The sequence below is a fragment of the Kordia jejudonensis genome (assembly GCF_001005315.1).
GTDB lineage: Bacteria > Bacteroidota > Bacteroidia > Flavobacteriales > Flavobacteriaceae > Kordia > Kordia jejudonensis.
The window spans coordinates 1-57,671 of record NZ_LBMG01000024.1 but is presented as its reverse complement, the minus strand read 5'-3'; the positions used below and the strand labels follow the sequence as shown (position 1 = coordinate 57,671).

Sequence of the window (57,671 nt, the reverse complement as noted above, 5' to 3'; positions counted from 1 at the left end):
TATGATGGTTCATTAGAGTTTCAATTTAATAATTTTTTAACACTTTTAAGATAGATTCAAGGAAAAATGTTAAAGTCAGGTAGTTTTACGTTTTAATCTGTAGGATTTTTACTTTCTCTCTGTCACATAGAGCATTATTGAGATCAAAATATATTTTGATTGGTAATACCTAGTGAAACTATCGAGATGCAATTTTAGTCAAGAAGGTTCTCGACTGCGCTCGAACTGACATGTTAGATCAAATGCTACAACGACTTCGTTCGTCCACCATCTACAGGGACATTAATTCCATTAATATAAGATGCTGCTTCACTTGCTAAAAATGCAATCGCATTTGCAACTTCTTCAGGTTGTGCAAATCGTTTGGCTGGCACCGCATTTTTCATCGCTGTACTTACCTCATCTTCTGATTTTCCTGTTTTTGCCGCTTTGTTTTTTATGATTTCTGTCAAACGTTCCGTAGCAGTTGCGCCTGGTAAAACATTGTTGACAGTTATTCCAAATTGTCCCAACTCATTTGCCAAAGTTTTTGACCAATTTGCCACTGCTCCACGAATGGTATTGGAAACGCCCAAACCATCTAACGGTTGTTTTACCGAAGTAGAAATGATATTTATAATTCGCCCATAACCCGCTTCTTTCATTCCTTCTACAACACTTTGCGCTAAGATGTGATTGCATTTTAAGTGTTGTGTAAAAGCACGCTCAAATTCTTCAATTTTTGCTGCATATACGGGTCCACCAGCAGGTCCGCCCGTATTGTTTATTAAAATATGAAATGCATGATGTTCTGAAACAAAAGCTGTTATTTTTTCTTCCAAAGCCGTTGGATTTTGAAAATCTGCCACGATATAATTGTGTTTCTGTCCTTTGGAAGTATCTAATTCGTCAAGCACATTTTGTAGTTTTTCTTCGTTTCTAGCGGCTAAGGTTATATTTGCGCCAAGAATTGCCAATTGAATTGCAGTTGCTTTTCCGATTCCTTGTGTGCTTCCACAAACGAGGGCGTTTTTATGTTGTAAGTTTAGGTTCATTGTTTAATTTAGTATTGAGATGTTAGTAGTGAGTATTTGGTTTTGGTTTTAGGTCGCTCTTGGGTCTTTGTTCTTGGGTTTTGGGTTTTGGGTTATTCGAAAATACTTTTACATTTAAAATTCAACATTTAACATTTATCATTTTAAATTCGTTATTCGTTATTCGTTATTCGGTATTAGCTCTTTGGTCTTGGGTCTTGGGTCTTTGTTCTTTGTTCTTTGTTCTTTGTTCTTTGTTCTTTGTTCTTTGTTCTTTGTTTATTCGGAAATACTTTTACATTTATACTTTCAAAGTACTTCTCGATACATAATTTTATTCTAAAATTTCACTCGAAGTGACGTATTTAAATTGATTGTACACTTTAGGTTTTGTAAATACTTTTCAATTTAAAATTCAACATTTATCATTTAACATTTTAATTTCGGTATTCGGTATTCGGTATTCGGTATTCGGTATTAGCTCTTTGGTCTTTGGTCTTGGGTTTTGGGTTTTGGGTCTTTGGTCTTTGGTCTTGGGTCTTGGCTCTTGGCTTTTTGTTCTAATTTCTAGATTCTAAATTATCTTTTTATTTAAAATTCAGCATACAACATTCATAATTTAACATCAAGAGTATTTGATACAAATATTTTTCGGTTCAGTAAAGAAACGTAAGGCTTCCATGCCACCTTCGCGACCGACGCCAGAGTTTTTCATGCCACCGAAAGGTGTACGCAAATCACGCATAAGCCATGTGTTTACCCAAACAATTCCTGCTTCCAATTGTTTAGACATTCGCATGGTGCGATTGAGATTGTTTGTCCACAATGTTGCCGATAATCCATAACGGACGCCATTTGCCATGGCTAAGACTTCTTCTTCCGTATCAAACGGCATCATCGTCACAACAGGTCCAAATATTTCTTCTTGATTCACGCGACATTGATCGGTTGGCACTTCTATAACAGTTGGCGCTAAGTAGTATCCGTTTTCGAATCCTTCTACAACAACATCATTTCCTCCACATAAAATGGTGCCACCTTCGTCTTTTGCAATTTGTATGTATGATTTTACTTTTTCTAAATGCGGTTTTGAAACCAACGCGCCTACTTTTGTTGTTTCATCAAACGGATTTCCTACTTTGAGTTGTTTTACACGTGCTACAAAGTCTATTTTGAATTTTTCATAGATGCTTCTTTCTACAAATATTCGTGAACCACATAAACAGATTTGTCCTTGATTTGCAAAGGATGATCGTACTGTAGTTTTCAACATTTCATCATAATCGCAATCGGCAAAGATGATATTCGGGTTTTTTCCTCCCAATTCTAGCGAAAGCTTTTTAAACATAGGTGCCGCCGTTCTTGCTATATGCGCGCCTGTAGCCGTTCCGCCTGTAAAAGAGATTGCTTTGATGTTGGGATGTTCTGTAATGGCTTGTCCTGTGGTATGTCCCAATCCGTGTACAATGTTTAACACACCTTTTGGCAAACCTGCTTTCGTGCAAATTTCGCCTAATAGATACGCGGTCATTGGTGTCACTTCACTTGGTTTTGCCACAACTGTATTTCCAGTTGCTAAGGCTGGTGCAATTTTCCAAGTAAAAAGATACAATGGCAGATTCCAAGGTGAAATACAACCGACAACTCCTATGGATTGTCGCAATGTAAAATTCATCGCATTGAGTCCAATACTTTCATGTGCTTCGCTTGAAAACTGCGTAATGGCTTGTGAAAAGAATCTAAAGTTGCTTGTTGCTCTTGGAATGTCAATTCGTGTTGCTAAACTAAGCGGTTTTCCATTGTCTAATGCTTCTGCATGGGCCAATTCTGACAAGTTTTCTTCAATCAAAGATGCGATGTTATTTAGAATACGACTTCGCTCATCTAGCGTAGTTGCTGACCAACTTGGATAAGCCGCTTTTGCAGCTTGATAGGCAGCTTCTACATCTTCCGCAGACGAATTTGGAATCTGTCCGTAGACTTCTCCGTTGGAAGGATTGTAATTGTCAATCCATTCGTTGCTTTTTGGCGCAATATAACTTCCGTTGATATAGTTTAGAATCTTTTTCATTTGCTGAATTATTGTTTTTTATACGCTACTACCTTGATTTCAATCACTAAATCAGGATGTGGCAATTGATGTACAGCAACGGTAGTTCGCGTTGGTCCGGTAGCTTTGTCGAAGAATTCTCCATAGGCTTCGTTGTATCCTGCAAAGTCGTTCATGTTGACTAAAAACGAAGTTACATCGACCACATCAGCCAAACTTGCGCCAACACTTTGCAAATTTTTGTCAATGTTTTTTAGTACTTCACGTGTTTGTGTGCGAATGTTCAAATGCTTCGTTCCCATTTCGTCAATGATATCTACACCTGCGATGCTGTTATCTGGTCGTCGCGAACTCGTTCCTGATACATATATAAAGTCGCCCACACGTTTTGTATGTGGATATGCGCCTCTTGGAGTTACTTTTTTTTCTTCCATAATTTATGGGTTTTCGGTTTTGGGTTTTGGGTTTTGGTAAAAAAATTAGTTCTATTTAAAATTTAGCATTTAACATTCAAAATTCATTCTTTATTCTATGTTCTTTTCTCTTTGGTTTTGGGTTTTGGGTCTTTGTTAAGTTGTTGAGTTGTTGAAATGAAATCTTTAGTATTTAAAATTCAACATTTATCATTTAACATTTTAAATTCGTTATTCGTTATTCGTTATTCGTTATTCGTTATTGGTTCTTTGTTCTTTGTTCTTTGTTCTTTGTTCTTTGTTTATTCGAAAATACTTTTACATTTTAATTTCTCAGTACTTCTCGATACGATTTCCTTCAAAAATCGAAGTGACGTTTCAAAAAGTCTCAATACTCAATACTACTTTCTCTCTACTATTTTCAATTTTCCATCGCTTCCGCGAGATGTAATAATTTATAAATTGTTTTCCAATTTCGTGTCGTGGCTTGTGTGTTGAGTTTACGTTCGAAAAAATTATTGGTAAGCTTGGTGCGACCGAAACCTCCTGGACAGTCTAAATATATTTCTGAACTTATAATCTTGAATCGATCATCCTTACTATCTATTTCAATGGTTGTTGCTTCTGGAATTGTAGCCAAAAATGTAATGCCTTGCTTAGAAATGTCCGTTTCTGTAAATGGATTGTTGGCAATTGCCGTTTTCCATTCTTCAATCGTTTTTACCAAAACTGGCACATCATAATCGTATTGTTTTTTGATGGCTTCGGCAATTTGACTTCCAAGTTTTTCTTGATTTTTTTCAGATGATTTAAAAACTACATTTCCACTTTGAATATACGTTTGTACTTCTGTAAAATCTAAGCTAGTAAGCAATGTGCGAAGTTCTGCCATTGGGAGTTTTTTACTTCCTGAAACGTTGATTCCGCGTAAGATGGCAATGTAGATCATGTTGGTTGGTTGTGTGTGTTTCAAAGATACATTTTTTGTAAGACTTGCTTGGATTTTTAGAAGGTTGGATTTTAAGACTTTGTATCTTTTGGTACGATTGTCTATAAATATTGAAGCTATTCAAAAGCTTGTGGCATTGCTGCGAGAAGGCTTTGGAAGTGTTTTTATTGCGAATTTCTTAAAATCAACAGATTGATCAAATAGTAACGTACAGCATCTTCTACAAAGCATAAAAATTTCTGGTTCATCTGAATACTGCTAAAGATTCTGTATCTTTAATTCAACATCAAAACCAACACCATGAAACTTTTTACTGCTATCGTATGTTCCTTATTTCTATTCTGCCAACTTCATGCACAAAAAGAAGGCAAACATGTAAAAACTGACAGTCATAATTTACGCTGGTATTTGGATTATCAGAAAGCAAAAAAAGTGAGTCAGGAATTAAAGAAACCAATGTTGTTATTTTTTACAGGTTCCGATTGGTGTGGTGCGTGTATTCAGTTAGAAAAGGAATATTTTTCCAAAAGTGCTTTTATCAAGATTGCACAGGAATATGTGCTTGTTGAACTCGATTTCCCTTCTAAAGAAGAACTTGTTCGCAAAGATTATATTGACGATTATATGGTGTTGCGAAAAAAATACAATGCAAAAGCGTTTCCGACCGTCTTACTTTTAGATGCTGAAGGAAATGTAATCGGTCGCGTTTCTGGATTTAGAGGAAAGGAGACCAAACGAATTTACACCAACTTGCTGAAAGCTGCTTTGGAGGCTATACTCTAAAACGATACATGAATGGACTTCATAACTTAACGAAAAGCTTTATTTAAAGAGAAATCATCAGGATTAAACAAGACACAAAAAACTTACGAATTGAAAATAATATCATGTATCTATTGTTGTATGATGGAACTCTAGAAATGTCATAACGTATGATTCAACTTGTATATTATGTAGTGCTTAGAATCTTACTTTTTTTGAATTTATAAAAACGTCAGAAGCCAAATTGCGGAAAACCGTAAAAATAACGGCTTCATTTCAGTTATGTTTACACAAAACTAAATGAAACTTACTAAAATCTTAGATAAACTTGGTTCTATTGAAAAGAATTCATTCATAAAAGTAATTGATCAAATTATTTCAAAGGAACCAAAAAATTATAAAAAGATAGATGTTATTTTAAGTTCATCTGACAAAGGATTGAAGTCTGTTGACAATGAAAATATCACCAATATATTTTCACTTGTTTCAAATGAATTTCAAGCATCTATAAAATGTGAATTTCAAGAAATTACTTCTCAATTAGATATTTTAATAGATATTATTATTCGTGATGGAAATTGTATCATGAAACAAGATTGGTTTTCTAGACTGTACGAAGCAGAGATAAAACATTTAAAATCTAAAATTAAAACATTAAATAAAGATTTTGAAGATGATAAATCTGATATATCAGAAACACGCAAAAGAGATTACAGTATTTATAAGTCATGTTTGCATACAGCTTATTATAACGATCTAGAGAATAATAGAGATCCTAAAATAACGTCTGACGAACTTTCTATTCTACTTACACTGGCAAAACAATTAGGACTTTCACAGGAAGAAGTAAAATTGATTAATTACAGTATTCTACCAATTAAGAAAATGGATGTTCAAGATGTAATTAAAAGTTTAAAAAGTATTGGTGTTATTTTCTATTCTAACAAAGAAAACACCATATATGTTGCGGATGAAATGGTTCGTATTCTACGAAAAGTGCGCGAAAAAGAAGTAGCTGAAAAATTTTATCGTAGAACACTAAAGCTTTTGCGTGAACCTATCATTAATCAAATTGCAAGACAACATAATATTGATCGAAAACTCATTTATTCTGAAAAAATTGAAGAAATCATCAAAGAAGGAGTTTCATTTTCAAATTTATTATATGCAGATATTTATAAAAACGGAAGTACATTAAATGATCGAAAGAAAAAATTGAATGAACTTTGTGAAAAAGGGCTTAACATTAAACACCTAAAAGGAATTACTTTAGACGATAAAATCTCAAATCTTATCCATCATTTTGAAAATGTAGAGCGTGATGAAAAAGTTGGAATTTCAGTTGATGGTTTTGACAAAATGCTAACAGAATTAAATCAATCATTACCCGCATTAAATAATCAAATTAAGAAACAATTTCAATTGCAAGATGAATTTGTTTTAAAAGCTGATTTTCTATTAGATTACAATATAAAACCTAGAGATATTTTAGATTTAATCGTTTATGATGATTTGAAAAAGTTCATTTTAGATCATGGCATTAAACAACGTGGCGATTTCATTTTAAACACTTTAGAGCATTACAAAGATGTTGAAAATTTATATTTAGAAAATTATGAAAATGTTGCTTTTAGAGATTTAAATACGCTGAAAGAAAACGGAATTACCATTAAAGAAAGTGAACTTGGATTGAAATTTGAAGAATTAACCAAAAATATATTTTCTGGCTTAGGTTTCATTGTTGATGAAGATTTTAAAAAGCAATTGAATACAAAAAAGGATATAATGGACATTCTTCTAAATTTAGATAATGATGAAATTATCATTGTAGAATGTAAAACAAGTAAGGAAAAAGGTTACAACAAGTTTAGTTCTGTTTCAAGACAATTAAAATCGTACCAAAACTTAGCTTTAAAGAATAATTTAAGAATTATAAAAATTCTTTTAGTAGCACCTGAATTTAGTGATGATTTTATTTATGAATGCGGAATGGATACAGAGATGAATTTATCATTAGTAACGGCTTCTACGCTTCTACACATTTATGAAGCTTTCAAAGAATCTAAATATGAAAAATTTCCACATGTACTGTTTCGAGATATAGTCTTAAACGAAGAACGCATCATAAAAGCACTCAGCAAATAAATAATGTCTATCAAATTCCGTAACTTTAGTGTGAACTAAAACCTCACACCATGAGCCAACTTAAAAAAGAAGACATTAAACAAGAAGTATTTGATTTGTATGACGATTATGCGCATGATAAAATTGGGCGTCGTCAGTTTGTAGAACGCCTTTCGTTATACGCCGCAGGAAGTGTTACAGTTGGTGCATTGCTAAGTTTTATGTCGCCAAATTATAGAACCACTGCGGAAGTTCCTGAAGATGATAATCGTGTACAATCAGATTATATTACCTACGATTCTCCCAAAGGTGGCGGACAAATCAAAGGCTTACTTTCACTACCAAAAGACACAAAGACAAAAGTACCTGGCGTTATTGTCGTTCATGAAAATAGAGGATTAAATCCATATATAGAAGATGTCGGCAGACGTACAGCGTTAGATGGTTTTATCAGTTTGGCTCCAGATGCATTGTCACCTTTAGGCGGTTATCCTGGCAATGATGACGATGGACGTACCATGCAAAAGAAACGTGATCGTAATGAAATGCTAGAAGATTTTATTGCTGCTTTCGAGTATTTAAAAAATCATCCAAACTGCAACGGAAAAGTTGGTGTTGTTGGTTTTTGTTTTGGCGGTTGGATTTCAAATATGATGGCGGTAAGATTAGACGATCTAAAAGCGGCTGTCCCTTTTTATGGACGACAACCCAATGATGAAGATGCTGCAAAAATAAAAGCGCCATTGTTACTTCAATATGCTGAGTTGGACAAACGTGTGAATGCAGGTTGGGAAGCGTATGAAAAGGTATTGAAAGAAAACAAGATTGATTATAAAGTACATTTTTATCCGAATGTAAATCATGGTTTTCACAACAATACTACGCCTCGTTATGACAAAAAAGCGGCAACCTTAGCATGGCAACGAACGATTGATTTTTTTAAGGAAAAGTTGGTATAATCACTAAAACATCTATCAAACAAATTCATTTTTAAATTACAAACTCTCTATCGTACATGACCACACCAAACGAAGTTCAACTGCGCGAAAAACCATCACTGATTCAAAAAATACTCGCGCCAGCATTACTTATTTTTAATATTTACTTTTTCTTTGAACTCATTCCAATTCACATCGCGGAAGCCTATAGTACATTATTTGCAATTCTTGGTGGTGTAATTACGCTAATTTTATCGTTTTGGACAGCAGATACATTGTTCAGACCTATACTAAAATACATTGGTATTCCCGTCTTTATTTTGTGCATTGCTTCCCTATTTATTTTTGGTTACTTTTTTATTCTAAAAACAACTTCGTTTAGTTCAGATGAACTTACTAAAAATGGTATTCAAACAACAGCCGTAATTATTGACAAATCTAGAATTTATGGTAAACGCGGCAGAACAATTCAAAGTATTGATGTTCGGTTTACAGATCAAAACCAACAACGTCAAGAAGCAACCATAGATATTGGCGACAGCGAATACAATAGTTTCCAAACGGGAATGGTAATTCCAATTATGTATTCTTCTGAGCATCCAAATATTGCTCGAATTTCCTATGAAAAACTCCGCAGTGGCAATTATTGATTGATAAATTTCTAGTTTACGAACTCAGACGTAACGTTCACTCATTCCGTGTTTTATCGGATATAAAATCTATATACTTTTAAATAAAAGAAACATTTAATCGTTATATATTAAAACCGAATAGAGATGAAAAAACAATTACTAATTCTCATCATTTTGGCTTCAAGTGCAAAAGCTCTTGGTCAAGATGGAGAATTTACCACGCATGAAAATGGCTTGATTTACAGCAAATTAACCATGAGTAAACTTTCACACATTGTAGATTCGCTAAATCTTCAATACAAATATTGTGATTTAAACAAAGTGTATTTAGCAAAAAAACAAACGGTTGCACATCTTATCAAAATGACCAAAGGAGATATGATCAGTGCTAAAAAAGACCTTGAAAATCAAATCGATTTTGACACGTTTGTTAAAAAATATCCTCAGGCAGAAATTGAAAAAGATATACTCGTTATTCAATACCAATACACCAATTATAACGATGAAGAAACTATAAAATTTAGTCATGTAGATTTAAGTGGCGATTACGGATTTTCGATCAGTGAAACGGAAAACTTAGCACGCTATCAAAATATAAAAGCGAACAGTTGGCTACACAGTTATACGAGTAAAGGTCAATATTCATCTGAATCTTTAAAAGCTTTCTATTTTCCAAAAACATTTACAGCAGAACCTTTAGTTGAAAAATACGCCACTATGGTTGGATATGCCAATTGTTTAATTGATACCACAACGACCAAGTTTAAGAAAGATGCAGAGCAAGGTTTTTATAGAGGTTTGCCCGAAAATTGGCAACAACTTTCCCAAAATGAGAAGTCAGAATTATTAGCAAAATTTAGAAATACCAAAGTAATGGGAACGTGTAGTATGGATTCTAGCCCAAGAGAACATGCTGCAAATATTGCTGTCTTAGCCGCAGAAACCGTGAATTGGGAAATATTCCTTAGAGCGCATTTAGATATTATGAACGATCGTTTTGATAGAGTTTCAGATGGAAGTTATGCACAAGCAGGACGAAAAACCTACATCCGAGAACTAGAAGAACTAAATATTAATATTCCCGATTTAATTTTCGGAATTAGTTTACGAATTGAAAATGCTGCAAAAAATCACTATTACAGTAGTATCACTAGAACAGGAAGAGCCTTGTCTGAAACTAAAAATAGTGCTGAAATTGAAAGTGCAATGATTGCCATGATAAAAGACACACAATTGGATGATTACAATAGAGTTTTAATGTATTTTTTATATCGAAACTATATCTATTATCTTGAAGATGAAGTGCTAAAAAAACGCAATACCGAAAAATTGAAAGACGCTGTAACTGCGCTTCCTGAATATATCAGTACAAAGATTATTTTTGAAGAAAATTAAAATACAATCATTTTGAAAGCACATGATACGTACATTTCAAATTTAGCAACAAATGGTTTTGCGGTTTTAGATCGAATGTATACGGAAATAGAAATTGCCGAAATTATTTCTTGTATTGAAAAAGCTTCTGCAACTACTGAACTGGCTGAACATTAGAAGCATCTATTTGCTATTAGACAAGTGATCAAGAAAATTCCAGCATTGAAACCATTGGTATTCACTAAGAAACTCCATGAATTGTTGACTGCTATTTTTGATGAATCGTATTTTTTGATAAAAGCTATTTACTTTGATAAACCATCCGAATCCAATTGGTTTGTGGCGTATCATCAAGATGTAAGTATTTCGGTTGACCGAAAAGAAGATATTTCAAATTATAAAACTGGACGTTTAAAAAAGGGCAATTTGGTGTGCAACCGCCGTTAGAAATTCTAGAGAATATTGTTACCATCAGAATTCATTTAGACAAAACAGTAACAGAAAATGGTGCGTTAAAAGTGATTCCAACTTCACATCTAAAAGGAATTTACAGACCTGAAACAATTGAATGGAATGTAGAAACGGAACATATGTGTGAAGTGGAAAAAGGTGGTGTGATGCTTATGAAACCTTTGACGCTTCACGCTTCCAATCGTACCACAAATCACAAACAACGACGTGTATTACATTTAGAATTTAGCACAAAGCAATTGAAAAAACCCTTGCAATGGTTAGAATATGATCTTGTAAAATGACGCAATTATTACTGTAAGATGTTAATTTTTACCAAACATTTACAGGAATTTCCTATCTTGCAAATACCCAAATATATTAATAGCCAATTATGAACTTCAAAAATTGCCTGCTTGCCCTGCTGGTTATTCTTTGTATAAGCTGTGAAGCGACGCATCCACCTCATTATGATGCCGTTTCCTCCGCTGCATTACCTACAGATACTGTTTTTCCTGTTCCTGTTGGATTTATCAACGATTTTGATAACATTCTGTCTGACGAACAAGAAGCTACTTTACTCCAATTAATAAAACAACATGAAGCCCAAACAAGCAATCAAATTGCAATTGTAACGCTAACTTCTATTCAAGGATATGATGGTTTAGAATCGTATTCGTTAGACTTAGCTAATAATTGGGGCGTTGGTCAAGAGGATAAAGATAATGGCGTTTTAATTGCGTTATACATGAAAGATCGCCGTATTTGGATTCAAAATGGAAATGGTATCATGCAAAAACTTACCGACGATGAAACCATGAAAATTATCAAAAAGATTATCGTCCCTGAGTTTAAAAAAGATGATTATTTTTCTGGATTTCAAAAAGGTGTTAAAGCGATTATTGACGAGTTAGTTCAGTCATAAAAAAAATAATTCTTTATTGCATTGTACTATTTTTATTGACAGCTTGTGCCAAAAAAGTTGCTTTGTGTGGTTTGATTGGAGAACATATGAATCCGCAAAAGTTGCAAAGCGTCGTTATTGAAAATGTACAGCTTGATACTGGTGAAATAGTAAACTTATTAGCAAATCTCGGACAAGGAATTGATAAAGAATATTTTGAAATTCTAAAGCATCGTTCCACAAGAACATTGATTCGAAAAAGGAATTAATGCTTTAAATTTGCCACACTATCTTCATCTAAAATTTCGTTGGTTTCTGCTTGTACTTTTTTAAGAATTTCGTGTAAATCGGCTGTCGTGTCAATTTCTGCATCTGCAATCATGTTGAGTAATGCTTTGTCCTGTGCACGCCCGATTTCCATAGCTTTGCTATACGGAATATCTTCATTAAACGTAACCATTGAATATTTAGAAAAATACTGCTCTGGGAAGTTTTTTTCCAAATCCATTTCTAACTTACGCTTTTCTTTAAAGATCGGATTTGCCACGTGATCGCGCATTTCGTAATAGTTGTCAATCGCCAAATCGGCAATAGCATCCGTATCTTTTTTACGCGCTTTTTCATACGCTTTGAATACTTTTTCCCAATCGCCTTCATGCTGATCTAACACTTCATTTAACACCACAACGTCTTCAAAAGAGGCATTCATTCCTTGTCCATAAAACGGAACAATCGCGTGTGCCGCATCACCCATTAATAAGGTATTATTTTTATACGACCATGGCGAACATTTTACCGTTCCCAATGGCGCTGTTGGATTTTCGAAGTACTCTTTTGTCAATTCTGGAATCAACGGCACTAAATCTGGAAACTCCTTCTCAAAGAATTCTTGTACGATTTCTTTTGTCGTTAAGTTGTTGAAATTATATTCGCCTTCATCATACGATAAAAATAAAGTTACCGTAAAACTTCCATCTAAGTTGGGCAAAGCAATAATCATAAAATCGCCACGTGGCCAAATGTGCAAAGCATTTTTCTCCGTTCGAAATCCACCTGTAGCGGTTGGTGGAATGCTCAATTCTTTATACCCATGACTGAGATAATTCTGCGAATAGCTAAATAAAAATTTACGTTCCAAGTAGTAGCTTTTTCGTAGTATAGAACCTGCGCCGTCAGTACCAATAATGACATCCGCTTTGACTTGCATTTCTTTTTTAGTATCGTAACAGTAAAAAGTTGCTATATTTTCTTCAATATCAATTCCTGTACATTTTTTATTAAACGTAATTTCTACCGCTTCATGTTCTTCTGCTTCCGTGAGTAATAACGCGTTCAAATCGCCTCTGGAAATCGAATTGATGTATTCATTTTCTCTTCCCGAATAGTTTGACATAAATGTATTTCCTTCTACATCATGTACCAAACGTCCATGCATTGGAATACATAAAGGCATTACTTTATCGGCAATTCCGACCATATTCATGGCTTTGATTCCTCTGTCCGAAAATGCTAAGTTGATCGATCTTCCAGCAGAAATATCTACTTTTCGTAAATCGGGACGACTTTCCATCACCGTTACTTTGTAACCGCGTTGTCCTAATCGTAACGCTAATAAAGAACCGCATAATCCTGCGCCAACAATCAATATATTTTCTTTCTTTTGCATATTACAAGCATTTTTTTAGTTCGTCTACCATGTGGTAAACATCTTCAAAGGAATTGTATAATGGAACTGGCGCACAACGAATTACATCAGGTTCGCGCCAATCGGTAATGATATGTTTGTCTAGTAATGTTTGGTGTAATGATTTGTCCGCATTTTGAACTTGAATCGATAGTTGACAACCGCGTTCTTCAGGATTTGAAGGTGTGATAATTTTGATACGATCAGTTTCGATTTCATTAATGAGATATTCAAAATATGCTGTCAGTTTCTGAGATTTTTCGCGTAAAGCGTCCATTCCAACTGCATTGAACACATCTAGCGAAGCTTTAATTGCTGCCATGGATAATATAGGCGGATTGCTCAATTGCCAACTTTCCGCACCTGGAATTGGATTAAATTCATAACGCATGTTGAAACGCGTTTCTTTATCGTGTCCCCACCAACCTGCAAATCGGTTCAACTCTTTGTTGTGTGCATGTTTTTCATGAACGAACAATCCTGCTAAACTTCCAGGACCAGCATTGAGGTATTTGTACGTACACCAAGCCGCAAAATCTACATTAGAATCGTGCAAATTTGGCTGAATGTTTCCAGCTCCATGCGCTAAATCGATTCCCACCATGGCACCTTTTGCATGTCCGAGTTCGGCAATCTTTTTTATGTCAAAATATTGTCCTGTGTAATAGTTTACACCTCCAATTAACAACAATGCAATTTCATCGCCTTCTTCTTCAAGTATCGTTTCTAAGTCTTCCATATGAAGTAATTGTTCACCAGCTCTTGGCTTCCACTCTACCAATCCTTCTTTTGGATCAAACCCATGAAATTTTAATTGTGATTCTACCGCATATCGATCGGATGGAAAAGCATCACTTTCAATGACAATTTTATATTTGGTTTTGGTAGGTTGATAAAACGAAACCATTAATAAATGAAGATTTGTCGTCAGAGTATTCATAATTACGACTTCAATTGGCTTTGCTCCTACTATTTTTGCCATATTCTCCGTAAGGAATTCATGGTATGGCATCCATGGATTTTTAGCATCAAAATGTCCTTCTACGCCTAAGTTTGCCCAATCATTCAGTTCTTGTTGAATATATTCTTGTGTTACTTTTGGCTGTAATCCGAGTGAATTTCCACAAAAATACAACCATTCATTTCCTGCTGCATCTTTAGGAATATGAAATTGACTTCGGTAGCTTTTTAGAGGATCTTTTGCGTCTTGCTCTTTTGCAAACGCCAATGTACTTTGAAACATATTGAATGCTATTTTTACCAAAAATACGTATTCCATTTTGGTAATAAAAAGATATCTATCATTTTATAAATCACTTTGTATTGTAATCGTTTTTTAATTAATATTTTTGCAAAAATAGTTACGGTATGCATTTTATTCCAGAAGCTTTAGACGCGTATGTGGTGGCACATTCAGAAAACGAACCTGATTTATTGAAAGCGTTAACGCGCGAAACGTATCAGAAGGTTTTACAACCGCGTATGTTGAGCGGGCATTATCAAGGTCGTTTGTTGAGTATGTTGTCTAAATTGATTCGCCCAAAAACCATTTTAGAAATTGGCACCTATACAGGATATGCAGCGTTGTGTTTGGCGGAAGGTATGCAAACTCAAGGCGAATTGCATACGATTGATATCAATGAAGAGTTGCACGATTTTCAACGTAAATATTTTGATGCTTCACCGTATGGAGCTCAAATTTTTCAACATACAGGAAATGCATTGGATATTATTCCTGATTTGGATAGAACGTTTGATTTGGTATTTATTGATGCGGATAAACCGAATTATCCTGCTTATTTTAATTTGATTATGGAAAAGATGAATCCGAACGGAATTATTTTGTCTGATAATGTATTGTGGAGCGGAAAAGTCTTGGAACCGTTACAAAAGAATGATATTTCTACAAAAGCACTGCTCGAATATAATTTACTTTTAAAGGAAGATGAACGTGTAGAAACGGTTGTATTACCCATTAGAGATGGCTTGACGATTAGTAGAGTGAAGTAGATTTTTGGTTATTGGGGCGCTTCGCTTTTGGGTTTTAGGTGTTGGGTCTTGGGTCTTGGGTCTTGGGTCTTGGGTCTTGGGTCTTGGGTCTTGGGTCTTAAAAAAATACTTTTTATTTAAAATTTAGCATTTATAACTTCTGGATTTGACAACTTTTACTTTTTCTAGTTTTAAAGTTGAGAGATCTCTTCCTTCGATGAGATTATTTTAATGATTTTATTTCCAAATCATTGAAATAAAAAAACTCTCGCCATTACGACGAGAGTTTCTCCCTATTTACTAAACTAAATATGCCAACTGTTCTATTGAACCGCTTGCAATGCGTCTATATTTCCATATCCATACTGAGAATTTTTGTTTGGATAGAAATCTGCAGATTGTTTCAATCTGTTTAATACCTGATCTTTTGTCCAGTTTGGATATTTTGACCAAATTAAGGCTGCAATTCCTGCTGTTGTCGCTGTTGCTACAGACGATCCGCCTACATAATCTGTTTGTCCATTATAGTATCCTAATACTGGCATTGTTCTATTTCCGTTACCATTACGTTGCATTACGATTGTAAAATCGATTTTGCTTCCTTTGTGACAAATATCGCATTCTTTATAGTTACTTGCGTCCGTTACACCTGTTACGGCAACCGTTTCACTCATGCTTGCAGGAAATATTACTCCAACAAAGTTAGTAAAAGTTGTTGAAGTTCCACCTGCTGCGAAGATTAATTTTCCTCTGCTGTTTGCATATCGTACCGCATCCTTGATTCTACCTATAGAAAATATATTTCCGATAGACATTGAAATGATTTTTACATCACTTCTATTTCCAAGTGCTTTGAGTGAGTTTGCAACACCTTTTTGCTCATGATAACCATCCAAAAGTACATTTTTTGTTCCTCTATAGCTAATTAAATTTGCATTATATGCAACTCCAACTGGCATTCCATCGTTGTTTCGCGGTGCTGTAGCTGCAGAAGCCATACTTGTTCCATGTCCACATTGATCGTTTGGTCCGTCTGTACTCGACGACCAAGGCCACCAAGAATCTACAAAGAGTCCATATCGCTGTCTGTAACGACCCGAAGAATATCCATCGTTGAAATTACTGTTTAATAATGAGTTATTTGGTGTTAAACCTGTATCAATAACTCCAATTCCGATTCCAGCACCTGTACTGTAGTTCCATGCTGCTGGAATGTTGTGTTTAGCAAAGTTCCAAGGTAATTTTGCTCCTGGAGCAATAGTAGTGTAATCAGCAGCATTTAATGAAGCGCCGTCAAATCCGCATCCTGCACCAGATTCTGACGTTCCTTGATATTGCCAATATCTGTATCCTGCTGGTTCTATGTAACGAATTCCATCTTCTTTTAATAAGTTTTCAATGGTAGCTAAGTTTTCAACTTTTACATCAATGATATTTAGTTTGTCATCTTCATCGATTAATAGGTCTGATGTTTTTTGACTGTCTACTTTTTCATCAATAGCAATATTACTTAGTAATCGATCTTTAATAGCACTTGCATTAGAATTTTCTTTGTTGAAATCGTTATCATCTGCTCCAAAACCGACAGTTATGATATTATCGCCATGCATAGCTGCACTCCAAATCATATGTGCTTCCATGTTTTTCCATTCAAAATCGACACGTTGCTCAATAGTTTCGTTGATTTTTGCATTGATTTGTTCAGGAGTTAGTGGTTCTTTCTGCTCTAAAATGATTGCAGTTTCTTCTGGTAAATTTTCATTAATTGCTACGTCATCAGCACATGAAACGACGCTCAAAGCCGCTAGTACTAAGACAAGCCTTAGGTTAAGATTTTTCATTCTTTTTTATTGATTGGTTAAAATTTTAACGAATATATTAATAAATTCGTAATTTTACTATGCGTGCATTGCAAATTCGATGAAATGCAATTCCAATCAAAATACCAACGATAATTCCTGTCAAGATATCTGAAGGATAATGAACTCCAAAATACAATCGACTATATATGAATAATACTGGCCAAAGGTAAAGAAGGTAGATCGTTTTGAATACTTTTCGTAACATGAGTACTAAAAAAGTAGTTACTGCAAAGGAAACTGTTGCATGACCTGAAAAGAAACTGTAATTTGCAGGTTTGATGATGATGTTTAGAAATGGAGCTACTGTAGGATCGTTGCATGGTCGAAGCCGTTCGATCCCTACCTTGACAACTTCTACTAATAATAGAGAAATGATCATAATAATGAGTCCATATCCAATAATAAGCCCAGCTTGACGTCTTGGAAAACGTATATAAATTCTAAAAAAAATGAAGAGCAATACTGGAACCCAGTAAATAAAACTTGTAATGTACTTCCAGAATGTATGAAATTGAACTCCACCTAAGTTATTTAGGTAAATGAGTAGTTCTTTGTCATATGCTAGTAACTGATCTAGCATTAAAATTGCCTTTTGATAGGACCTGACATATCTTCAATATCTTCTTTTACTTTGTCAATTTCTTTTTTAATATCTCCTGCAATATCAGTATCTAGTCCATTATCTTCAGCACTTTTTTGGATTTCGTGCTTTATTTCGTTGGTTGCATCTTTTAGTTGACGCATTCCTTTTCCTAAGCCTCTAGCGATCTCCGGAATTTTATCCGCACCAAATACCAAAACTACGATTAACATAATTACGAATATTTCTCCTCCACTGATGAATAATGCCATGCGTTCTTGTATTATTATACAAATATAATCAAGTTAATATTATGGAATAAAAAAACCAGCAATTATGCTGGCTTTTTTATGAATATATGGTAAAAACTACTGTTTTACTTTGTTTTCTTTAAATTTATTGAAGTCCGTATTGCCTTCTTCTCTCGGCCATGCGTTGTTTGTAGTATCAATATCCGCAGTTTCTAGCTTTGGATCTAATTGCAATGTTTTGATTGCTTTGTCAGATGCAATTACAATTTGTGCACTATCATCATTTTTTCTCCAAATTTGTGCTGGATATTTAATCATTTCAGAACTTCCGTCTTCATAGGTACATTCTACAATAATTGGCATTACCAATCCTCCAGGCTTGTTAAATGTAACTTCATAGAAGTACTTAGGGTTTTTCATGGCGTTTCTTTCTTGCTCAGAAAAGTTGTCCATTAAGTATTCCTTTAATGGTGCATTTTGCTCCATACTTAATACGGCTTGTCCTTCGTTGTCTTTGTTGTAACGTGGATCATCTTGTGGAATAAAGTATACAAAATCTCCCGTTTTGCCTGCTCGTGTTCCTACTTGATATTGTTCTACACTTTCGATTCCGATATCAACAAAATCTGTTGTGTAAAACCATCCTCTCCAGAACCAATCTAAATCGATTCCTGAAGCATCTTCCATAGTTCTAAAGAAATCTTCAGGAGTTGGGTGTTTGAACATCCAGCGCTGCGCGTATGTTTTGAAAGCATGATCAAATGCTTCTTGTCCCATAATTGTTTCTCGTAAAATGTTTAGTCCTGTAGCTGGTTTTCCATAAGCGTTAGGCCCTAGTTTGAATACATTTTCAGGATTTGACATAATTGGAGACAATCTTTCTTGATTTCCTTTCATATACGGAACAATCTTAGATGGCGCTCCTCTACGTGAAGGATATTTTCCATCGGTAGATGCTACAGACTCAGGGAATTCTTTAGCAAATTCTTGTTCAGACAAATATTGCATAAAGGTATCTAAACCTTCATCCATCCAGCCCCATTGGCGCTCGTCAGAGTTTACAATCATTGGGAAAAAGTTGTGACCAACTTCGTGAATAATAACACTGATCATTCCAAATTTTGTTCTTTCAGAATAGGTTCCATCTTCGTTTGGACGTCCATAGTTCCAGCAAATCATAGGATATTCCATTCCTTGATTTTTAGCATGTACTGAAATTGCTTTGTGATATGGATAATCAAATGTGTGTTTTGAATATGTTTTTAAAGCACTTGCAACAGCTTTTGTAGAGTATTCTTCCCAAAGTGGATTTCCTTCTTTCGGATACATTGAAACTGCCATTATTTTTGTACCGTTGATATCAACAGCTTGCATGTCCCAGATAAATTTACGTGAAGATGCAAACGCAAAATCTCGTACATTTTCTGCGTAAAATTTCCACGTTTTCTTTTTGTTTGAAAAGTTTTTCTCAGCAGCTTCAACTTCTTCTTGCGTAACAATAATTACAGGCTTGTCAAATGATTGCAACGCTTGTTCGTAGCGATCCATCATTTTACTTGTAAATACTTTTTTTCTGTTTTGTAGTTTTCCCGTAGCATCTAACACGTGATCTGCAGGCACTGTGATGTTTACATTATAGTTTCCAAATGGTAATGCAAACTCACCATTTCCCCAGAATTGATAGTTTTGCCATCCTTCTACGTCATTATACACGGCCATACGTGGAAAAAATTGCGCTATTACATAAGCGTAGTTTCCATCTTTTTCAAAGAATTCATATCCTGAACGACCTCTTTTTGTAACGTGATTGTTAATGTTATACCACCATTTGATACTGAATGATACCTTGCTACCTGACGTTAATTTTTTAGGCAAGTCAATACGCATCATAGTTTCATTGATGACGAATGATAAAGGTTTTCCCTTTGCATCTCTGACATAATCAATATTAAATCCACCATCAAAAGGATCAGCTACATAACTGTTTACAAATGTAGATGCTTTTTGTAATCGAGGAATACGTCCTCCATTTTTTAAAGAAGCTTGTGAGTTTTTTGCTCTTACATTTTGGTCTAACTGTACCCAAAGATATTCTAAATCGTCAGGAGAGTTGTTTGTATAGGTAATGGTTTCAACTCCGTATAATTTTTGATTTTTATCATCAAGTTCTATGTCCATTTCATAGTCAGCTTGTTGCTGATAGTATGCTTTTCCAGGCGCACCAGAAGCTGTTCTGTACATGTTTGGTGTAGAGAATTCTTGATATAGCTGTCTAAATTTGTTTTGATTGATATGTCCTTGAGGTTTCTTATCATCTTGTTGCTCTTGAGCAAAGACAAAGTTTGATCCCAAAAATAGAAATGCGAAAATGTAGAAATGTATCCGTTTCATTAGGCTTTTAATAGGTTTGTATTTTAATGCGTGAAATTAATTATTTTCAAGAGTTATTGTTAAAAATTTAACAAACCTTTATCATTTTCTTTGACTAATAATAAGCTTTTACGCTGATTTCCTATTTTAACATGCACTAAATTCTGCTGATCTTCTTCTAAATCATATAAAATATCATTTTCTACAGTTATGGAAGTTACTGTTTTTATATTGGGAATTTCCAAGTAACACACCGTAACATCATCTTCATATTTTTTTCCGATAAATGTGAAAGCTTTTTGTTCTCCATCTACCCAAATTTTGAGTTTTTGTTGGAGATATTTTTGCATTAACCGCTCTACTTCTTTTGTGTTTTTTTCTGCAGTTAATTCTTCTTTTAAATCATATCGCATTTTCATAACTTCTTGAAAATCATCTATGAAAATACGTGTTGTAATTTGTAACGCTTCCGCAGATGTACTATGTTCTATGTTGGTTACACTTACATAAAATTTATGGGCGGCAACAAAAGAAAATAGTGGAAGTATGCTGAGTAAAATGAGATATTTATATCGTTTCATTAGTGTATGTATCTTTATTTTGTAGTGACAAAGATATCCAAAAAGCGTTCCAAAAAAAGATATTCATACGTTCGCTTAGTCTTTTGTTTTGGTTGATGCTAAAAATGTTTTGCTATGTTTTACCATAAAATCAATCATTAAGAATTCATTTTTCGTCGTAAACAAGTCTTCAGAAGGCATTTGATCATCGCAGTAGTAAAGAAATGCACTTATTTGATCTTCAGGAATATTTAAGTTTTTAGTGAAAAAATCGTCTTTGTAGCGTGAGCGAATATCGTTGAAACTCGTTCGTTCGTATATGGCTTTTTCTTTTTCTCGTTTTTTACCTTTTCCAATAATTGAATTGAGGAGCAATCCAACAATTCCCAATATGTTAGCTCCTTGAAAATTTTCTTGAAGTAATGCTTCATTTCGCACTGCAGAATAGCGGTCATCCGCAAATTGGTAATCTTTATATTTAGCTATTTCCTCCTCTTGAAAGTCTAGAAATTTTTCTTTATTTTCTGGACTAATCACAGCTTCATCCAACTCTTCAACTTTTTCAGTAACCTCAACTACTAAACGATTATTGGCAATAATTTTATCTGTAACTGTAATTTCTTTAATGGTATATTGAACTGAAGAAAAAATAAGAATGTCTCCTGCTTTTGCTAAAATTTCATATTCTCCTTTGCTGTTGGTTGCCGTTCCTTTACTGGTTGTATTATTCACAATATTGACTCCAACAACATTTACTTGTCTGTAAATAACTTTTCCTCGCAAAATTTTTCGTTCTGCGTCTTGCGCCACTAACATTGTTGAAATTAAGAGACAAATTAAGAGTAATTTTTGCTTCATTTAGGTTAAATTTATTGGTTAATAGGTTCTTTTATAAAGATACGATAAAGAAATTAACTATTGTCCTTAAATAAATCCCAACATACATTAAACTTTTGTTAAAACCTTATTATGATTACTTTTACATTTTACAACACATTTAGCATGTATACTTTATGAAAAATATGATTATTGCCAGTACATCCACAGTACATGGAAGCGGATATTTAGCGTATATTCTTGATGAACTTGCTTCCTTATTTGCAGCTACAGAAGAGGTTTTATTTATTCCATATGCACGTCCCGGAGGAATTACACATGACGAATATACCGCCATCGCTGCAAAAGCATTTAAAACTATTGGAAAAACAGTTCGTGGTATGCATGAGTTTGAAAATCCAACAGCAGCAGTTGCCAACGCAAAAGGAATTTTTACAGGTGGTGGAAATACATTTTTACTGGTTTCACAATTGTACAAAACGGGAGTAATTGTTTCCCTGAGAGAAGCTATTTTTAATGGAACTCCGTATTTAGGAACAAGTGCTGGAAGCAATATTTGCGGACTCACCATGCAGACAACCAATGATATGCCAATTATATATCCGCCAAGTTTTAAAACCTTAGGAACCATTCCTTTTAATATCAATCCTCATTATTTAGATCCGATTGAAGGCGATACACATATGGGAGAAACACGTGAAACACGTATTAAAGAATTTCACAAGTTTAATACACTTCCTGTGGTTGGAATTAGAGAAGGAAGCTGGATTCGTGTGATGGATGAAAAAATTACTTTAGAAGGTTCACATACGGCGCGCATTTTTGAACACGATAAAACACCGTATGAGTTGGAAACTGGTTCTGAAATTAAATTTGATTGACTTAACATCAGTTCTACATAAGTAATTCAAATTAAAAATTAAGTCTTAAAATTCTCTGCTTAATAACACATTTTCCGCATCTTATTTTCATTTTCTTTGCTTTCCCAAAGAAAAGAAACAAAAGAAAGGGAACTTTTCCAGAGGTATTTTTAGTTTTTCTTTTTTGGAAAAACTAAAACCGCATGAATTTCCCTAAATTTTTTCCAAGGCTTCAAAAATTTTTAACGGAAAATTCCTGCTATACTTCGGAAAAGAAAAGTATCAAACTAAATTTTCACATCGAGCTCAAGTTAACCTAATACTGTACTTTCACAAACTTCTGCTTTTCTACGAAATTAGTTCAACTAACCATTTTGAGTTTGTCATACAGACTTCTTAAAATTGAGTTTCACAAAATAAAAAAAACCGATTCAAAAAGAATCGGCTTTAGTGTTGAGCGAAAGACCGGGTTCGAACCGGCGACATTCAGCTTGGAAGGCTGACGCTCTACCAACTGAGCTACTTTCGCAAGCGGATGCAAATATAGTTAAACAGAATTTTACTTTCCAAATATTTTTTTAGATTTTTTTCAGAAAATGATATCCGCGAGCTATAAATCCTTGATTATAATAGAACTTATGCGAAGGAAAATTTTCTATATAGGTATTTAACTCAATTGTGGTAACTCCTTTTTCCTTTCCGTAGGTTTCAATCCACTGAAATAATTGCGCACCAATTCCCTTACTTCGATAGCTTTCTTCAATGTAAACATGATCTGGCTCTAAACTTTTTCCACAATAATGACGCGTCATATGCCATAAACCAAAACAACCGATCATTTGATCGCCGTCATAAATGGCAAAAGCTTCGTAATTCTGCGCTAACATTTCAGAAAAACGTTCTTTTAATACATCCATCGGTACTTTTTGTGAATTCATGAGATCCAAATATGGCAAAATGATTTCTGCTTCTTCCGTATTGAGTAACTTAAAAGTAATTTGCATGCTGTACTTTTTATTCAAAATTAATTTATTTCTATAAAAAAAGACTCCAAAATAAGTGATACTTTTGAGTATTCTACTAAATTTTTGTGATTATGAAAAGTGATACTTCATTTACAATTAAAGAGATTACCGCCAAAAAAGCGTATGAGGTGCGACATCCTGTTTTGCGGGAAGGAAAACCTCTAGATTCGTCCCGTTTTGACGGAGATGATTTGCCAACCACCTTTCATCTTGGCTATTTTATAGACGAACAATTGGTTGGTGTTGTGAGTTTGTTGGAACGCGATCATGCAACTTTGAAGGTTGAAAAAGCGTTTCAATTACGCGGAATGGCAGTCTTGACTAGTTTTCAAAAAAGAGGAATTGGTGATGCATTGGTTACAAAAGCGGAAACGATGATTCAAGAACGTGGCGGAACATTTATGTGGATGAATGCACGTGAAATTGCCGTTCGGTTTTATGAAAAATTGGGATATGAAAAACATGGAGAGCCGTTTTCAATTCCCAAAATCGGATTGCATTTTGTGATGATAAAAACGTTTTCTTAAAAGATTAACGTCGTTTTAACGCTTCAAAAAAAGGAAATAAAGTACTTTGAAAATCATCAATCAAAAAACAGTATTTCTTATGAAAAAAATGCTACTCCTACTCGTTTTTATGAGTTCGCAAATATTTGCACAAAATCCTGAAACGATTACATTTAAGGAAGATTTTAATACGCCTGAAGTTTTTATACATCTCCCCGATTTTAAAAATATAAATGTACGCGATATGGCAATTTCGCCAACGAATGATGAAATTTTCTTTACGCTGGATGCGCCAAAAAATGCATTTCGAACACTGCTAACATCAAAAAAAGTAAACGGAAAATGGACTGCTTTTACAATTGCTGCATTCTCTGGAAAGTTTCATGATATTGAACCAGCATTCTCGCCCGACGGAAAACAATTATTTTTTGCATCTAAGCGTCCTGTCGGAAACGGAATAACTCCAAAAAAGGATTACGATTTATGGTATGTAACTCGTGTAAACGGCGAATGGAAAAATCCTGTGCGATTGCCTGAAACGATCAATTCTGACAAAAACGAATATTATCCGTCTATTGCAACTAATGGTACTATTTATTTTACCGCCGAACGTGAAGACGCAAAAGGAAAAGAAGATATTTACAAAAGTGAGCTGAAAGACGGAAATTATCAAACATCTACGAGTTTAGATGTTGTAAATACAAAAACCTATGAATACAACGCATATGTAAGTCCAGATGAATCGTTTCTTATTTTTGGTTCGTATGGACGAAAAGGAAGTTTAGGACGTGGCGATTTGTACATTAGTTTTCGTAAAAATGGAGTTTGGCAAGAAGCTGTTTCTTTAGGAAACTTAGTCAATTCGGATCAAATAGATTATTGTCCGTTTGTGTCTTTTGACAAGAAATATTTCTTCTACACGAGTGAAAAAAGCACAATTCAGACCAGCTATACCAATTTAAATTTTAAAAAATTAAAAGAAGTTATGAACGAAGGAAGCAATGGAACTTCAAAAATTTATTATCTTCCGTTTGATAACTTATTAAAATCAATTCAACTTGAATAGATCAAATTTCATGAAGCTTCTCGGACTGGGAACTATTGCATTGCACAGTGCACCAAGTATGGCTTTTAACGTACAAAATTCTAAAAAATTAGAACTCATCGGAAAAGGAAATCCAGCCGTTTTTGGTAACGGATTTTCATTGCGAAAAGAAGCCTATGATGCATTTGTACGAATGCGCGAAGCAGCGGCAAAAGACGGAATTTCCATTCATGTGGTTTCTAGTTATCGCAATTATGCGCATCAAAATCGTATTTGGGAACGCAAGTATACACGTTTTACCAAACAAGGTTTATCGCCTATAAATGCTATTAAAAAAATTATAGAATATTCTACAATTCCAGGAACTTCCAGACATCATTGGGCAACCGATATTGATATTATTGACAAGAATGCTTCGTACAGTGGCGATGTATTGGTTCCGAAAAAATTTCACGGCGACGGACCATTTTGCAAACTTCGCGAATGGTTAGAAAACAATGCAAATTCGTTTGGTTTTTACATCGTATATACAGACAAAGCTGGTCGTAAAGGTTTTAAATACGAACCTTGGCATTATAGTTATGCGCCCATTTCAAAACCGATGTTACAGGAATATAAAAATCTGAATATCAAAGAGATGCTTCAAGCTGAAAAATTACTAGGAAGTGAGCATTTTGACGAACATTTTATCAATTCGTATATAAAAGAGAATATTTTAGATATCAATCCTGAGCTTTTAGGCTAACTTTTGTACTTTTATACAACACCAATTTTTAACAATCATGAGAGGAAATAAGTTCAAAATTCGTCTGCTGATCGGAGTCGCTATTGTAGCGTTTGCTTACTTTAAAAAATGCTCTAATCAAGAAGAAAACCAATATACAGGACGTACACAAACGATTAGTATGTCTACCGAAGACGAAGTTGCTTTGGGTTTTGCCAATAGAGATGCCATGGCACAACAACATGGTGGTTTGTATCCAGATCCTGGCGCGCAAGCACGTGTAGATTTTATTGGCGAAAAGTTGGTAAACATGAGTATGGCGAAAGAATCAGATTATCGATTTGAATTTCATTTGCTTGCCGACAACAGAGCTATCAATGCGTTTGCCTTACCTGGCGGACAAATTTTTATCACAAATGCTTTGTATAGTAAATTGGATGATGATCAGTTGGCTGGTGTTTTGGGGCATGAAATTGGACATGTGCTAGGACGACATTCTGCCGAACGTATTGCTGAAAGTGATTTTTGGAAAACCGTTTCTACTGGCGCTTCTGTCGGTGCCGATATGGGCGGAATGGTGAATGGAATTGGACAACAAACTTTGCTAAAAAATGGACGTGATGACGAATTGGAAAGTGATGAATTGGGCGTCGTTTTAATGTTATACGCTGGTTACGAACCTGAAGCCATGATTGAAGTCATGAAGATTTTGAAAGCTGCGGCTGGACCCAATAGAACTCCAGAATTTCAAAGTACACATCCCGATCCTGAGAATAGAATACAACGTATTAAAGATGCTATTGAAAAATATCGTCAGTAGGTTTTTGGGTGTTGGGTCTTGGGTGTTGGTAAATTAGTTATTATTTTTAATTAAAGTGTAAGCTACTAAACTCATACACTCAAAAACTACATCACTATTCAATGTTTAAAGTTCAAAGTTATTTCTAGATACTTCATAATTCTGAATTCTACATTTGGGTGTTGGGTTTTGGGTCTTGGGTGTTGGGTCTTTGGTAAATTAATTATTATTGTTAATTGAAGTGTAAGCTACTAAACTCATACACTCAAAAACTATATCACTATTCAAGTATTTGGTAATTTTTCATTCTTAAAAACACTACTGTAATTGATGGTAAAACAGTACTGTTCAATTTATTTTAATATTTATCTTTCTTATTTAAATAACTTAAAATAATAATCATGAAAAAAAAGACCACTCATTTACGATTGAACAAAAAGGAAATTAGCCAGTTAAACCAACGTGTTATTTCTGGTGGAAGACCACAGTTTACAAATCGATGTCCTGTAGAAACAATCAATATTACACTATGCTATGGTGCCAATGTTTGTCAAAAATGGCCACCACAGAATTAAAATAATATAGCAAATAAAAAGAAGCTGTCTGAAAAGCTTGTAAAACCGTCATTTTAGACTTGATCCAGCATCTCATAGCGCTACTATTTAACTGCTATGAGAAACCGAATCAGGTTTGACGAAATTGTTACTTTTTAGACAACTTCTTTACTTTTTAGGAAATCTTGCGTTTATTTTGATGCGTTCATTAATACTTTCTTTACTTCTTTTGCCTGAGCAGATTCTGCATAATCAATAGCAGACTGACCATTTTCGTCTTTTGGTGTAACTCGCGCTCCGTTTTCTAATAATAAAGAAGCAATTTTTACTCTATTGTAACGAGCTGCGTACATTAGTGGCGTTTTTCCGTTCGACTTTTTATTTACATTTTCTCCAAACTGAATCATTCGTTTTACGGTATCAAAATCGCCTTTTGCGATGGCCACACAAAAAGGACTTACCTTTACAATTTTGGTAACGGTTACTTTGTTGGTTGCAGTGTTGGTGTCGTTTTCTGTTGCATTAGCTGTAGTAAATGAAGCTCCTACTATAAGAGCGATCATAAAAATTGTTTTTCTCATAATGTTGTTGATTTTTAATTGATGATTGTTGATTTTGTAATTATTAATTACACTAAAGAGACGACAACCAATAAAAATTGTTGCAAGCATTTTCTTTTTATAACACATTCTTAACTATTTAGATCAAAATGTGTTAAAGCCTTCTTAAAAAGAGTGATTTCGTTACCTTTTTATATGTAATTTTTTAAGGATTGCTTAACATACTTTTTTTGATATTTTATAAGAAAAAACAACCTTTCATTATGAATTTCATAAACCTTGATAAAAAAGCATGGTTTTTTGAGTTTGGGTTGTTATTATGTAATGAAATACACTTATTTTAGTTTTTTAATAAAGAATAATCTCGAATGAATAAAAAAGTTATTTTAATGATTTTGGACGGATGGGGAAAATCGCCCAATCCTGAAGTTTCTGCCATTGCAAACGCACATGTTCCATTTATCAATAGTTTATATACAACATACCCAAATGCCAATTTACTAACCGATGGAATGAATGTCGGTTTGCCCGAAGGACAAATGGGAAACAGCGAAGTAGGACATATGAATTTAGGTGCCGGACGTATTGTGTATCAAGATTTAGCAAAAATCAACTTGGCGATTCAAAACGATACCTTAAAAGATGAAGCGGTCTTAAAAACTGCTTTCAAACATGCAAAGGCAAACAACAAAGCCGTGCATTTCTTAGGTTTGGTTTCTAATGGTGGCGTACATTCACACATCAATCATTTAGAAGGTTTAGTAAATATTGCAGACACATACGGATTGTTAGATGTATTTATTCATGCGTTTACAGACGGAAGAGATGTTGATCCAAAATCTGGAAAAGGTTTTATTGCTCAAACAGAAACATTTTGCAAAAACACCAATGCAAAAATAGCAACCATCACAGGACGTTATTATGCAATGGATAGAGACAAACGTTGGGAACGTGTACAACTTGCCTATGACGCGTTAGTTAACGGAAAAGGTACGTTGAGTATAAATGCTACAGAAAGTATACAACAAAGTTATGATGCGGATGTTACGGATGAATTCATCAAACCGATTATCATGACGGATGCTAACAATAATCCTGTTGGAAATATAAAAGAAGACGATGTCGTAATCTTTTTCAACTTTAGAACCGATCGTGGACGCGAATTAACGGAAGTATTGTCGCAGCAAGATTTTCCTGATTTTGGCATGAAACCACTTCCACTCTACTATGTGACACTCACAAATTATGACGCATCGTACAAAAATGTACACGTCGTTTTCAATAAAGAAAATATAAAAGATACGTTAGGCGAAGTGTTAGCCAAACATGGAAAAAAGCAAATTCGTATCGCGGAAACTGAAAAATATCCGCATGTTACCTTTTTCTTTAATGGCGGACAAGAAACACCTTTTGAGGGCGAAAAACGTTTGCTATGTCCATCTCCAAAAGTAGCTACCTACGATTTACAACCTGAAATGAGCGCGTATGATATTCGTGATGCCATCATTCCTGAATTGGAAACGGAAGAAGCTGATTTTGTTTGTTTAAATTTTGCCAATCCAGACATGGTTGGACACACTGGAGATTTTCAGGCAGCCGTAAAAGCCTGTGAAGTTGTAGACGAATGCAGCAAAGCAATCATTGAAGTTGCACAAAAACATGGTTATAGTACCATTGTTATTGCCGATCACGGAAACTGCGACACCATGATCAATCCTGATGGAAGTCCAAACACGGCACATACAACCAATCCAGTTCCGATCATTTTAGTTGATGAAGATATCAAAGCTATAAAAGATGGCGTTTTGGGCGATATTGCACCAACAGTTTTACAGATGATTGGCATTCCTCAACCTGAATTAATGACTCAAAAATCACTTATCTAATGAAAAAAATCATATACATTTTTATAGCACTTGCTTTTTTTGCGTGTAAAGACGAAAAGAAAACACCAACACCTGAACCTGTTCAAGAGGAAGTAACTGCAACTACGGAAGAAACCGAATCAGAAACGGAAGAGGAAGGAGAAAAATTGCCAATTTTGACAGGAGTTCAAATTCGTGAAACCATTGCAACTGCGCCATACGATGTCTGGTTTGGTCCTACATATGCCGTGTATTCTGCGGATAAAGAAACGCTTGACGCGATAAAACCCTTGACAAAAGATGTGAAAATCAAAATCTTTATGGGAACTTGGTGTGAAGACAGTCAGCGTGAAGTACCGCAATTTTACAAGATTACCGATGTACTTGAAATCAATGAAAGAGATATTGAATTGATCACAGTTGATGAAGAAAAAGAAACGCCCGAACATTTAGAAGACGGTTTCAACATTACCAACGTTCCAACGTTTATATTTCTAAAAGATGGCAAAGAATTGAATAGAATTGTAGAGTTTCCTGTGACTTCTTTAGAAAAAGATATGTTGAGCATTTTATCTGGAGAAGCATACAAGCACAGTTATGCTGAATAAGACGCGAATTCTTTGTAGCTTTGCAGTCCTAAATAGGAAGATGTAATAATTATGAAAGAGAGCTTATTAATAGCTGTAGATTTTGACGGAACCATCGTAGAAGACGCGTATCCTAAAATTGGAAAACCTCAACTATTTGCGTTTGAAACGTTGAAACGACTAGAAGAAGACGGACATCGTTTGATTTTATGGACTTATAGATCTGGAAAAAAATTAACGGAAGCTATTGATTTCTGTAAAGAAAACGGCATAGTTTTTTATGCTGTAAATAACAGTTATCCTGAAGAAATATTTGAAGGAAAAGTGAGCAGAAAAATCAACGCTGATTACTTTATTGATGATAGAAATATTGGTGGTTTTATTGGTTGGGGCAAAATTTATCAGCTACTTACCAAAGAAACACCGAACGTACAATTAAAAAAGAAAAAAGGATTGTTTTCCTTTCTTAAAAAATGATCATAGCAAAGACAACAGAAGAAATTGAATTAATGCGCGAAAGTGCCTTAGTCGTTTCCAAAACATTAGGAATGTTAGCCAGCGAAGTAAAACCTGGTGTTACAACCTTATATTTAGATAAATTAGCAGAAGAATTCATTCGTGAACAAGATGCTATCCCTGGGTTTTTAGGTTTGTATGACTTCCCAAATACTTTATGCATGAGTCCTAATGCACAAGTAGTTCATGGAATTCCGAACAATACGCCGCTAGTAGAAGGCGATATCATTTCCATAGATTGCGGAGCCATTAAGAACGATTTTTACGGAGATCATGCATATACATTTCCTGTCGGAGAAGTAACGCCCGAAGTCACCAAATTATTAACGGTTACCAAAGAATCGTTATATGTTGGAATTCGTGAATTGAAAGTTGGAAATCGTGTAGGCGATGTTGGTCATGCCATTCAGCAATACACAGAATCATTTGGTTATGGTGTCGTTCGTGAATTGGTTGGTCATGGATTGGGAAGAAAAATGCACGAAGATCCTGAAATGCCAAACTACGGTCGTCGCGGTCGCGGAAAGAAATTTATTGAAGGTATGGTGGTTGCTATTGAACCGATGATTAACATGGGAACGAAAAACATTAAACAACTCCGTGATGGCTGGACAATTTTAACTCGTGATGGGAAACCAAGCGCACATTTTGAACATGATGTTGCTATTGTAAACGGAAAACCAGAGTTATTATCTACATTTCAATATATTTATGATGCTTTAGGTATTGAAAGTGATGAAGAAGCAGAATTTAGACAATAAATTACTTCGAAACTTTCGTGAAAAACCTTTTTAAATATATACTCAATACCATTCCAAGACCACTTTTAATTAAGCTGAGTTATTGGATACGTCCTATGATTACTTTTGCTTTAAAAGGAAACAAATTTACGGATCCCATTGACGGAAAAAGTTTTAGAAAGTTTTTATCATATGGTTATGCCATCAATCGTGAAAATGCATTATCGCCGAGCACACTTTCGTTAGAACGCCATCGGTTGTTGTGGTTGTATTTGCAGAATGAAACTGATTTCTTTACCAAACCACAAAAAGTATTACACTTTGCGCCTGAACAAGCTTTTTATAAACGCTTTCGCAAACAAGAAAATTTAGACTATACGACTACAGATTTGTTTTCACCGTTGGCAGATGTAAAAGCGGATATTTGCAACTTGCCTTTTGCAGACAATTCATTTGATACTATTTTGTGCAATCATGTGTTGGAGCATATTCCAGATGACACCAAAGCCATGCAAGAATTGTATCGTGTGTTGAAACCTGGCGGCATGGCAATTCTTCAAATTCCACAAGATTTAGAACGTGACGTTACGTTTGAAGATGATACGATTACTGATAAAAAAGAACGTACTAAAATTTTTGGTCAGTACGATCATGTGCGTGTGTACGGTCGTGATTATTTTGACAAGCTAAGAAGCATCGGGTTTACAGTAAAAGAAGAAGATTACACGACAAAGTTCACTCCTGAAGAACTAGAAAAATACTGTTTGATGGAAGGCGAAATTATTCCTGTTTGTTTTAAATAAGTATTGAGTATTGAGTATTGAGTATTGAAAAATAAAATTTAAGTTATACATATTAAAAAGTCACTAAGTATAAAACGCTTAGTGACTTTTCATTATGATTTATGTTAAAAATGATGCCGTTTAACAATCAGGCAATCCAGCTCTAAATCCTTCAATTGTTATTGCACCTGAACCAAGTTGTTGCATGAGCAATAAACCAGCAGGTGTTTTTAAAAATTCGGCTCCTGTATTCATACACTTTACATCAGGATTAGGTGCGTATTGCCATATATACCAAGGTTGTCCAAGATAGGTATATTCATTTATAGGATTGTTTAAATTGTACTCCGCAAAGAAGTTAAAAATATCATATAATACATCAGGATTGGCTGTCAAATAATTATAATTTGTTGGCGACTGATTTTGCATTTCATATATCCATTCTATGAAAGAATCTAAAAAGGCTTGCTTGTGAATATGATCTTCTTCATAGGTTTGACTGTAAGGATTGGTAAGTGCATATCCTAATTGCGTTATATACACTTGACCGTAATAATTAATGATTTCATTTTTAAGCGAAGGGAAACCATTGACATAAAATATCATAAAAGGAAAAAGGTTGCCATTACTGGTAATGTAATACAAATCATTATAATCATTGGTAAGCGGAATGATTGCTCTAGGCGAACTCAACTCTATCCATTGTCCGTTACTATACACATACCACTCTGGAAACATTGCAGCTAATACTTCAATCGGCGCCGGTCCTGTTGATCCGCCAAAGAAACCACAATAAGAAGCTACTACACTCGGAGCGTTTCCGTTCCAATTATAATTACAAAGTACACTTTTTGGTGCTTTACTCGGTTTGTTAGAAGGTTTTGGAGAGTAATAACCATATTTTGCATTGTTGGTATTGTTTGTCAGCACACTTCCTTTGGAATCGAAATATATGAGTTGCTCTGCGCCTATCTGCAAGTGATTGTTCAAGTTTCCGTTCGCGTCAAAATTCAACGTTACATAGGTATGCAACTTTTGCTCTTCTTTCGTATTCTTACTTGGTATATTTACAGAGAAGATATACGATGTTGATCCATCAGTTTTGGTGCCAACCATTACATTATCTTCATTAATCACTAAATCATTTAGATTATGCTTGGCCATAAGTTTACCTGATTCGCTTGAAATAATTTCCTTAATCTGATTTACAGTGTTAGAAAATTGATTGGATAAAAGAGGATCATTAATTTCCGATAATGATGTGATGGATAGCTCTATTAATTTGGGTTCAACTGTTTCGGTAATTGCCTTGGCTTCAGCGATTTCAACATTTTCATCAAGATCGTTAGTACAGGAAAACATTGTGAGAAATAGTACTACTAGTATTGTAAAATTTGTTTTTTTCTTCAGTCGAAGTTTTTTGTGATTAAATTGTTTCTTTTTCATGGTTTTTAATTTTTCTTGAATGTACTTTTATTTGGCACTAATTCTTTACGAAAAACCTGATTAATTTTACTTTAAAACCTTAGTTAACAATTAATTAACAAACCGTTCCGCAAAAAAAAGAGAACCCACAATTGTAGATTCTCCTTTTGAATACTAAAGAAAGTTTGCACTTTCTTCCCCTTTTAAAAAATGTTTAAATGTTTTTTTTAGTCCATTACTTTAGAAAGTTTGATGGTTTCGCCACACATATCACTTTTGATTTTGAAAATGACATCTCCTTTTTTTCCTTTACTTGCCCAATGCACCGTTTTTCCAACTTTGCAAGAAATGCTTGTTTTACTTCCTTTGTTCAACGTTACGTAACCGCTTCCAGTGTAGATTGACACTTTGTTTTTGGTATCGTTTATAAGCGAAAAACTACTTCCGTAGATTGCTTCTGTATGTTCTACCGTTTGTAACGCATCTAGCTGTATTTCTGCAAAAGAACACATGGCAACTAAACTTAGTAGTGTGATGGTAATTTTCATATAAATGATTGTTTGGATTATTTTTGTTTTAAAAACAATCGAACTGTATGGATGTACAATCCGATTGTTTGGCATTCGTAATTATTGGCTTGGGTATAATTATTTTTTTAAAGTTTTAAAAAACCCTGCAAGCATTTGCGCAACTCGCAGGATTTACACAATAATATAAACTATAAATTATTGCTTTATAAAACGTTTGGTAATTTGTGCTCCTTCTACAGAAGTAAGTTTCATTACATACATTCCTTCCGAAAGTTGAGAAACATTGATTTCTGTAGTATTGGCTTGCACTACTTTTTTTCCTAATAGATTGAAGATTTCAACCTTTGTTATCATTGTATTGGTTTGAATGTTTAAGATATTTGACGCTGGATTCGGATAGATTTTCACATCAGTATCCAAAAGTTCAACATCGTTGATGCTTAGTGTTGCAAAATTAAATGTGCTCATTCCTGAAACTGCTAATGCGTTTGGATCTACAACATTGGTATATTGCGCTGATCCATCGTCTACCATATCTGCTTGCATAAACGATTTTAAAGGTGTGACCGAATTGGCAAGAGCTGAGTTGTTTTCTAAAATTTTCAACTCGCCATTGACAGGATTTCCATTGACAACAAAGGTGTATAAATCAGTGTTTGTACCCGCAGATGGAGCTGTTAATGTTGCTGGACTTCCTAGCGTTTCTGTAATTAAATATCCATCAATAGTTGGCATAGATACGTTGTTACCATCAAAAAATGTAGCACTTGCAGCACCTCCTAGAGATGACGAAGTGGTAATGGTGACTCCATCTGGAAGAATGATGGTAAATCCGTAGCTCTGTACCGAAGTCGCGAAATTATTAGCGCTGGCATTCGGAACGGCTTGCACCGTAAAACTGTATCCATTATTGTGTTGCAACGTATATGTATATCCATCTTGAGCATTTGCCGTATTTGAGAACAACGCAAATAGCAATGTAAAGACTAAAATTAAAGTGATTTTTTTCATAATGTACTTGTGAATCTGTTAATTAGTTTTCTGGTAATTGTTCTTGAATTTGATACGTGCTGAAGTTTAAAAAATTCCCTGGATGCGCTAATACATTTTGTAGAATGAAAGGTGTATCAGGCGTAGTTCCTGTGTATTGTGTGTTTCCATCCATGTTTACATCAAAAGCATTGTAGCCAGTGAGCACATAGGTTGGGAAATTCAAGAAATTGCCTGAATCGTTCAATACTGCCGACAACAGATTTGGCGTATCAGGTGTAGTTCCAGAATATTGTACTATAATGTCTCCGTTTACATTTCCAGACCACATTCCAACCAAACCGCTTGGCATTCCAAAAGTAGTTTGTGCATCTGTTCCATAAGTGATTTGATTGTTTGCATCTGTGAAATCTACAATTGTAGCTGTACTATTCAAACTGAAAGTTGTATTTGTCATAATCCCCAAGTGATTTCTATGCTTAACAGCTATGTAATAATTACCAATAGTTTTGTTGAAAACTAATGAAGACATTCCATCTATTCCAACTACATCACCATCACGCTGTAGCAATGCCGATTGTGCATCTATAATCGTAGTATTCGTGGTTGCATCTCTTAGTTCTACCCATACCCAATCTACAATGGCATTATTTCCTGTGACTGCAAAAACAGTAGCATTACAAGATACGCCATCTGCATAAGGCGATAGTATTGGCAAGCTATTTCCAACTCTTAAATTGTCGGTCATATTACCACCACTAGCATTTAACATTGCGCCTTGTAGGTATATTTTTGGACTGAGAACTATATTTAAGTTTACATCATATTCAAATGCACCCATATCTACCGTAGTATCTACTGTACGAGCATTTCCATTTAAATCTTCAACTATAGTAACTGGTAAAGAAGCATTGTCTCCTGCATTTATAGCTGGCGAACTTGCTTGCAATGTATAGTCATTTGTTGAAGCATTGGTAAATAATGGATCACTATTAGCGCCTCCTATCATTCCAAGTTCCACAATACTATTGTTGACTACGGAAAATGAGGTTGTAATTGCGATAGGAAAACCAGTGCCAGCTCCATTTCCATAGATAATACTATTTTTAATGGTACTATTAGAAGCCTGAACCATTGTTATAACGTTGTCATTAACTCCAACATTATTAGCCAATGTTGAGTTGATCATTTCAAATTCTAAAGCAGTAGCATTTCCGCCAGTGCTAGCACCTAAATACAAACAAGATGAATTGTTTGCAGAAGTGTTATTGTAAAATAAACTATTTACAACAGATCCTTTTCCATACAGATTAAACTGTTGCGCTCCCGAAAAGAACATTGCAGCCAAGTCCTGAGAATAATTTCCTCTAATAATACACGATTCAAAATCCACGTCATGCGTTAAGTTTGATACTCCACAAGGTGTAAAAGATGCGTATACAGCAACACTAATACCTGAATTGTTTTCAAGTATACAGTTTTTAAATTGAGCTGCTAAGCTACTTCCTGAAACATAAGGATTTACATAAATTGCTCCACCTCTTAAGTCATAAGATTGATCTATTGCTGGAGTTGAACAACTATTATTTGCAACACCGTTTGCATTTCCACTTGTTATTGTGAAACCATCAACTACTATATTTTGAACATCACCTCTGATGGAAACCACATGATATGAATTATCTTGCCTTGTTGCTTCAGTATCGAGAATACTAGCATTATCATCTCCATTTAAATCACCAGATAGTATTGTAATATTCGTTTTCGGATTTCTTTCTGTGATGGTTGTCTCTGTTCCGTTAAATCCGCCATAAATTTTTGTATTGCCTAAAATCGAGAAGGTTGCTTTTCTTGTATTCGTATCAGTCGTACTTGGTATATACGTGCCATCTGCTACCCATATAGGTCTTAAATTATTTGCTAAAGGAAGTGCATCTTCTAGTTTTGTAAAAGCATTTGCCCACGAAGAGCCGTCATTGGTTCCTGACGCATCCTTATCCACATACAATGTCGGATCTACCGTTGTAAAGGTATAAGAAGCAGCACCTACACCTTGAGATGCAACACAGGAAGCAACTATGCTGATATCATAGGTAGTATTAGGCGTTAATCCTGAAATTGTAAACGGATTACCAACACTGTAGACTACTGTTCCAGAAGAAATTGGTTGTCCTGATGCTACATACACAATGTCCCAAACAGATTCATCTCCGCCAGCTGTCCAACTAAGGTCTATTGAAGTAAAGGTAATATTTGTTCCGATAATATTTGATGGTGTTCCACTACAATCTAAATTTCCATATTCAAAAGCTCCCATATCAACGGTCGTGTTCACATAACGATTTCTACCATTTAAATCGTTGATAATAGTACTAGGAATGTAACTGTTGTCTCCTGTATCTATAGCTGGAGATCCAGTTTGCAAAATAATTTGATTTTCTGTTAAGTTGGCAAATAGAGGATCTACATCTGTGGCACTTTGCTGTCCGCCTTCTACTATACTATTTGATACTGTAGAACCAGATGCTGTAATTGTAAATGGTGTTGTACTTCCGTTGTTATAGATAATAGAATTTCTTATTCTACTGTTTGAAGCCTGAGCCATTTCAACAACACTTCCAGAAAGACCTGTATTATTAGCAAAAGTTGAATTGATAACACTAACATTCATTCCTCCTGTGTTTCCGCCATTCGCTGTACTGGCTATTAGCGACAAACACGATGAACCATTTACAGATGTATTGTTATAAAATAAGCTGTTCGTTATGGTTCCATAAGCATTATATCCTTGACCTGTAGATCCTTGGTATTGAAACGCAGAGGAGTTTAAAGAATAATTGTTTTTAATTACACAATTTGTAAAATTCCCAGTAAAATCTCTGTTAAAAGTTGCTGCGTTTATAGGTCCAAAACCTGCAAAAACGCTATTGTTTGTTGCTGAATTTTTTTCCAAAATACAATTTTGAACTGTTGCTGTAACATTTTCCCCTGTGACAACTGGGTTTAAATAAATGGCAGCTCCTCTTGAATCTGAAAATTGTGTAATTACAGATCCCCAAGTTACGGTACCTCCGTTAGCATTTCCGCCAGAAATTGTAAATCCATCAATTAACACATCACTAATAGCTCTTCTCATGCTCAATACATGGTATGCGTTATCTTGACGTGTAGCCTCAGCATCGGTTATTGTATCATTATCATCTCCGTTTAAATCTCCACTAAGTATCGTTCTATTGTTGACTACATCTCTTTCAGAAACAGTCGTTTCAGTTCCACTGAATCCTCCATAAAGTTTTGTACCTGTTCGTACATTAAAAGTTGCCTTTCTAGAATTCGAATTTGTAGTCGTTGGAATATACACACCTTGTGCTACCCAAACTTGATCATTTCCAGTAGCAATTGCCAAAGCATCTTCCAACTTTACGAAGGCATTATTCCAAGTTGTCCCGTCATTTGTTCCTGAAGCAGCATGATTAACATGAATAATACTTCCGCTCAATGTGGTAAAGTTGGTGGCTAAAGTCCAAGCTGATGTAGTTCCATTACAGTTTCCTTGCACATACACATCGTAAGATGTATTAGCGTTTAAACCAGTTATCGTTTGCGTATTTCCTGGAATGTTAGTGATACTTGTTCCTAAGGAAAAGGGAAACCCAAATTGTACATATCGTACCGTTGTATCTGTTGAAGAAGATGTCCATGATACCTCGGCCGAGTTTGGAGCAATGTTGTACACAGCAACATTTTCTGGCAAGCAAGTAAACCTGCGCTCTACTTCTGAACTTATAGTTGACGTACTTGCGTAAGTAGTTAAACTTACAAAGAGTAGTATTAAAAATACTTTTGTCTTCATTATAATATAATTTATAGTTTATGAAGGCAAAAGTATCTGACATGCTATATGTATTTCTGATGATCTTCTGAAAGTTAGCTTTGAGTTGCTAAACGTTTCTTGGTATTTTTTTGAAGATGCTCTTTACAGATTTATCTAAAATGCTCTTATGTTTTTTCTTTCATTGAAGTTATCCTATATTCTGAACAATGGCAAGAAATTCTTCTTTTTTGTCTTTAGAAATAGAAACCGTTTCGTTGTTATCCATGATGATATAACCACCATCTTTTTTGATGTATTCTTTGATGTATGTTAGGTTGATAAGATAGGAACGATGCGGCTTGTAGAAGGTTTTTATTTTTCCAAGTAAAGCCACAAAGTGTTTGAGCGGTTTGCTGACTAAGATTTCCGATTCGTTTAGGGTCGTAATTTTGGTGTACATGCCGTCAGCTTCAAGTAAGATAATTTCGTTAAAGTTTACAAATTTGAAACCATCTGAAAATGGCAATCCTATTTTGTTAAAGTTGGAAGACGCCAAACTTTTTTTGAGTTCTTCTAGTTTTATGTTGATTTGCGATTTCCCGATGTGTTTGAGTGCTTTTTCAACTGCTTCTTGTATTTGTGTTGCACGTACAGGCTTTAGTAAGTAATCAATTGCTGAAAGTTGAAATGCTTTGATAGCATATTCGCTGTATGCAGTTGTGAAAATAATTTCGAAATTGAAATTTTCCTTGTCTAAAAAATTCATGATTTCCAAACCTGAGTGTTCTGGCATTTCAATGTCTAAAAACACGATTTGTGGACGTTCTTTCTTGATCAATTCTACACCAGAAAGTAAGTCTTCCGCTTCATATATTTCTTTGATTTTTGGGCAGTTTTCAGCTATCAAAATGTGCAATAAGTTTCTTGCTTTGCGTTCGTCATCTATGATAATTACTTTCATCGGTTATTTTTTATTTTTGTGATCGGAATGGTAATGATAACTTTTGTTCCGTTTGGTTCTTGCGTGGTTTGATTGTGTAAATCTTCTATGGAAACTCCTATTTGCTTTTCTTTACCATGATTGAGTAAATCCAAACGATCTTGTGTTGCTTGCGTTCCAAATGATTTGTGTATTTTATCTTTCTTTTGTTTGATTGCTAATGCTTTTTCTCTTCCAACACCATTGTCTTCAATTGTACATATTACGGTATCGTTTTGAGGCGAAGCAGTAAGTCTAATATGCAGTTTCCGATTGTCCTTTTTGTGTAATAAACCGTGCTTCAACGCATTTTCCACATATGGTTGAATCAGCATTGTAGGAATGGAAATTGCTTCCGAATCAACTTCTTTATCAATTTGAATGGAATAGATGAGTTTGTCTTCAAAGCGCAGTTCTTCCAATTCTAGATACATTTCCAAACAGTCTATTTCATCTTGTAGTGAAATTACTCCTTTGTTACTGTGATGTAAGTAGGTGCGAATTAAATCGGCAAATTTCCCCAAGTAATCACTGGCTAGATTTTTTTTGTTGAGAATGATGTATTCCTGAATTGAATTCAACGCATTGAAAATAAAATGCGGATTCATCTGCGAACGTAAGTTTTCGAGCTTTAGAAATACCAGTTCACGCTCTTGTGCTAGTTTTTCAAGTTCTTTATTTTTTTGCTTATCGCGTTTTTTAAGCACATTTTTATAGTAGAGAATGATTAATATTACAATTAATAAGACCATACTTAACACAAACCAAGTACGTTTCCAAAAAGGACTTTTTATGGCAATATCAATTGCTGTTATTTCGGATTCGCCTGCCAATGAACTCGATGTCGCTTTTACTTGAAAGGTATAGTTTCCAACAGGCAAACTATTGTACTTTACAAAGTCGATTCCTTCATCTACAGGAATCCAATTTTCATTAAATCCGAGCAATCTACTTTTGTAGCGAATGTGTTCTTTTGATCGAAAACCGTTGGAGTTAAAACTTAGTTTTACCGCATTTTGAAAATGTGGCAATGCATATGTTTCTTGAATTATCGTGTCTTTTTCGTTGATTTGAATTCCTGTAAAGTAAATTTCAGGTTTGGCTCTCCTGCTGAAAGCCGTTTTACGATCAATGGAAAAGATGCCTTTGTTGGTAGCAAAAACAACATTATTTTTAAACGGAATAATTCCACTGATTAGATATGTATTGATTCCATCACTTTTTGTGAGCGTTTTAAATTTTTCTGTTTTTATATTTAGTAGCTGAATTCCTTTGTTGGTAACAATCCACAGTTCGTTTTTGTGTCCTTTTATTTTTTGTGTGAAGTTGGAAATAAGTCCATTTTCCGTGGTGTAACTTGTAATGACACTATCATTTTTTATTCCGTATATGCCATCTTTAAACGTAGAAATCCAAATAATTCCGTTGTCTGTTCTTGTAATTCCTGTTGCGTTGATTCCTTTGCCTTTGTAACGAATTTTTTTTTCGTTAAAATCAGCATCATATTTCATTAAGTTATCAACGTAAGAAACGTAACTGTTTTTACTTATGCTGTCATGAAAGCCTAGATACGCACGTAATTTGCCAATACGCAATACTTCTTTATCGTCTTTTATTTTGACTGCGCCGCGATAATTGGTATAGAAATATGTATTTGTGTCAATGTACGAAATGGTACGACTGTTAATAAACGCTTCACTTGTTGTAGATGTTTTTGTCTGAATGTTATATATGGTTGCCGTATTTTGTTGACTTATGTACAGTAATTGTTGTTTTTTATCGAATGAAGCTGACGTTATTGCGGTATTGTCCTTTAAAAGAATTTCCTCAGTTACGTTGGTTTTCATGTTGTAAAAACCAGCTTTTCCATCAGATGTTCCGTAAAAAAACACATCGTCATTTATTTTTTCTATACACTTAAAGTCTTCTATTCCATTGGGGAATTTGTAGGTAAAATTATTTATGTTCGGAATTACAAAGACGCCATTTCGCAAGGTAGTTACCCAATAGTTTTTACTTTTATCTATATGTATTTTGGTTGCGTATTGATTTTCGAAATACCTGTTTTTGTAGTTTATGGTACCATCAGCTTGTACCGTATACAACCAAAGTCCGCTATATGTACAAAAAAACATTATATTTTTGTAAAAGCTTATGGAGACAATGTGGCTTTTTTGTAGTTCTTCTTCTAGTACTACTTTATCGTATTGTCCTGAGTTTACATCAAATATATATAAGTTGGATTGCGCCTTGTTGTCTGTAAATTGTAAATATGTGCGCCCTTTGTATCCGGAAATTGTGGTTCTTCCAATCATACTGTTCAATAAATCATCTTCAATTTTTTCCGAAGTAATTTGATTGAGTATGTTGAGATTTAAATCTAACACGGTAATCGTATTGTGTACCGTTATATATATTTTATCTTTAATTCGATAAGGATTTCCAAGCGACTGATTGCTTAGATGAGCGCTTTTTTCAATTTTTTTCGTCGCTAAAGAAATTTTATATGCGTATTGAGGAGTGAATACAAGCAAGTGTTCTTTTGTAACAATAAAACTCCCAAGTTGCCAATTGATTTTTTTGCCTAAATCTACAAATGTTACGAGTTTATCATTTTTCACGTAAAAGAATTGTCCTGTGATATTGCAGCACCAAACACGTCCTAAATGATCTTCATTAGGTTCAAATACAGAGAGTCCTCTTTTTTCTTTGTTGGTAAATAGTTTGAATTGATTTCCGTCATATCTGTAAAATCCTTTATCGGCTGCGAGCCAAATAAAACCTTTACTATCTTCCATTAGGTTATAAAATTCGATATCGGGCAAACCATCTTTTTCTGAAAATTGTGTGTAAATCGGATGCTGTCCAAATACAATACAGACGTGAAATAGTAGAAGTAAATGCAGTATTTTTTTTATCAATTGTCTTGAATTATAACTACCAAAACTACAATTTTTAATAATCTATAACTTCTTTTTCTGCTGAAAGTGCATTTTCAACTTGTAAAAACAATGATTTTATGTGTATGTGAATAAAAAAACGACCTTTAGCACCGTGTACTAAAAGCCGTTTTTAATGAATGATTAGATGTTATTTTCTTAGCAAATTCCTAAATCTGGGCAAGATTGTGAAATGAAAGGACAACCATTTGTTTGTGGTGGACAACCGTTTGTCGGACACGCATTTGTTGGACATCCATTTGACGGACAGTTATTTGTAAAACCGCAACCTATAGTATCTGCACATCTTGTATCAGCATATTGAAAACAAGAGTTTGTTCCGCCGCCTGTTAAAGTTCCTGATTTTAAACTAGAGACTACATTTTTGTTTAGTTTCAATCCACTGTTTTTTAAATTCTTTTTTTTCATGACAATATATATTTATAGTTAATAATTGTTTCTAAGATGATATATGTTTTTAGCCTAAACCACAGATGCCATTTGGTTGACATGAGATCGTTCTGATGCATAATTCGGTTGGAGGACATGTATTTGTGTATGGACAGCCAAGTGCTGTTTGACATGTTCCCGTTAGCGCACCGCAATTTGTGTCGGCATCAGCAAAGTTAGAAAGTCCTAAGGTTCCTCCTTTTAAATCTTTTACGGAAAGACTAGATACTACTTTTTTGTTTAGCTTGAGCTCTTTGTGAGTTAAGTTCTTTTTTTTCATGATCTTATTTTTAAAAAGTTACGCTTACAAGGTACTTTTATTTTACAAGTATCATTTATATAAAAACCTCACTTATAGTAGTTTTAAACCTTAATTAACATTTTTGTGATTTACATTTTGAATTCGATGTAGCCGCGCTTTATGGTAACTTTTAGACGTTTTCATTAAACAAGATACTTGCTATAAAAGCCAACCATTTTAGCTCATTTTTTTAAAGAAAAAACAGCTTCTAATAGAATATTATGAAATGGAAAGTGTTATGGAATAATTAGGTCTTGAAAACCTTTTGTAGTGTATTTTTGAATGTTTCCGTATTGGTCTCTACTTACAATGTACGCATCAACATCCGTTAGTTTACTTAGTAAATCTTTTGTTTTTTCATACGGCATTACCATAAATGCTGTAGCGTATGCGTCTGCTTTCATACAGTTTTCAGCAATAACAGAAACACTAAGCACATTGTTTTTCATTGGATATCCTGTTTTTGCATTTAGGATGTGTACATAGTAATCGCCTGTTTCTGGATCGATTCTAAATTTTCGGTAGTTTCCAGAAGTTGCCATGGCTCTATTTTCTAGGGCAATTAGTTCTATATATTTACGTTCATCTTCATCTTGAATAGGACTGTCTATAGCTACGGTCCATTTTTTTACTTTTTTGGTATTTTTTCCTCTTGTTAAGATTTCGCCACCAACTTCAATGATGTAATTTTTCACACCATTTTCATCAAACATTTTTCCTATGAGGTCTATAGCATATCCTTTTCCTAGTGCATTGAAATCAAATGTAATTGATGGATGTTCTTTTACAATTTTCCCTTCACTGGTAAGACTTACTTTATCAAACCCTGTAAATTTCATTATACTATCTACTTGTTCTTTAGTAAGGTTATTGATTGGCTTTTCTGGACCAAATCCCCATGCATTGACAAGTGCTCCAACACTAGGATCAAAGAAACCATCCGTTTTTTCAAAGACTTCTCTTGAGAAATTGTATACCGTTTTGAAATACTCATCAATAACAACATCTTTCTCACCTCTGTTGATACGAGAAATATCGGAAGTTGGTAAGTATGCTGAAATGGATAGATTTACTTCATGAAAAACGTTTTCAATTTTATCTTGGTAGTCATCTTTTTCATTGAAAACTTCGTATTGAATATTGTACGTAGTTCCTAGTGCATATCCTGAGTTTGCACGCATGATTGAGTCCTTCTGTGGTTTTCCACACGATACGACTAAAAAAGCTATACACATGTATAGGGGAAATGTAATTGCTTTCATGTATTTATGTTATTTGTATTAAGCCATCATAATCTAATATGTATGGTTGATTTTTAACTATTTCTTCTAAAGGATTGTCTGCATTTCCTAATCCAACACCTGCAAAAAATAATTCTGCTTCAAATTTTTCTACGTGTTGTTTAAATGTTTGCATCCAAATAGGATCGTATTCTTTTGGATCTTCTGGATAGATAACAGCTTTTACAAGTACAAATTTCTTTTTGTTATTTTCATCAATACAAACAAATTGGGGATGTTTGTTGATTTTACTGTTTACTGCTAGAAATTCGTATCCTTTTTCTTCTAGTTCTTTTCCTACGATGTTCATCGCAAGATTATGCAATTCTTGTTTTGTTAGTTTCTCCATAGTGTATATGAATTCTATACCAACGCAAGCGAAAGTATTAGTTTACAGTGATCTACTTTGTTTTTGAACTATTTTTTTTAACAATTATCGACAAAATACACTTTTTACCGAACAAATTCATTTTTGCCAGTTTCCGTATACGATTTAGATCATTTGCAAAGATAATGTCTATATGTTTAGTAATAGAATTTTAGTGAGTAATTCCTATCTACAGTACGTTTCTTAAGGCTTTCCTTTTTCTAAATCATACCCAAAGTTAATTCCTTTTTCCGAACGTGGCACACCTTTCGTCATCCAAATTGGCGCGGGTGCATCTTTTAGATAGTAGTCAAAAAATTGCATCATTCGTATGGAAAGATCTTGCTTGTTTTTCATTTTACGCAAATTGTGCGCTTCATTGTTGTAGACGAGCATCCAAGCTGGTTTTCGTAAGCGTCGCATTCCCATAAACAATTCAATTCCTTGATAGTATGGAACCGCTCCATCGTTATCATTGTGCATAATTAATAACGGCGTTTGTACGTTAGGCAGGCTGAATAAAGGAGAACTTTCAATGTAGTTATCAAAACCTTCCCAAAGCGTTTTTCCTATACGACTTTGTGTTTTTTCATATTGAAACATACGACTCATGCCACTTCCCCATCGAATTCCTCCGTAGGCAGACGTCATGTTACTTACTGGCGCACCTGCCATAGCGGCTTTGAATTTGTTTGTTTTTGTAACGAGATATGCTACTTGATATCCGCCCCAACTTTGTCCTTGCAATGCCATACGACTGCTATCTACATAACCTTTCTTCTCCATTGCTTCGACTCCAGAAATTACACAGTTGTATGCATCTTTTCCTGGTTGACCTGTTTTGTATACAATATCAGGCACGAACACTAGGTAGTCATTGCTTACCAAATAGGATTTATTTACCGTAGATGCACTTGGTTTTGGCACTGTGTAATGGTTGAGTCCGTCGGAGTTTCTTTCATAAAAATATACAATCATTGGATATTTTTTAGAAGGATCAAAATTTTCAGGTTTGTATACAATTCCTTCTAATTTTGTTCCGTCATAGGCATTCCAAGTAACCAATTCGGAAGTTCCCCATTTGAAGTTTTTTTGATGCGGATTGACATCTGTAATTTTTTTATCTGTTTTAAAATTATCCGTTGTAAGATATAGGTCTTCGTACTCTTTAAAACTTTCCTTTTGGTATACAACTATGTCTTTGGACTTCGCCTTTTGAATATTGGATATTATATTTTTCGTTGGTTTTATTTTTTCAATAAGTTTTCCATTAGCTAAAAAATAGATACCGTCAGCTTTTACTTTTTCGTCAAATCCTACTAAAAATAACTTATTGTCTACATATCCTGCATTCCAATAGTTTTCTGTATCAAATCTTAGTGTTCTGAATGTTATTTTTTGTTTTCTTCCAATTTTGGTAATATTTTTTGCTTTTTTTGATCCGTCGACAGGAACGCTCCAAATGTCATATTTGTCATTTAATAATATGTTTCCATTTTTATCGAGTCCAGAGTTACCGTAGAAATGAGGAGTTGATGGTGTGTCATGATCTTCGTCATCAAAAGCAACGTTAATCCCTTTTGTAAGGTTGTGCTTTTTTAATGTTTTTAGATTGACAGACATCCAATTTTTGGTATCATAATCAAAATATACGGCATGTTTACCATCATTCGTCATATCTAATCTGGTGATGGTTTTTTTGAATAGTAAACGTTTGTTTCCAGTTTCAAGATCAATGACATAGTAATCTTTTCTAGATCGTGCCAACCAAGTTTCTAATTTGTATGGTGTGTCATCTATTCCTAAAGCATACTTGTTTGAGTATTTGTCATTCATTATTACATTATCAATGACATCGTCTTGAACCCGAACATATTTTCCATTTTCTAAGTCATAATAGTACAAGCGTGTTTCTTCTTCTAGCGAATCTTCAAGTGCTTTTTGTCTTGGCTGAGTTATTTTATCATTCCAATTCCAAACATCTACGTCTGGAATTTCCTCTGCAAGAAGCGTTGTGTCTTTTTTGTATAGGCTTTTTATTTTGGAATAAAAGTATAATCGTTTTCCGTTTTCAGAGAATCTAGGACCGCTTTTAGCACTCAGCGTCTGCATTTTTCCTAAACGTAATTCTTCATTTTCAACTAAAGGAACTATGTTATTTTTACGGTATACGAACAATTTTAACGGCACAGAATCCGTTTTTGCAGAGTCTCTATCAGCAAGATAAGCTAGCTGATTTCCTTGTTTGTTTACGCTTAGTTTTTTGTAATCGAATAATGAAGTATCAATTACTTTTTTTGATTTTAAAGCTACGTTATAGGCAAATATCCCTTTTGCTTTTTTCTTACTTTTTTTGTTTTTGGTTGTGTAATAAAACGTAGTCCCTTCTTCTGGAAGTATAAAACTTTTTATGTCAAAAATAGTATCTTGTTGTTTGGTTTTGAGATGATATACAAGTGCATAATTATTTTTCCAAGCAGATAAACTGTCGCCTTTGATAGTATCTTTTTTACTTTTGAATTTTTCAATTACAATATACTCACTATTCTTTTTAGGTAGACTGTATTTTTTTACGCGATGAATAGAATCATATAATAAATTATTGACTGCATCGTAAATGTAAAGTACATCTTTCGCTTTATTTTCGTCTTTTGTTTTCTGTTTCTTTTCCGTTCTTTTTTCAGCATATGTTGCTGGTTTTTGGAAAATTACGAATTTTTCATCTTGTGATATATTGCTTGAAACACCATTGAAGTATGTGACTTTTTGTTTTGTTTCTGTATTGTAAATTTCAAGATATCCATCTCCTCTTTTGGTTACTGTTTCTATGGTAGATACGATGAGTTTTCCATTTTCGGAAACTTTTACATTATTGATATTCTTCCATAAATCATAGTCATCATGTGTGATTGCTTTTTTTTGTGCGAAAGAGATTCCTACTAAGAAACAGCAAAGTAGAAATGGGATAGTATGCTTCATTGTTTTGATTGAGTATTTAGCATTTAAAGATAACTAGATTATTCTTTTTTACTAACCTTTTCTGTAATCTTAACAATATTTCTGACAAAAAAAAGATCGTTTACTGCGCAAACGATCTTTTTTTTAATCTATTCTAAATACTAGATTTTATCCTCCGAAATCATCGAATCGGATATTTTCATCTGGAATTCCGAAATCTTCTCCCATTTTCTGAACAGCTTGGTTCATTAATGGTGGACCACAGAAGTATAGTTCAATATCCTCAGGTGTTTCGTGATGATTTAAGTAGTTATCGATTACACAGTTGTGAATGAATCCCACGAATCCATCTCCTGCTTCATCGTGAATGTCTTTTTTAACTTTCCAGTTGTCTTCTTCCAATGGCTCAGAAAGTGCCATGTAGAATTTGAAGTTAGGAAAATCTCTTTCTAATTCTCTAAAGTGATCTATGTAGAATAATTCACGCTTAGAACGTCCTCCATACCAATACGTAACTTTTCTACCTGTTTTGATGGTTTTGAATAAGTGATATAGGTGTGAACGCATTGGCGCCATTCCTGCTCCACCACCAACGTATAACATTTCAGATTCTGACTCATTGATGAAGAATTCACCGTAAGGTCCTGAAATTGTTACTTTGTCTCCTGGTTTCTGTGCAAATATGTATGATGATGCTACTCCTGGATTTACATTCATCCAAGCATTTTTAGCTCTGTCCCATGGTGGCGTTGCAATACGAACGTTTAACATGATTTCGCGTCCTTCTGCTGGATATGAAGCCATTGAATATGCACGCTCTACAGTTTCGTTGTTTTTCATCACTAAAGGCCATAATCCGAACTTGTCCCATTCTGCTTGGAATTTGTCTGGAGTTTCATGCTCTTCAGGATGCGCAGTGATATCGATGTCTTCATATTTGATCTCACAAGGAGGAATTTCTATTTGAATATATCCACCTGCTTTGTATCCCATATCTTCAGGAATTTCAACAACGAATTCCTTAATGAATGATGCTACATTGTAATTACGAACTACGGTAGCTTCCCACTTTTTAATTCCAAATACTTCTTCTGGAATTGTAATGTTCATGTCTTGCTTTACTTTTACTTGACAAGCTAAACGTGCACCGTGTTTTAATTCTTTTCTTGTAAAGTGTGGCACTTCTGTAGGCAATGCTTCTCCTCCACCTTCTAATACGTGGCATTCGCACTGAATACATGTTCCACCACCACCACAAGCTGATGGTAAGAATATTTTTTCACTTCCTAAGGTAGATAATAACGTACTTCCTGAAGCTACTTCAATTTCTCGCTCGCCATTAATGGTAATTTTTACTGGACCTGATGGCGATAATTTTTGTTTTACAAATAACAATAGAGAAACCAATACTAAGGTAATTAGTAAAAAGGCTGCTACTGTTGCTACTACTGTTCCTAATGTACTTGCTGCTAATATCATATTACTCAATTACTTTTGTATTGTTAGCGATTTCATTTGTAGTACTGCTGTCTTTTACAGTCTTAATTTGAGCACCGTTTTTATTTTCTAATGCTTCTCCTTCTTCGTCTCCACCTGTTAACATTCCTCCAAAGCTCATGAATCCGATTGCCATTAATCCAGTAATGATAAATGTAATTCCTAAACCTCTTAATGCTGGTGGTACGTTAGAGTATCTTATTTTTTCGCGAATAGCTGCAATGGCTAAGATGGCTAAGAACCATCCGATTCCTGAACCAATACCATACGTAGTAGCTAAACCTAAACTTGCAATTTCTCTTGATTGCATAAATAATGAACCTCCTAAGATGGCACAGTTTACAGCGATTAATGGTAAAAAGATACCTAATGAGTTGTATAACGATGGAGAAAACTTTTCTACGATAATTTCTACCAATTGTACCATGGTTGCTATTGTTGCAATAAACATGATGAATGATAAGAAACTAAGATCGTACGCTGCATATTCTTCTCCTAACCAAGATAATGCTCCTGGTTGTAAGATGTATTGATCTAATAACCAGTTTAGTGGTACGGTAATCGCAAGTACGAAAATAACTGCGGCTCCAAGTCCAACGGCTGTGGTTACTTTTTTAGATACAGCAAGGTACGAACACATTCCTAGGAAGGTAGCAAATACCATGTTATCTATGAATATTGATTTGAAAAATAATTCTATATGTTCCATATGTTTTTGTTTTTAGTTGTTTGTTGTTTGTTGTTGGAAATTTCTAACAACCAACAACTACAAACTAGCAACTAAGTTTTAGTCTTCTATTAACGCTTTGTTTCTTGTACGTTGTACCCAAATAATGATTCCAACTACTATTAATGCCATTGGTGATAGTAACATGAAACCGTTATTTTCATATCCGAAAGCATATAATCCAGTTTTTGCAACAGGATCACCAAGAATTTTAATTCCTAGTAACGTTCCAGAACCTAATAATTCTCTAAAGAATCCTACAATAATTAAGATTACTGCATATCCTAATGAGTTTCCAATTCCGTCTAAGAATGATCTCCATGGTCCGTTTCCTAAAGCAAATGCTTCAAAACGTCCCATAATTATACAGTTTGTAATGATTAATCCGACGAATACTGAAAGTGTTTTACTCAATTCATACGCAAAGGCTTTTAGTACTAAATCCACAATAATTACAAGTGTTGCTACTACAATTAACTGTACAATGATTCTAATTTTTGATGGAATAATGTTTCGCATCAATGAAATAACCACATTTCCTACTCCTAATACGAATAATACAGATATAGACATTACAATAGAAGCTTCAAGTTCTGCTGTAATTGCTAATGCTGAACAGATTCCCAATACCTGAATTGTAATCGGGTTGTTATCTGCTAATGGGTCTAATATTAATTTGGTATCTTTTCCCATGATTTATTAGTTGTTTTTTAAGTTTTGAAAATATGGCAAATACAACTTTAAATCTTTTTTGATCATTGCTGTAACTCCGTCTCCCGTAATGGTTGCTCCTGCGATGGCATCAATTTCATAATCGTTTTTGTCTTCGTTTGTTGGATCTGCATTCGATTTAGAAATTGTGATTCCTTTAAAGACGCCAGCATCTGTTAATAAACGTTCTCCGTAGAAATCGTCCATAAAATAACGCTGCTTGATGTTTGCTCCAAGTCCTGGTGTTTCTCCTTTGTGATCAAAATATACACCTTGTACAGTCATATTTTCATCCATAGCGACATATCCCCAAATAGCATCCCAAAGTCCTTTTCCTCTAATTGGTGCGATGTAGAATTTTTTCCCATCTTTTTCTCCAACAAATAATGGCAATCTTCTCGTCTTCCCATTTTTTGCTCTTGCTTGCTCTTTTTTTACATCAATTAAGTAAGCTTTATTATCTTCCTTAACTTCTCCGTTTTCAATAACAAGTTGTTGTTTGATGTATTTTTCAAATAACTCAGGCGCTTCATCAGTAGATACAAATGTGGCACTTCCTTCATCGTTATTGTTAATTCCCATCGCATACAAAATGTTTTGCTGCTTTTCTAAACGCTGATTTTCAGTAATCATTGGTTTCAATGCTGATGCCAAATAAGCTAGCAACGCACCAACTACCAATACCATTCCGATCGCGAATATTACGGTATATGAGTTTTTATCTGTTCTCTTTTCCATCGTTAAGCTGTTTTTACTTTTAGACGTTTCATTCTTTTCTTCACATTTCCTTGAACCACGTAGTGATCAATTGTTGGTGCAAATACGTTCATTAATAAGATCGCTAAGAATACACCTTCAGGATATGCTGGGTTGAACACACGAATCATGATTGATATGAAACCAATTAAGAAACCGTAAATCCACTTTCCTTTGTTTGTTTGTGCGGCAGTTACTGGATCGGTTGCCATATATACAGCTCCGAAAAGTATACTTCCGATAATTAAGTGTTGCCAGAAAGGAACACTCATTAATCCGTAAAATTTGCTTGTATCTGGAATCCATCCAGCATCAACAACTCCGTTGAAGATTAATCCCATTACCAAAGCACCAATTAATGTACTTAGCATAATTCTCCAGCTTCCCACTTTCGTGAAGATTAAGAATAATGCACCTATGATGATTAAGAATTTGGATGTTTCTCCTACAGAACCTGGTATTAATCCCCAAAACATGTCCCAATAGTCAATACCTGGAAGCGAACTGTTTTGCGCATACGCTCCTAAAAGTGTTTCTCCAGAAATTGCATCAGGTGTTCCAGCTCTTTCAACAGCTCCATGTACCCAAACTTTATCTCCTGACATCCAAGTTGGATAGGCAAAGAATAAAAAGGCTCTAATGGTTAAGGCAGGATTTAAGATATTCATTCCTGTTCCACCAAATACTTCTTTTCCAATAACAACTCCAAAAATTACCGCTACAGCTAACATCCATAATGGAATATCAACAGGTACAATTAGTGGAACTAACATTCCTGTTACTAAGTATCCTTCTTCTACTTCATGTCCTTTGATGACTGCAAATAAGAATTCAACAGCCAATCCAACTCCATAGGAAACAACTACTAACGGTAATACTTGCCAAGCTCCAAGAATTAAATTATCAAGTGTCCAAAATGAACCTCCTAAAAATCCGTTTGCTGCTTCAATTTCTCCTAAAGCAAGGTAATGTTGGTAACCTGCATTGAACATTCCGTAGATTAAACATGGAACTAACGCCATGATTACGGTATTCATCGTACGCTTTAAATCGTCCGCAGCTTTGATGTGCGTTCCATTGTGCGTAGTTTCATTAGGTAAGTATAAAAATGTGTGCAATGCATTAAATGCAGGCGCCATTTTGGTTCCTTTATACTTCTCTTTTAAATTATGTAATTTACTTTTTAAGCTCATAGTGTTATCCTATTTCTTTAAGCATTAAGTCTAAACCTTCTCTGATAATATTTTGATGTGGTTGTTTGGAAACACACACAAATTCTGTCAATGCAAAATCTTCAGGTGCAACTTCATACATTCCTAAAGCTTCCATTTCGTCTAAATCTTTGTACATACATGCTTTTAATATTTGCATTGGATAAATATCTAATGGAAATACTTCTTCGTACGTACCAGTCGTTACAAATGCACGGTGTTCGCCATTTGTATTGGTATTTAGATCGTATTTTTTATTTGGTTTCAACCATGAAAATGTAAGTGCTCTTGACACACTTATTTTATTGAAGACTGGCTTATTCCATCCGAAAAACTCGTAATCGTCTCCTTCTGGAATTGCAGTTACTTGATTGTCATAATATCCTAAAGCGCCTTCTTCTCCTTGTTGCTTTCCACTCAACACATTTCCACTAATAATTCGTGTGTTTTCTGTATCGATGTTACCTGCAACTAAATCTTTCATACTTGCACCAGCGATTGCTGTAACGTATGTTGGATTTGTGATTTGAGAACCTGTAACAGCAACTGTTCGTGAAGCATTAAATTTACCCGTAAGTAAAAGTTCACCAATAATTACCAAGTCTGCAGCTGAAACTGTCCAGACAACTTCTCCTTTGTTTACAGGATCAATTTTATTGATATGTGTTCCCACGTTTCCTGCTGGATGCGGTCCTGAAACTGTGTGCGATTGCGCTCCTGCAATGTTAGCTAAAGGAGAATTTCCTCCTTTTTTAGTAACAACATGAACATTTCCTTCAGTAAGTTTCGTCAATGCAGTCAATGAGGCTGTCAATGCTGCTTCTTTTCCTGCCAATACGTAATCGTAGTCTGGCGCTAAAGGAGCACTGTTGTACCCTGAAACAAAAATTGATTTTGGCGATTTACTTGGATCTGCAATCACATCATAAGGACGTTGTTTAATGAAAGGCCAACAACCTGCGGCTAGCAAATGCGTTTTTACTTCTTCACCAGACATTTTTGCAGCATCTTTTTTACCAAAATCGTGATATTCTTGAGTTGCATCAGCGGAAATTCTAATTTCTAAAATTTTTCGCTTTGCACCTCGAACGATTTCAGCAACCGTCCCACTTACTGGAGATGGAAATACTAATGTTTCGTCTGATTTAGAATGAAATAACGCCTCACCGGCTTTAATTTTATGACCAACTTTCACTAACAGCTTAGGGATGATTCCGTGAAAATCTTCTGGCTTTATCACATAAACACTACTCGCTTTCGCTGCAATCGTAGTTGTTTGTGCTTCGCCAACAAGCTTAATATCTAAGCCTTTTTTTATGCGAATGTCTTTTGACATAGTTATGGATTTTTTCTAAAAAACATGCAAATTTAAGCATTTACAAACGCAACTAAAAGCAAGTTCATAACTATAAAATTTATTTATACTGATTCTAAATTGTGTTTTTAACAACTTCATTTTCCGACGGATTTCAATAGAAACCGCGTTAGGCATACATTTTGCGTATCTTTGTAAAAATTAATCACAATGACGCTTCGTACTTTTTGCATTTTTTTAACAATACTGACTTCTGTAATTTCTTTACACGCGCAAGCAAAACCTTTAGAAGAAGTAAATCCACCAAAATTTATTAAGAGTATTATTTTATCAGGCACTAATCAGGGCGATCAGTTTCCTGTATTGCAACTTGGCGAACCCTTATCCGTTACCTTTGATGATGTTAATGGAGACGAAGTTGATTATTATTATAAAATTGTGCATTGCAATTACGATTGGACACCTTCAAACCTTTCCAAAGCACAATATATGAGAGGTTTTGATAACCAACGTATTATTAATTACGAAAATTCGTTTAACACATTACAATTATATTCAAATTATAGATTAACGATTCCGAATAGCTTTACAACTTTATTATTATCAGGAAATTACATGCTTTCCATTTATAACGATGATGACGAGTTGATGTTTTCTAGAAAGTTTATTGTGTATGAAAATGTTGTAAATGTAGCCGCAGCCGTGCATCGAACTAGAGATTTGAGCACTATTGACAAAAATCAATTGATTCAGTTTGAAATCAATTCACCAAATTTATTTTTGCGAAATCCTGAACGCGAAGTAAAAGTAGCTATTTTACAAAATTACCAATGGAATAGAGCGATTACAAACATTAAACCACAATATACGTTGGGCTCACGATTGATGTACAGATACAATACTGAAACAAGTTTTCCAGGTGGAAATGAATTTTTGAACTTTGATAATAAAGAAATTCGTGGCGGAAATATTAGCATTGCCCGAATTGAACTGCGCGATGTGTATCACAATTATTTACATACCAATCCGACACGCGCCAACCAACCATATACTTTCAATCCAGATTTGAATGGTACGTTTTTGATCAATACAATTGTGGGAACTGATCCTTCTATTGAAGCGGATTACGCTAAAATTCATTTTTCATTGAATAATTATATGAAATTAGAAGGCAGTAAAATTTATGTCTATGGACGATTTAATAATTATGCGCTGACAGAAGAAAACCAATTATTTTACAATCCTGAAACCGATTTGTATGAAGCTGAAATTTTACTCAAACAGGGATTTTACAATTATAAATATGTTGTTTTGAATAGTAAAAACGAGCTGGAACATGCCAAAATTAGTGGATCTTATTTTCAAACAGAAAACGATTATTTAATTATTGTATACTTCCGAAAGTTTGGCGAAGTGTATGATAGTATTATCGGAATTGGATCTACAAATTCGAGTGTAATTAAGAATTAAATTCCTTTTTTCTCTTACAAATACGTTAAAATTTAGACATGCTTTAAGAAAATAATGATAAAATTCGTATTTTTGAGTGTGTTGCAAGTAAAACCACAACTTGTTAATACGATAAATTAATGATTCAACAAGTAACCAGAGGTATTAAAATTTCCGTAGAAACTAGCTTTGAAGGCACGTTCTACAAAAACTACAAAATGCATTTTGCATTTGGTTACGAAATTACAATTGAAAATCAAAGTAAAGATTCTGTACAGTTAACATCAAGACATTGGCAAATTTTTGACGCTTTAAATAGTATTGAAATTGTGGATGGCGAAGGTGTTATTGGCAAAAAACCTGTTTTAAAACCTGGAGAATCTCACACCTATCAATCAGGCTGTTTACTTTCCTCTCCTATTGGCGCTATGCGCGGACATTACAATATGGTCAATTTTACGACGACAAAGAAATTCAGAGTCGTGATTCCTACATTTAAGTTGAGCGCACCTTTTGCGCTGAATTAACAGTTAAGGTGTTAGGTGTTAGGAAATAAAAACATTCCAATATACCAAGAGCATAACGAGTTAGAATCACTCAAAATCTTTTTAAAACTTCTTTCTGAATTCAGAAATTCATAGATTCCTTCTATATTTTACAAAATTCAATTTCTAAAAAATGAAGTTTAACATATCAGAAAAATGAGAATTAACAACATCCGAAATGGAATTTCTAAACTACTTATTTGAAAGAGAAACATCGGAATGGGCTAATTTGACAAGGAATTTAAAAGTTATTGCTAGATGTGGTTGCGGAAAATGTCCAACAATATTATTTGGAAACACATTTGAATCGGAAATTCAAAAAGGTAATTTATTAATGGATTACGTAGCAAAACGTAAAAACGGAGACCTTATTGGAATATCGATTTTCGGAACTGAAGAAATGTTGACTGAATTGGAATTTTATTCCATAGATGGAACTTCAGAAATCACAGAAATACCGAAGATTCACACTCTAAATTTTATAACTAAAAACCTGTATCAACACTGATAATTAGGCATTGAAAATACTATAGCTAGATTGAAAGGAAAAACATAAAATTTTACTCTAGAATAATACACTAAAACGAGCAGCATTTTAAACGATACATTTCAGAAATAAAATATTGATAAAAAATTGATAAAAAATTTGAAAAAAACCGATAAAATAGAATTGAATCTTGGGAATCCAAAACACGGATGGCTTCAAATTGAATTTAAACACATAGAATTTGAATTGAATTTTAACGCGTCTGCAGTTCCAAAAATTCCAACTGATTTGCTATGCGAATGTCTCATTTCTATTTTGAAAGGACTTGAAGCAAAAATGTATTGGTTTTTAGAACCAGGATATTATCTTTTCGAATTCATTCCAAACGGAGAAACAATCGACATATTGATTGCATCCAGTAACGATTCAACAAGTAAACAGAAAGAGATCTATAAAATATCGGGAAGTTATGATTCTATAATTTTACCAATGTATCGGAGTTTAAAAAAGTTTAACACAATTGAGTTAAACGAACTTGATTGGAAGAAAATAAACAGTGAAAAATTAAATAAATTGGCTGAATTAGTAAACGAAAAAAAGCGCGTCTAACTTCAAAGTACTTCTCGATACAAATT

Annotated in this window: 57 protein-coding genes and 1 tRNA gene; 26 read left to right on the top strand and 32 right to left on the bottom strand. The window is 34.4% G+C overall.

Annotated elements, in window-relative coordinates:
* Positions 1-245 precede the first annotated feature (245 nt).
* From AA089_RS12555 to AA089_RS12540, 4 genes are all read right to left on the bottom strand, one after another.
* Positions 246-1,034: an SDR family oxidoreductase gene (locus tag AA089_RS12555; protein WP_046757303.1), complete on the bottom strand. Its 789-nt coding sequence runs from the start codon at positions 1,032-1,034 to the stop codon at positions 246-248.
* A 604-nt stretch (positions 1,035-1,638) separates the two neighbouring features.
* Positions 1,639-3,084: an aldehyde dehydrogenase gene (locus tag AA089_RS12550; RefSeq protein WP_046757302.1), complete on the bottom strand. Its 1,446-nt coding sequence runs from the start codon at positions 3,082-3,084 to the stop codon at positions 1,639-1,641.
* An 8-nt stretch (positions 3,085-3,092) separates the two neighbouring features.
* Positions 3,093-3,497 carry a RidA family protein gene (locus AA089_RS12545; RefSeq protein WP_046757301.1) on the bottom strand — a complete coding sequence of 135 codons (405 nt, stop codon included), beginning with the start codon at positions 3,495-3,497 and terminating at the stop codon, positions 3,093-3,095.
* Positions 3,498-3,897: 400 nt separating this feature from the next.
* Positions 3,898-4,449: a DUF1697 domain-containing protein gene (locus AA089_RS12540; protein ID WP_206540701.1), complete on the bottom strand. Its 552-nt coding sequence runs from the start codon at positions 4,447-4,449 to the stop codon at positions 3,898-3,900.
* Positions 4,450-4,725: 276 nt separating this feature from the next.
* Between AA089_RS12540 and AA089_RS12530 the strand changes: the two genes are divergently transcribed.
* The 10 genes from AA089_RS12530 to AA089_RS12495 all read left to right on the top strand — a co-directional run bounded on the left by AA089_RS12530 (position 4,726) and on the right by AA089_RS12495 (position 11,878).
* On the top strand, positions 4,726-5,208 hold the full coding sequence (locus tag AA089_RS12530; RefSeq protein WP_053002369.1) for a thioredoxin family protein: 483 nt from the start codon (positions 4,726-4,728) through the stop codon (positions 5,206-5,208).
* 279 nt (positions 5,209-5,487) lie between these two features.
* Positions 5,488-7,332 carry a hypothetical protein gene (locus tag AA089_RS12525; RefSeq protein ID WP_046757298.1) on the top strand — a complete coding sequence of 615 codons (1,845 nt, stop codon included), beginning with the start codon at positions 5,488-5,490 and terminating at the stop codon, positions 7,330-7,332.
* 50 nt (positions 7,333-7,382) lie between these two features.
* Positions 7,383-8,270 (top strand): dienelactone hydrolase family protein, encoded by an 888-nt coding sequence (locus tag AA089_RS12520; RefSeq protein WP_046757297.1) that lies wholly within the window; start codon positions 7,383-7,385, stop codon positions 8,268-8,270.
* A gap of 56 nt (positions 8,271-8,326) precedes the next feature.
* Positions 8,327-8,899 carry a DUF3592 domain-containing protein gene (locus AA089_RS12515; protein ID WP_046757296.1) on the top strand — a complete coding sequence of 191 codons (573 nt, stop codon included), beginning with the start codon at positions 8,327-8,329 and terminating at the stop codon, positions 8,897-8,899.
* 126 nt (positions 8,900-9,025) lie between these two features.
* Complete coding sequence (locus tag AA089_RS12510) at positions 9,026-10,276, top strand: hypothetical protein (protein WP_046757295.1); 1,251 nt, start codon at positions 9,026-9,028, stop codon at positions 10,274-10,276.
* Between the two features lie 12 nt (positions 10,277-10,288).
* Positions 10,289-10,432: a hypothetical protein gene (locus AA089_RS25755; protein ID WP_316936949.1), complete on the top strand. Its 144-nt coding sequence runs from the start codon at positions 10,289-10,291 to the stop codon at positions 10,430-10,432.
* A 24-nt stretch (positions 10,433-10,456) separates the two neighbouring features.
* On the top strand, positions 10,457-10,702 hold the full coding sequence (locus AA089_RS25750; protein ID WP_316936948.1) for a hypothetical protein: 246 nt from the start codon (positions 10,457-10,459) through the stop codon (positions 10,700-10,702).
* Positions 10,687-11,010, top strand: a complete 324-nt coding sequence (locus AA089_RS25745; protein WP_316936947.1) for a phytanoyl-CoA dioxygenase family protein — start codon at positions 10,687-10,689, stop codon at positions 11,008-11,010. The genes AA089_RS25750 and AA089_RS25745 overlap by 16 nt, the downstream gene beginning before the upstream one ends.
* Positions 11,011-11,099: 89 nt before the next feature.
* Positions 11,100-11,630 (top strand): TPM domain-containing protein, encoded by a 531-nt coding sequence (locus AA089_RS12500; protein ID WP_053002367.1) that lies wholly within the window; start codon positions 11,100-11,102, stop codon positions 11,628-11,630.
* An 86-nt stretch (positions 11,631-11,716) separates the two neighbouring features.
* Positions 11,717-11,878, top strand: a complete 162-nt coding sequence (locus AA089_RS12495) for a hypothetical protein (protein ID WP_162200441.1) — start codon at positions 11,717-11,719, stop codon at positions 11,876-11,878.
* Here AA089_RS12495 and AA089_RS12490 read toward each other — a convergent pair.
* Together AA089_RS12490 and kynU are read right to left on the bottom strand one after the other, a co-directional pair.
* Positions 11,875-13,275, bottom strand: coding sequence for an FAD-dependent oxidoreductase (locus AA089_RS12490; RefSeq protein ID WP_046757293.1), 1,401 nt, complete (start codon positions 13,273-13,275; stop codon positions 11,875-11,877). The genes AA089_RS12495 and AA089_RS12490 overlap by 4 nt on opposite strands.
* A 1-nt stretch (position 13,276) precedes the next feature.
* Positions 13,277-14,536, bottom strand: a complete 1,260-nt coding sequence (gene kynU, locus AA089_RS12485; RefSeq protein WP_046757343.1) for a kynureninase — start codon at positions 14,534-14,536, stop codon at positions 13,277-13,279.
* A gap of 125 nt (positions 14,537-14,661) precedes the next feature.
* Between kynU and AA089_RS12480 the strand changes: the two genes are divergently transcribed.
* A complete protein-coding gene (locus AA089_RS12480; protein WP_046757292.1) occupies positions 14,662-15,303 on the top strand; it encodes an O-methyltransferase in 642 nt (213 codons plus the stop codon).
* A gap of 302 nt (positions 15,304-15,605) precedes the next feature.
* Here AA089_RS12480 and AA089_RS12475 read toward each other — a convergent pair whose 3' ends face one another.
* The 6 genes from AA089_RS12475 to AA089_RS12450 form a co-directional block, all read right to left on the bottom strand.
* A complete protein-coding gene (locus AA089_RS12475) occupies positions 15,606-17,123 on the bottom strand; it encodes a S8 family peptidase (protein ID WP_046757291.1) in 1,518 nt (505 codons plus the stop codon).
* Positions 17,124-17,160: 37 nt separating this feature from the next.
* Complete coding sequence (locus tag AA089_RS12470; RefSeq protein ID WP_046757290.1) at positions 17,161-17,724, bottom strand: phosphatase PAP2 family protein; 564 nt, start codon at positions 17,722-17,724, stop codon at positions 17,161-17,163.
* Positions 17,724-17,996, bottom strand: a complete 273-nt coding sequence (locus tag AA089_RS12465; protein WP_046757289.1) for a Sec-independent protein translocase subunit TatA/TatB — start codon at positions 17,994-17,996, stop codon at positions 17,724-17,726. Before AA089_RS12465 ends, AA089_RS12470 begins: the two co-directional genes overlap by 1 nt.
* Positions 17,997-18,092: 96 nt before the next feature.
* The gene (locus AA089_RS12460; protein ID WP_046757288.1) at positions 18,093-20,366 is read right to left on the bottom strand and encodes a M1 family metallopeptidase; all 2,274 of its coding nucleotides are present in this window, start codon (positions 20,364-20,366) and stop codon (positions 18,093-18,095) included.
* A 59-nt stretch (positions 20,367-20,425) separates the two neighbouring features.
* Positions 20,426-20,926 carry a DUF6702 family protein gene (locus AA089_RS12455; RefSeq protein WP_046757287.1) on the bottom strand — a complete coding sequence of 167 codons (501 nt, stop codon included), beginning with the start codon at positions 20,924-20,926 and terminating at the stop codon, positions 20,426-20,428.
* 75 nt (positions 20,927-21,001) lie between these two features.
* Positions 21,002-21,763 (bottom strand): carboxypeptidase-like regulatory domain-containing protein, encoded by a 762-nt coding sequence (locus tag AA089_RS12450; protein WP_046757286.1) that lies wholly within the window; start codon positions 21,761-21,763, stop codon positions 21,002-21,004.
* A gap of 155 nt (positions 21,764-21,918) precedes the next feature.
* Between AA089_RS12450 and pepE the strand changes: the two genes are divergently transcribed.
* A complete protein-coding gene (gene pepE / locus AA089_RS12445) occupies positions 21,919-22,623 on the top strand; it encodes a dipeptidase PepE (protein ID WP_046757285.1) in 705 nt (234 codons plus the stop codon).
* A gap of 435 nt (positions 22,624-23,058) precedes the next feature.
* On the opposite strand, the gene AA089_RS12440 is transcribed toward pepE, so the two are convergent.
* Together AA089_RS12440 and AA089_RS12435 are read right to left on the bottom strand one after the other, a co-directional pair.
* A tRNA-Gly gene (locus AA089_RS12440) sits at positions 23,059-23,131 on the bottom strand.
* 49 nt (positions 23,132-23,180) lie between these two features.
* Complete coding sequence (locus AA089_RS12435) at positions 23,181-23,606, bottom strand: GNAT family N-acetyltransferase (RefSeq protein WP_046757284.1); 426 nt, start codon at positions 23,604-23,606, stop codon at positions 23,181-23,183.
* A gap of 92 nt (positions 23,607-23,698) precedes the next feature.
* Between AA089_RS12435 and AA089_RS12430 the strand changes: the two genes are divergently transcribed.
* The 5 genes from AA089_RS12430 (at position 23,699) to AA089_RS24750 (ending at position 27,276) form a co-directional block, all read left to right on the top strand.
* A complete protein-coding gene (locus AA089_RS12430) occupies positions 23,699-24,154 on the top strand; it encodes a GNAT family N-acetyltransferase (RefSeq protein WP_046757283.1) in 456 nt (151 codons plus the stop codon).
* 79 nt (positions 24,155-24,233) lie between these two features.
* The gene (locus AA089_RS12425; RefSeq protein ID WP_046757282.1) at positions 24,234-25,199 is read left to right on the top strand and encodes a TolB family protein; all 966 of its coding nucleotides are present in this window, start codon (positions 24,234-24,236) and stop codon (positions 25,197-25,199) included.
* Positions 25,192-25,923 carry a M15 family metallopeptidase gene (locus AA089_RS12420; RefSeq protein WP_046757281.1) on the top strand — a complete coding sequence of 244 codons (732 nt, stop codon included), beginning with the start codon at positions 25,192-25,194 and terminating at the stop codon, positions 25,921-25,923. Before AA089_RS12425 ends, AA089_RS12420 begins: the two co-directional genes overlap by 8 nt.
* A 37-nt stretch (positions 25,924-25,960) precedes the next feature.
* Positions 25,961-26,722: a M48 family metalloprotease gene (locus tag AA089_RS12415; RefSeq protein WP_046757280.1), complete on the top strand. Its 762-nt coding sequence runs from the start codon at positions 25,961-25,963 to the stop codon at positions 26,720-26,722.
* Positions 26,723-27,102: 380 nt separating this feature from the next.
* Positions 27,103-27,276: a hypothetical protein gene (locus AA089_RS24750; protein ID WP_156168993.1), complete on the top strand. Its 174-nt coding sequence runs from the start codon at positions 27,103-27,105 to the stop codon at positions 27,274-27,276.
* Between the two features lie 170 nt (positions 27,277-27,446).
* On the opposite strand, the gene AA089_RS12410 is transcribed toward AA089_RS24750, so the two are convergent.
* Complete coding sequence (locus AA089_RS12410) at positions 27,447-27,818, bottom strand: ankyrin repeat domain-containing protein (protein ID WP_162200440.1); 372 nt, start codon at positions 27,816-27,818, stop codon at positions 27,447-27,449.
* Positions 27,819-28,183: 365 nt separating this feature from the next.
* Between AA089_RS12410 and gpmI the strand changes: the two genes are divergently transcribed.
* Genes gpmI through AA089_RS12385 form a run of 5 tightly spaced genes read left to right on the top strand, consistent with a single transcriptional unit; the run spans position 28,184 to position 32,326 of the window.
* Positions 28,184-29,701 (top strand): 2,3-bisphosphoglycerate-independent phosphoglycerate mutase, encoded by a 1,518-nt coding sequence (gene gpmI, locus AA089_RS12405; RefSeq protein ID WP_046757279.1) that lies wholly within the window; start codon positions 28,184-28,186, stop codon positions 29,699-29,701.
* The gene (locus tag AA089_RS12400) at positions 29,701-30,288 is read left to right on the top strand and encodes a thioredoxin family protein (RefSeq protein WP_046757278.1); all 588 of its coding nucleotides are present in this window, start codon (positions 29,701-29,703) and stop codon (positions 30,286-30,288) included. Before gpmI ends, AA089_RS12400 begins: the two co-directional genes overlap by 1 nt.
* Positions 30,289-30,339: 51 nt before the next feature.
* Entirely contained in the window at positions 30,340-30,744 is a 405-nt protein-coding gene (locus AA089_RS12395; protein ID WP_046757277.1) for a BT0820 family HAD-type phosphatase, read from the top strand.
* The gene (map, locus tag AA089_RS12390; protein ID WP_046757276.1) at positions 30,741-31,544 is read left to right on the top strand and encodes a type I methionyl aminopeptidase; all 804 of its coding nucleotides are present in this window, start codon (positions 30,741-30,743) and stop codon (positions 31,542-31,544) included. Before AA089_RS12395 ends, map begins: the two co-directional genes overlap by 4 nt.
* A 17-nt stretch (positions 31,545-31,561) precedes the next feature.
* Positions 31,562-32,326, top strand: coding sequence for a class I SAM-dependent methyltransferase (locus AA089_RS12385; RefSeq protein ID WP_046757275.1), 765 nt, complete (start codon positions 31,562-31,564; stop codon positions 32,324-32,326).
* 120 nt (positions 32,327-32,446) lie between these two features.
* On the opposite strand, the gene AA089_RS12380 is transcribed toward AA089_RS12385, so the two are convergent.
* The 17 genes from AA089_RS12380 to AA089_RS12300 form a co-directional block, all read right to left on the bottom strand.
* Complete coding sequence (locus tag AA089_RS12380; RefSeq protein ID WP_046757274.1) at positions 32,447-33,751, bottom strand: hypothetical protein; 1,305 nt, start codon at positions 33,749-33,751, stop codon at positions 32,447-32,449.
* A gap of 206 nt (positions 33,752-33,957) precedes the next feature.
* Positions 33,958-34,278, bottom strand: a complete 321-nt coding sequence (locus tag AA089_RS12375; RefSeq protein ID WP_156168992.1) for a hypothetical protein — start codon at positions 34,276-34,278, stop codon at positions 33,958-33,960.
* Between the two features lie 177 nt (positions 34,279-34,455).
* A complete protein-coding gene (locus tag AA089_RS12370) occupies positions 34,456-35,271 on the bottom strand; it encodes a T9SS type A sorting domain-containing protein (protein ID WP_046757272.1) in 816 nt (271 codons plus the stop codon).
* A gap of 22 nt (positions 35,272-35,293) precedes the next feature.
* Positions 35,294-39,103, bottom strand: a complete 3,810-nt coding sequence (locus AA089_RS23680; protein ID WP_053002358.1) for a beta strand repeat-containing protein — start codon at positions 39,101-39,103, stop codon at positions 35,294-35,296.
* Between the two features lie 169 nt (positions 39,104-39,272).
* Positions 39,273-40,025, bottom strand: coding sequence for a LytR/AlgR family response regulator transcription factor (locus AA089_RS12360; protein WP_046757271.1), 753 nt, complete (start codon positions 40,023-40,025; stop codon positions 39,273-39,275).
* Complete coding sequence (locus AA089_RS12355) at positions 40,022-42,964, bottom strand: sensor histidine kinase (protein WP_156168991.1); 2,943 nt, start codon at positions 42,962-42,964, stop codon at positions 40,022-40,024. Before AA089_RS12355 ends, AA089_RS12360 begins: the two co-directional genes overlap by 4 nt.
* A 177-nt stretch (positions 42,965-43,141) precedes the next feature.
* Complete coding sequence (locus AA089_RS12350; RefSeq protein WP_046757269.1) at positions 43,142-43,411, bottom strand: hypothetical protein; 270 nt, start codon at positions 43,409-43,411, stop codon at positions 43,142-43,144.
* 49 nt (positions 43,412-43,460) lie between these two features.
* Positions 43,461-43,712: a hypothetical protein gene (locus tag AA089_RS12345; protein WP_046757268.1), complete on the bottom strand. Its 252-nt coding sequence runs from the start codon at positions 43,710-43,712 to the stop codon at positions 43,461-43,463.
* Positions 43,713-43,969: 257 nt separating this feature from the next.
* On the bottom strand, positions 43,970-44,995 hold the full coding sequence (locus AA089_RS12340) for an FAD:protein FMN transferase (RefSeq protein ID WP_046757267.1): 1,026 nt from the start codon (positions 44,993-44,995) through the stop codon (positions 43,970-43,972).
* Positions 44,996-44,999: 4 nt separating this feature from the next.
* Positions 45,000-45,362, bottom strand: coding sequence for a hypothetical protein (locus AA089_RS12335; RefSeq protein WP_046757266.1), 363 nt, complete (start codon positions 45,360-45,362; stop codon positions 45,000-45,002).
* A gap of 222 nt (positions 45,363-45,584) precedes the next feature.
* The gene (locus AA089_RS12330; protein ID WP_046757265.1) at positions 45,585-48,359 is read right to left on the bottom strand and encodes an alpha/beta hydrolase family protein; all 2,775 of its coding nucleotides are present in this window, start codon (positions 48,357-48,359) and stop codon (positions 45,585-45,587) included.
* A 147-nt stretch (positions 48,360-48,506) separates the two neighbouring features.
* A complete protein-coding gene (nqrF, locus tag AA089_RS12325; protein ID WP_046757264.1) occupies positions 48,507-49,817 on the bottom strand; it encodes an NADH:ubiquinone reductase (Na(+)-transporting) subunit F in 1,311 nt (436 codons plus the stop codon).
* 1 nt (position 49,818) lies between these two features.
* Complete coding sequence (gene nqrE / locus AA089_RS12320) at positions 49,819-50,544, bottom strand: NADH:ubiquinone reductase (Na(+)-transporting) subunit E (RefSeq protein ID WP_046757263.1); 726 nt, start codon at positions 50,542-50,544, stop codon at positions 49,819-49,821.
* Positions 50,545-50,622: 78 nt separating this feature from the next.
* Positions 50,623-51,255 (bottom strand): NADH:ubiquinone reductase (Na(+)-transporting) subunit D, encoded by a 633-nt coding sequence (locus AA089_RS12315; RefSeq protein WP_046757262.1) that lies wholly within the window; start codon positions 51,253-51,255, stop codon positions 50,623-50,625.
* Between the two features lie 6 nt (positions 51,256-51,261).
* Positions 51,262-52,011, bottom strand: coding sequence for a Na(+)-translocating NADH-quinone reductase subunit C (locus tag AA089_RS12310; RefSeq protein ID WP_046757261.1), 750 nt, complete (start codon positions 52,009-52,011; stop codon positions 51,262-51,264).
* Positions 52,012-52,013: 2 nt separating this feature from the next.
* Complete coding sequence (locus AA089_RS12305) at positions 52,014-53,222, bottom strand: NADH:ubiquinone reductase (Na(+)-transporting) subunit B (RefSeq protein WP_046757260.1); 1,209 nt, start codon at positions 53,220-53,222, stop codon at positions 52,014-52,016.
* Between the two features lie 4 nt (positions 53,223-53,226).
* Positions 53,227-54,576 carry a Na(+)-translocating NADH-quinone reductase subunit A gene (locus tag AA089_RS12300; protein WP_046757259.1) on the bottom strand — a complete coding sequence of 450 codons (1,350 nt, stop codon included), beginning with the start codon at positions 54,574-54,576 and terminating at the stop codon, positions 53,227-53,229.
* Positions 54,577-54,765: 189 nt separating this feature from the next.
* Between AA089_RS12300 and AA089_RS12295 the strand changes: the two genes are divergently transcribed.
* The 4 genes from AA089_RS12295 to AA089_RS12280 all read left to right on the top strand — a co-directional run bounded on the left by AA089_RS12295 (position 54,766) and on the right by AA089_RS12280 (position 57,645).
* A complete protein-coding gene (locus tag AA089_RS12295) occupies positions 54,766-56,025 on the top strand; it encodes a type IX secretion system plug protein (RefSeq protein WP_046757258.1) in 1,260 nt (419 codons plus the stop codon).
* A 119-nt stretch (positions 56,026-56,144) separates the two neighbouring features.
* A complete protein-coding gene (apaG, locus tag AA089_RS12290; RefSeq protein WP_046757257.1) occupies positions 56,145-56,531 on the top strand; it encodes a Co2+/Mg2+ efflux protein ApaG in 387 nt (128 codons plus the stop codon).
* A gap of 196 nt (positions 56,532-56,727) precedes the next feature.
* The gene (locus tag AA089_RS12285; RefSeq protein ID WP_241479995.1) at positions 56,728-57,057 is read left to right on the top strand and encodes a hypothetical protein; all 330 of its coding nucleotides are present in this window, start codon (positions 56,728-56,730) and stop codon (positions 57,055-57,057) included.
* A 126-nt stretch (positions 57,058-57,183) separates the two neighbouring features.
* A complete protein-coding gene (locus AA089_RS12280; RefSeq protein ID WP_046757256.1) occupies positions 57,184-57,645 on the top strand; it encodes a hypothetical protein in 462 nt (153 codons plus the stop codon).
* Positions 57,646-57,671: the final 26 nt, after the last annotated feature.

Bases quoted from the DNA above. Each gene is read 5' to 3' on its own strand.
- AA089_RS12555 (WP_046757303.1), bottom strand. From the start codon at position 1,034: ATGAACCTAAACTTACAACATAAAAACGCCCTCGTTTGTGGAAGCACA.
- AA089_RS12550 (WP_046757302.1), bottom strand. From the start codon at position 3,084: ATGAAAAAGATTCTAAACTATATCAACGGAAGTTATATTGCGCCAAAA.
- AA089_RS12545 (WP_046757301.1), bottom strand. From the start codon at position 3,497: ATGGAAGAAAAAAAAGTAACTCCAAGAGGCGCATATCCACATACAAAA.
- AA089_RS12530 (WP_053002369.1), top strand. From the start codon at position 4,726: ATGAAACTTTTTACTGCTATCGTATGTTCCTTATTTCTATTCTGCCAA.
- AA089_RS12525 (WP_046757298.1), top strand. From the start codon at position 5,488: ATGAAACTTACTAAAATCTTAGATAAACTTGGTTCTATTGAAAAGAAT.
- AA089_RS12520 (WP_046757297.1), top strand. From the start codon at position 7,383: ATGAGCCAACTTAAAAAAGAAGACATTAAACAAGAAGTATTTGATTTG.
- AA089_RS12515 (WP_046757296.1), top strand. From the start codon at position 8,327: ATGACCACACCAAACGAAGTTCAACTGCGCGAAAAACCATCACTGATT.
- AA089_RS12510 (WP_046757295.1), top strand. From the start codon at position 9,026: ATGAAAAAACAATTACTAATTCTCATCATTTTGGCTTCAAGTGCAAAA.
- AA089_RS12500 (WP_053002367.1), top strand. From the start codon at position 11,100: ATGAACTTCAAAAATTGCCTGCTTGCCCTGCTGGTTATTCTTTGTATA.
- AA089_RS12495 (WP_162200441.1), top strand. From the start codon at position 11,717: ATGAATCCGCAAAAGTTGCAAAGCGTCGTTATTGAAAATGTACAGCTT.
- AA089_RS12490 (WP_046757293.1), bottom strand. From the start codon at position 13,275: ATGCAAAAGAAAGAAAATATATTGATTGTTGGCGCAGGATTATGCGGT.
- kynU (WP_046757343.1), bottom strand. From the start codon at position 14,536: ATGTTTCAAAGTACATTGGCGTTTGCAAAAGAGCAAGACGCAAAAGAT.
- AA089_RS12480 (WP_046757292.1), top strand. From the start codon at position 14,662: ATGCATTTTATTCCAGAAGCTTTAGACGCGTATGTGGTGGCACATTCA.
- AA089_RS12475 (WP_046757291.1), bottom strand. From the start codon at position 17,123: ATGAAAAATCTTAACCTAAGGCTTGTCTTAGTACTAGCGGCTTTGAGC.
- AA089_RS12470 (WP_046757290.1), bottom strand. From the start codon at position 17,724: ATGCTAGATCAGTTACTAGCATATGACAAAGAACTACTCATTTACCTA.
- AA089_RS12465 (WP_046757289.1), bottom strand. From the start codon at position 17,996: ATGGCATTATTCATCAGTGGAGGAGAAATATTCGTAATTATGTTAATC.
- AA089_RS12460 (WP_046757288.1), bottom strand. From the start codon at position 20,366: ATGAAACGGATACATTTCTACATTTTCGCATTTCTATTTTTGGGATCA.
- AA089_RS12455 (WP_046757287.1), bottom strand. From the start codon at position 20,926: ATGAAACGATATAAATATCTCATTTTACTCAGCATACTTCCACTATTT.
- AA089_RS12450 (WP_046757286.1), bottom strand. From the start codon at position 21,763: ATGAAGCAAAAATTACTCTTAATTTGTCTCTTAATTTCAACAATGTTA.
- pepE (WP_046757285.1), top strand. From the start codon at position 21,919: ATGAAAAATATGATTATTGCCAGTACATCCACAGTACATGGAAGCGGA.
- AA089_RS12435 (WP_046757284.1), bottom strand. From the start codon at position 23,606: ATGCAAATTACTTTTAAGTTACTCAATACGGAAGAAGCAGAAATCATT.
- AA089_RS12430 (WP_046757283.1), top strand. From the start codon at position 23,699: ATGAAAAGTGATACTTCATTTACAATTAAAGAGATTACCGCCAAAAAA.
- AA089_RS12425 (WP_046757282.1), top strand. From the start codon at position 24,234: ATGAAAAAAATGCTACTCCTACTCGTTTTTATGAGTTCGCAAATATTT.
- AA089_RS12415 (WP_046757280.1), top strand. From the start codon at position 25,961: ATGAGAGGAAATAAGTTCAAAATTCGTCTGCTGATCGGAGTCGCTATT.
- AA089_RS24750 (WP_156168993.1), top strand. From the start codon at position 27,103: ATGAAAAAAAAGACCACTCATTTACGATTGAACAAAAAGGAAATTAGC.
- AA089_RS12410 (WP_162200440.1), bottom strand. From the start codon at position 27,818: ATGATCGCTCTTATAGTAGGAGCTTCATTTACTACAGCTAATGCAACA.
- gpmI (WP_046757279.1), top strand. From the start codon at position 28,184: ATGAATAAAAAAGTTATTTTAATGATTTTGGACGGATGGGGAAAATCG.
- AA089_RS12400 (WP_046757278.1), top strand. From the start codon at position 29,701: ATGAAAAAAATCATATACATTTTTATAGCACTTGCTTTTTTTGCGTGT.
- AA089_RS12395 (WP_046757277.1), top strand. From the start codon at position 30,340: ATGAAAGAGAGCTTATTAATAGCTGTAGATTTTGACGGAACCATCGTA.
- map (WP_046757276.1), top strand. From the start codon at position 30,741: ATGATCATAGCAAAGACAACAGAAGAAATTGAATTAATGCGCGAAAGT.
- AA089_RS12380 (WP_046757274.1), bottom strand. From the start codon at position 33,751: ATGAAAAAGAAACAATTTAATCACAAAAAACTTCGACTGAAGAAAAAA.
- AA089_RS12375 (WP_156168992.1), bottom strand. From the start codon at position 34,278: ATGAAAATTACCATCACACTACTAAGTTTAGTTGCCATGTGTTCTTTT.
- AA089_RS12370 (WP_046757272.1), bottom strand. From the start codon at position 35,271: ATGAAAAAAATCACTTTAATTTTAGTCTTTACATTGCTATTTGCGTTG.
- AA089_RS23680 (WP_053002358.1), bottom strand. From the start codon at position 39,103: ATGAAGACAAAAGTATTTTTAATACTACTCTTTGTAAGTTTAACTACT.
- AA089_RS12360 (WP_046757271.1), bottom strand. From the start codon at position 40,025: ATGAAAGTAATTATCATAGATGACGAACGCAAAGCAAGAAACTTATTG.
- AA089_RS12350 (WP_046757269.1), bottom strand. From the start codon at position 43,411: ATGAAAAAAAAGAATTTAAAAAACAGTGGATTGAAACTAAACAAAAAT.
- AA089_RS12345 (WP_046757268.1), bottom strand. From the start codon at position 43,712: ATGAAAAAAAAGAACTTAACTCACAAAGAGCTCAAGCTAAACAAAAAA.
- AA089_RS12340 (WP_046757267.1), bottom strand. From the start codon at position 44,995: ATGAAAGCAATTACATTTCCCCTATACATGTGTATAGCTTTTTTAGTC.
- AA089_RS12335 (WP_046757266.1), bottom strand. From the start codon at position 45,362: ATGGAGAAACTAACAAAACAAGAATTGCATAATCTTGCGATGAACATC.
- AA089_RS12330 (WP_046757265.1), bottom strand. From the start codon at position 48,359: ATGAAGCATACTATCCCATTTCTACTTTGCTGTTTCTTAGTAGGAATC.
- nqrF (WP_046757264.1), bottom strand. From the start codon at position 49,817: ATGATATTAGCAGCAAGTACATTAGGAACAGTAGTAGCAACAGTAGCA.
- nqrE (WP_046757263.1), bottom strand. From the start codon at position 50,544: ATGGAACATATAGAATTATTTTTCAAATCAATATTCATAGATAACATG.
- AA089_RS12315 (WP_046757262.1), bottom strand. From the start codon at position 51,255: ATGGGAAAAGATACCAAATTAATATTAGACCCATTAGCAGATAACAAC.
- AA089_RS12310 (WP_046757261.1), bottom strand. From the start codon at position 52,011: ATGGAAAAGAGAACAGATAAAAACTCATATACCGTAATATTCGCGATC.
- AA089_RS12305 (WP_046757260.1), bottom strand. From the start codon at position 53,222: ATGAGCTTAAAAAGTAAATTACATAATTTAAAAGAGAAGTATAAAGGA.
- AA089_RS12300 (WP_046757259.1), bottom strand. From the start codon at position 54,576: ATGTCAAAAGACATTCGCATAAAAAAAGGCTTAGATATTAAGCTTGTT.
- AA089_RS12295 (WP_046757258.1), top strand. From the start codon at position 54,766: ATGACGCTTCGTACTTTTTGCATTTTTTTAACAATACTGACTTCTGTA.
- apaG (WP_046757257.1), top strand. From the start codon at position 56,145: ATGATTCAACAAGTAACCAGAGGTATTAAAATTTCCGTAGAAACTAGC.
- AA089_RS12285 (WP_241479995.1), top strand. From the start codon at position 56,728: ATGGAATTTCTAAACTACTTATTTGAAAGAGAAACATCGGAATGGGCT.